At 71.0% G+C, this 57329-nt stretch carries 49 protein-coding genes (2 of these 49 only partly in view); 32 read left to right on the top strand and 17 right to left on the bottom strand.

Annotation, left to right across the window (positions count from 1 at the left end):
- Together ACIP63_RS16265 and ACIP63_RS16260 are read left to right on the top strand one after the other, a co-directional pair.
- Window positions 1-202 carry the end of an NAD(P)/FAD-dependent oxidoreductase gene (locus ACIP63_RS16265; RefSeq protein WP_401516018.1) on the top strand. Its footprint begins 812 nt before the window's first position, so 202 of the gene's 1014 nt are visible here — the last part of the coding sequence; the start codon falls outside the window, past its left edge; it ends in the stop codon at window positions 200-202.
- A 99-nt stretch (window positions 203-301) separates the two neighbouring features.
- Window positions 302-3007 carry a SpoIIE family protein phosphatase gene (locus ACIP63_RS16260; RefSeq protein WP_401516015.1) on the top strand — a complete coding sequence of 902 codons (2706 nt, stop codon included), beginning with the start codon at window positions 302-304 and terminating at the stop codon, window positions 3005-3007.
- A 15-nt stretch (window positions 3008-3022) separates the two neighbouring features.
- Here the strand turns inward: ACIP63_RS16260 and ACIP63_RS16255 are convergent, their stop codons facing one another.
- From ACIP63_RS16255 to ACIP63_RS16245, 3 genes are all read right to left on the bottom strand, one after another.
- Window positions 3023-3652, bottom strand: coding sequence for a class I SAM-dependent methyltransferase (locus ACIP63_RS16255; RefSeq protein ID WP_401516012.1), 630 nt, complete (start codon window positions 3650-3652; stop codon window positions 3023-3025).
- A gap of 25 nt (window positions 3653-3677) precedes the next feature.
- Window positions 3678-4463 carry an SAM-dependent methyltransferase gene (locus ACIP63_RS16250; RefSeq protein WP_401516009.1) on the bottom strand — a complete coding sequence of 262 codons (786 nt, stop codon included), beginning with the start codon at window positions 4461-4463 and terminating at the stop codon, window positions 3678-3680.
- A gap of 148 nt (window positions 4464-4611) precedes the next feature.
- Window positions 4612-6327: a lysyl oxidase family protein gene (locus tag ACIP63_RS16245; protein ID WP_401516007.1), complete on the bottom strand. Its 1716-nt coding sequence runs from the start codon at window positions 6325-6327 to the stop codon at window positions 4612-4614.
- 441 nt (window positions 6328-6768) lie between these two features.
- Between ACIP63_RS16245 and ACIP63_RS16240 the strand changes: the two genes are divergently transcribed.
- From ACIP63_RS16240 to ACIP63_RS16170, 15 genes are all read left to right on the top strand, one after another.
- Window positions 6769-7530: a DeoR/GlpR family DNA-binding transcription regulator gene (locus tag ACIP63_RS16240; RefSeq protein ID WP_393754743.1), complete on the top strand. Its 762-nt coding sequence runs from the start codon at window positions 6769-6771 to the stop codon at window positions 7528-7530.
- 172 nt (window positions 7531-7702) lie between these two features.
- Window positions 7703-9061 carry an ABC transporter substrate-binding protein gene (locus ACIP63_RS16235; RefSeq protein WP_401516003.1) on the top strand — a complete coding sequence of 453 codons (1359 nt, stop codon included), beginning with the start codon at window positions 7703-7705 and terminating at the stop codon, window positions 9059-9061.
- The gene (locus ACIP63_RS16230; protein WP_401516000.1) at window positions 9058-10023 is read left to right on the top strand and encodes a carbohydrate ABC transporter permease; all 966 of its coding nucleotides are present in this window, start codon (window positions 9058-9060) and stop codon (window positions 10021-10023) included. The genes ACIP63_RS16235 and ACIP63_RS16230 overlap by 4 nt, the downstream gene beginning before the upstream one ends.
- Window positions 10020-10904, top strand: coding sequence for a carbohydrate ABC transporter permease (locus tag ACIP63_RS16225; RefSeq protein WP_401515998.1), 885 nt, complete (start codon window positions 10020-10022; stop codon window positions 10902-10904). Before ACIP63_RS16230 ends, ACIP63_RS16225 begins: the two co-directional genes overlap by 4 nt.
- Window positions 10904-11893: a zinc-dependent alcohol dehydrogenase family protein gene (locus ACIP63_RS16220; protein ID WP_401515995.1), complete on the top strand. Its 990-nt coding sequence runs from the start codon at window positions 10904-10906 to the stop codon at window positions 11891-11893. The genes ACIP63_RS16225 and ACIP63_RS16220 overlap by 1 nt, the downstream gene beginning before the upstream one ends.
- A complete protein-coding gene (locus tag ACIP63_RS16215) occupies window positions 11890-12804 on the top strand; it encodes a PfkB family carbohydrate kinase (RefSeq protein ID WP_401515993.1) in 915 nt (304 codons plus the stop codon). The genes ACIP63_RS16220 and ACIP63_RS16215 overlap by 4 nt, the downstream gene beginning before the upstream one ends.
- Window positions 12805-12862: 58 nt before the next feature.
- Window positions 12863-15304, top strand: a complete 2442-nt coding sequence (locus ACIP63_RS16210; RefSeq protein ID WP_401515990.1) for a SpoIIE family protein phosphatase — start codon at window positions 12863-12865, stop codon at window positions 15302-15304.
- A 168-nt stretch (window positions 15305-15472) separates the two neighbouring features.
- Entirely contained in the window at window positions 15473-15895 is a 423-nt protein-coding gene (locus ACIP63_RS16205; RefSeq protein WP_401515987.1) for a DUF6221 family protein, read from the top strand.
- A 113-nt stretch (window positions 15896-16008) separates the two neighbouring features.
- A complete protein-coding gene (locus ACIP63_RS16200) occupies window positions 16009-16899 on the top strand; it encodes an SDR family oxidoreductase (RefSeq protein WP_401515985.1) in 891 nt (296 codons plus the stop codon).
- A 107-nt stretch (window positions 16900-17006) separates the two neighbouring features.
- A complete protein-coding gene (locus ACIP63_RS16195; protein WP_401515982.1) occupies window positions 17007-17240 on the top strand; it encodes a hypothetical protein in 234 nt (77 codons plus the stop codon).
- A 342-nt stretch (window positions 17241-17582) separates the two neighbouring features.
- Window positions 17583-18074, top strand: a complete 492-nt coding sequence (locus ACIP63_RS16190) for a lamin tail domain-containing protein (RefSeq protein WP_401515979.1) — start codon at window positions 17583-17585, stop codon at window positions 18072-18074.
- A gap of 148 nt (window positions 18075-18222) precedes the next feature.
- Entirely contained in the window at window positions 18223-18720 is a 498-nt protein-coding gene (locus tag ACIP63_RS16185; RefSeq protein WP_362929614.1) for a peptidylprolyl isomerase, read from the top strand.
- A 177-nt stretch (window positions 18721-18897) separates the two neighbouring features.
- Complete coding sequence (locus tag ACIP63_RS16180) at window positions 18898-19689, top strand: SDR family NAD(P)-dependent oxidoreductase (RefSeq protein ID WP_401515976.1); 792 nt, start codon at window positions 18898-18900, stop codon at window positions 19687-19689.
- A gap of 26 nt (window positions 19690-19715) precedes the next feature.
- Window positions 19716-20426 carry a ribonuclease H gene (locus ACIP63_RS16175; RefSeq protein WP_401515973.1) on the top strand — a complete coding sequence of 237 codons (711 nt, stop codon included), beginning with the start codon at window positions 19716-19718 and terminating at the stop codon, window positions 20424-20426.
- A gap of 225 nt (window positions 20427-20651) precedes the next feature.
- The gene (locus ACIP63_RS16170; protein ID WP_401515970.1) at window positions 20652-21374 is read left to right on the top strand and encodes a dienelactone hydrolase family protein; all 723 of its coding nucleotides are present in this window, start codon (window positions 20652-20654) and stop codon (window positions 21372-21374) included.
- Window positions 21375-21606: 232 nt separating this feature from the next.
- Here the strand turns inward: ACIP63_RS16170 and ACIP63_RS16165 are convergent, their stop codons facing one another.
- Complete coding sequence (locus tag ACIP63_RS16165) at window positions 21607-22113, bottom strand: DinB family protein (protein ID WP_401515967.1); 507 nt, start codon at window positions 22111-22113, stop codon at window positions 21607-21609.
- A gap of 138 nt (window positions 22114-22251) precedes the next feature.
- Window positions 22252-22653: an ATP-binding protein gene (locus ACIP63_RS16160; protein ID WP_401515964.1), complete on the bottom strand. Its 402-nt coding sequence runs from the start codon at window positions 22651-22653 to the stop codon at window positions 22252-22254.
- A 243-nt stretch (window positions 22654-22896) separates the two neighbouring features.
- On the opposite strand from ACIP63_RS16160, the gene ACIP63_RS16155 reads away from it, so the two are divergent.
- The 4 genes from ACIP63_RS16155 to ACIP63_RS16140 all read left to right on the top strand — a co-directional run bounded on the left by ACIP63_RS16155 (window position 22897) and on the right by ACIP63_RS16140 (window position 26442).
- Window positions 22897-23751 carry a helix-turn-helix domain-containing protein gene (locus ACIP63_RS16155; RefSeq protein ID WP_401515962.1) on the top strand — a complete coding sequence of 285 codons (855 nt, stop codon included), beginning with the start codon at window positions 22897-22899 and terminating at the stop codon, window positions 23749-23751.
- A gap of 123 nt (window positions 23752-23874) precedes the next feature.
- On the top strand, window positions 23875-24132 hold the full coding sequence (locus ACIP63_RS16150) for a WhiB family transcriptional regulator (RefSeq protein ID WP_401515959.1): 258 nt from the start codon (window positions 23875-23877) through the stop codon (window positions 24130-24132).
- Between the two features lie 41 nt (window positions 24133-24173).
- Complete coding sequence (locus ACIP63_RS16145) at window positions 24174-24503, top strand: YkvA family protein (RefSeq protein WP_401515956.1); 330 nt, start codon at window positions 24174-24176, stop codon at window positions 24501-24503.
- Between the two features lie 37 nt (window positions 24504-24540).
- Complete coding sequence (locus ACIP63_RS16140; RefSeq protein WP_401515954.1) at window positions 24541-26442, top strand: rhamnogalacturonan lyase; 1902 nt, start codon at window positions 24541-24543, stop codon at window positions 26440-26442.
- Window positions 26443-26604: 162 nt separating this feature from the next.
- Here ACIP63_RS16140 and ACIP63_RS16135 read toward each other — a convergent pair whose 3' ends face one another.
- The 7 genes from ACIP63_RS16135 to ACIP63_RS16105 form a co-directional block, all read right to left on the bottom strand.
- The gene (locus ACIP63_RS16135; RefSeq protein WP_401515951.1) at window positions 26605-27018 is read right to left on the bottom strand and encodes a DUF6221 family protein; all 414 of its coding nucleotides are present in this window, start codon (window positions 27016-27018) and stop codon (window positions 26605-26607) included.
- Window positions 27015-27341 (bottom strand): DUF6221 family protein, encoded by a 327-nt coding sequence (locus tag ACIP63_RS16130; protein WP_401515948.1) that lies wholly within the window; start codon window positions 27339-27341, stop codon window positions 27015-27017. Before ACIP63_RS16130 ends, ACIP63_RS16135 begins: the two co-directional genes overlap by 4 nt.
- Window positions 27338-27628 (bottom strand): hypothetical protein, encoded by a 291-nt coding sequence (locus ACIP63_RS16125; protein ID WP_401515945.1) that lies wholly within the window; start codon window positions 27626-27628, stop codon window positions 27338-27340. The genes ACIP63_RS16130 and ACIP63_RS16125 overlap by 4 nt, the downstream gene beginning before the upstream one ends.
- A 232-nt stretch (window positions 27629-27860) precedes the next feature.
- Entirely contained in the window at window positions 27861-28307 is a 447-nt protein-coding gene (locus ACIP63_RS16120) for a MarR family winged helix-turn-helix transcriptional regulator (protein WP_401515942.1), read from the bottom strand.
- A gap of 75 nt (window positions 28308-28382) precedes the next feature.
- Window positions 28383-29297, bottom strand: coding sequence for an alpha/beta hydrolase fold domain-containing protein (locus tag ACIP63_RS16115; RefSeq protein ID WP_401515939.1), 915 nt, complete (start codon window positions 29295-29297; stop codon window positions 28383-28385).
- A gap of 71 nt (window positions 29298-29368) precedes the next feature.
- Window positions 29369-29929 (bottom strand): quercetin 2,3-dioxygenase, encoded by a 561-nt coding sequence (locus tag ACIP63_RS16110; RefSeq protein WP_401515936.1) that lies wholly within the window; start codon window positions 29927-29929, stop codon window positions 29369-29371.
- Between the two features lie 102 nt (window positions 29930-30031).
- Complete coding sequence (locus tag ACIP63_RS16105; RefSeq protein ID WP_401515933.1) at window positions 30032-30808, bottom strand: VOC family protein; 777 nt, start codon at window positions 30806-30808, stop codon at window positions 30032-30034.
- 179 nt (window positions 30809-30987) lie between these two features.
- Here ACIP63_RS16105 and ACIP63_RS16100 point away from each other — a divergent pair, with 179 nt between their 5' ends.
- Window positions 30988-33423, top strand: coding sequence for a GH92 family glycosyl hydrolase (locus ACIP63_RS16100; protein ID WP_401515930.1), 2436 nt, complete (start codon window positions 30988-30990; stop codon window positions 33421-33423).
- Window positions 33424-33595: 172 nt separating this feature from the next.
- Entirely contained in the window at window positions 33596-36922 is a 3327-nt protein-coding gene (locus ACIP63_RS16095; protein WP_401515927.1) for a LamG-like jellyroll fold domain-containing protein, read from the top strand.
- Between the two features lie 115 nt (window positions 36923-37037).
- On the opposite strand, the gene ACIP63_RS16090 is transcribed toward ACIP63_RS16095, so the two are convergent.
- Window positions 37038-38057: a LacI family DNA-binding transcriptional regulator gene (locus ACIP63_RS16090; RefSeq protein ID WP_401515925.1), complete on the bottom strand. Its 1020-nt coding sequence runs from the start codon at window positions 38055-38057 to the stop codon at window positions 37038-37040.
- 218 nt (window positions 38058-38275) lie between these two features.
- Here ACIP63_RS16090 and ACIP63_RS16085 point away from each other — a divergent pair, with 218 nt between their 5' ends.
- Window positions 38276-39103 carry a phytanoyl-CoA dioxygenase family protein gene (locus ACIP63_RS16085; RefSeq protein ID WP_401515922.1) on the top strand — a complete coding sequence of 276 codons (828 nt, stop codon included), beginning with the start codon at window positions 38276-38278 and terminating at the stop codon, window positions 39101-39103.
- Between the two features lie 44 nt (window positions 39104-39147).
- Here ACIP63_RS16085 and ACIP63_RS16080 read toward each other — a convergent pair whose 3' ends face one another.
- A complete protein-coding gene (locus tag ACIP63_RS16080) occupies window positions 39148-41496 on the bottom strand; it encodes an AbfB domain-containing protein (protein ID WP_401515919.1) in 2349 nt (782 codons plus the stop codon).
- 71 nt (window positions 41497-41567) lie between these two features.
- Window positions 41568-43997: an RICIN domain-containing protein gene (locus tag ACIP63_RS16075; protein WP_401515917.1), complete on the bottom strand. Its 2430-nt coding sequence runs from the start codon at window positions 43995-43997 to the stop codon at window positions 41568-41570.
- Window positions 43998-44487: 490 nt separating this feature from the next.
- Between ACIP63_RS16075 and ACIP63_RS16070 the strand changes: the two genes are divergently transcribed.
- The 7 genes from ACIP63_RS16070 (at window position 44488) to ACIP63_RS16040 (ending at window position 53627) form a co-directional block, all read left to right on the top strand.
- Entirely contained in the window at window positions 44488-45573 is a 1086-nt protein-coding gene (locus ACIP63_RS16070; protein ID WP_401515914.1) for an ABC transporter substrate-binding protein, read from the top strand.
- A gap of 103 nt (window positions 45574-45676) precedes the next feature.
- Window positions 45677-47284, top strand: a complete 1608-nt coding sequence (locus ACIP63_RS16065) for a sugar ABC transporter ATP-binding protein (RefSeq protein WP_401515912.1) — start codon at window positions 45677-45679, stop codon at window positions 47282-47284.
- Window positions 47281-48279 carry an ABC transporter permease gene (locus ACIP63_RS16060; protein ID WP_401515909.1) on the top strand — a complete coding sequence of 333 codons (999 nt, stop codon included), beginning with the start codon at window positions 47281-47283 and terminating at the stop codon, window positions 48277-48279. The genes ACIP63_RS16065 and ACIP63_RS16060 overlap by 4 nt, the downstream gene beginning before the upstream one ends.
- Complete coding sequence (locus tag ACIP63_RS16055) at window positions 48276-49319, top strand: ABC transporter permease (protein WP_401515906.1); 1044 nt, start codon at window positions 48276-48278, stop codon at window positions 49317-49319. The genes ACIP63_RS16060 and ACIP63_RS16055 overlap by 4 nt, the downstream gene beginning before the upstream one ends.
- A 59-nt stretch (window positions 49320-49378) precedes the next feature.
- On the top strand, window positions 49379-50416 hold the full coding sequence (locus tag ACIP63_RS16050; protein WP_401515904.1) for a LacI family DNA-binding transcriptional regulator: 1038 nt from the start codon (window positions 49379-49381) through the stop codon (window positions 50414-50416).
- Window positions 50416-51480, top strand: a complete 1065-nt coding sequence (locus tag ACIP63_RS16045; RefSeq protein ID WP_401515901.1) for an aldose epimerase family protein — start codon at window positions 50416-50418, stop codon at window positions 51478-51480. Before ACIP63_RS16050 ends, ACIP63_RS16045 begins: the two co-directional genes overlap by 1 nt.
- Window positions 51481-51611: 131 nt before the next feature.
- A complete protein-coding gene (locus ACIP63_RS16040) occupies window positions 51612-53627 on the top strand; it encodes a GTP-binding protein (RefSeq protein ID WP_401515898.1) in 2016 nt (671 codons plus the stop codon).
- A 53-nt stretch (window positions 53628-53680) separates the two neighbouring features.
- Here the strand turns inward: ACIP63_RS16040 and ACIP63_RS16035 are convergent, their stop codons facing one another.
- The gene (locus ACIP63_RS16035) at window positions 53681-56695 is read right to left on the bottom strand and encodes a carbohydrate binding domain-containing protein (RefSeq protein ID WP_401515896.1); all 3015 of its coding nucleotides are present in this window, start codon (window positions 56693-56695) and stop codon (window positions 53681-53683) included.
- Between the two features lie 305 nt (window positions 56696-57000).
- On the opposite strand from ACIP63_RS16035, the gene ACIP63_RS16030 reads away from it, so the two are divergent.
- Window positions 57001-57129 (top strand): hypothetical protein, encoded by a 129-nt coding sequence (locus tag ACIP63_RS16030; RefSeq protein WP_401515893.1) that lies wholly within the window; start codon window positions 57001-57003, stop codon window positions 57127-57129.
- Between the two features lie 25 nt (window positions 57130-57154).
- Here ACIP63_RS16030 and ACIP63_RS16025 read toward each other — a convergent pair whose 3' ends face one another.
- Window positions 57155-57329, bottom strand: partial view of a YdeI family protein gene (locus tag ACIP63_RS16025; RefSeq protein ID WP_401515891.1) — the final stretch only. 467 nt of this gene lie beyond the right edge of the window; only the last 175 of its 642 coding nucleotides appear in the window; its start codon lies beyond the right edge, outside the window — the gene reads right to left on this strand; the stop codon is at window positions 57155-57157.

Raw genomic sequence — 57329 nt, 5'->3', positions numbered from 1 at the left:
CGCCTCGGCGGCCGTCGACTGCCTCGCCGCGGGCCGCCCCGAGGCCTACCCCGCGCAGTGGGCGCGGCTGACGCGACGGCACCGCCTGCTCACCGGAGCGCTGCTGGGTGCCGCGGGACACCCCTGGACCGCCGGGCTGATCGTGCCCGCCGCCCACCGGATGCCCGGGCTCTTCGCCGCCGCGGTGCACGCCCTGCAGTAGCCACCACTTCGACCGGGTGCCGCCCCGCCCCGGTTCGGGCACGCGTCCGCCCGTACGGCGGGGCGGCGAGGAAGCGGGAAGCCGTGTAGAAAGGGGGACATGGCCGGACGCTACGGCCGCCCGCGTTCGTTTCTCCGGATGAGAAGCCTCGCTGGTCAGGTCTTTCTCCTGCAGGTGGCGATCGTGGTGCTGCTCGTCGCTGCATCCGTGGCCGCGCTGGTGCTGCAGTCGCGGGCCGACAGCGAACGGGAAGCCCGTAATCGCTCGGTCGCCGTGGCCGAGACCTTCGCGAACGCCCCCGGCCTGGACGCGGCTCTGCGGAGCCCCGATCCCACCGCCGTACTCCAGCCCAAGGCCGAGGCGGCGCGCAAGGGCTCCGGGGTCGACTTCATCGTCGTCATGAACCTCGATTCCGTCCGCTACACGCATCCGCTGCCCGACAGGATCGGCAAGAAGTTCGTCGGCACGGTGGGGCCCGCCCTGGAGGGCCGTGTCGTCACCGAGAAGGTCGACGGAACCATCGGACCGCTCGTCCAGGCCGTCGTGCCGGTGAAGGGTGCGGACAACCGGGTCCTGGGCCTGGTGTCCGCGGGCATCACCATCAAGAGCGTCAGCGGGGCCGCCGACAACCAGTTCCCCCTCCTGTTCGGTTCGGCCGCGGGAATCCTGCTGCTCACCATGGGAGGCACCGCACTCGTCACCAGACGCCTGAAACGCCAGACCCACGGGCTCGGCCCGACCGAGATGACCCAGATGTACGAGCACCACGACGCCGTTCTGCACGCCGTGCGGGAGGGCGTGCTCATCGTCGGCGGCGACGGGAGGCTGCTGCTGGCCAACGACGAGGCGCGAAGGCTCCTGCACCTCCCCCCGGACATCGAGGGCACGCCCGTCGCGGAGCTCGGACTCGACCCGGTCACCACCGGACTGCTGACCTCGGGGCGCAGCGCGACCGACGAGGTGTACTCCGTGGGCGACCGCGTCCTGGCCATCAGCCAGCGGGCCACGGACAGGCACGGCGGGCCGCCCGGGATCGTGACGACCCTGCGTGACACCACGGAGCTGCAGGCGCTCACGGGCAGCGCCGCCATGGCGCGCGGCAGGCTGAAGCTCCTCTACGACGCGGGCACGGAGATCGGCACCGCGCTGGATGTCGTACGGACGTGCGAGGAGCTGACGGAGTTCGCCACGGCTCGCTTCGCCGACTACGCCACCGTCGATCTGGCCGAGGGAGTGCTGCGGGGCGAGGAACCCACGGCCGCCCGGGCCACCACCGACGGCATGCGCCGCTCGGCCTTCAGCGGCCCCCGCGACGACACGGGGCTCCACCCGCTCGGCTCGGTGATCCGTTTCGTCGAGACCACGGACCTCGGGGCCGGCCTGCTCAGGGGCGAAGCCGTCCTCGACACCGACCTGGCACGGCGCGCCGGCTGGCAGCAGCAGAACCCGGAACGCGCCGAGCGCATCGTGGAGAGCGGATTCCACTCGATGATGGCCGTCCCGATGCGGGCCAGGGGTGTGCTTCTCGGCGCTGCCCTTTTCTGGCGGGCCCAGACACCAGAGCCGTTCGAGGACGAGGACCTGTCCGTCGCGGAGGAGCTCGTCGCCCGCGCCGCGGTGAGCATAGACAACGCGCGCCGCTACTCCCGTGAGCACAACGTGGCGGTCACCCTGCAGCGCAGCCTGCTGCCGCAGGGGCTCCCCGACCAGAGCGCCATCGACGCCGCCTACCGGTACCTCCCCGCGCAGGCGGGGCTCGGCGGGCTGGGCGGTGTCGGCGGCGACTGGTTCGACATCATCCCGCTGCCCGGCGCCCGGGTCGCCCTCGTGGTGGGGGACGTGGTCGGGCACGGGCTCCACGCGGCCGCCACCATGGGGCGCCTGCGCACGGCGGTCCACAACTTCTCCACCCTGGACCTGCCGCCCGACGAGCTGCTGTGGCACCTGGACGAGCTCGTCGCCCGCATCGACCAGGACGAGTCGGCCGAGGGCTCGGAGGGAGGCGGCGGCGTCACCGGGGCCACCTGCCTCTACGCGATCTACGACCCGACGTCCGGACGCTGCACCATGGCCCGCGCGGGCCACCTCCAGCCGGTGATCGTCAGCCCCGAGGGCGAGGCCGTGTTCGCGGACGTCCCGGGCGGCCCGCCCCTGGGGCTCGGCGGCATGCCCTTCGAGACCCTCGACCTGGAGCTTCCGGAGAACAGCCGTCTGGTGCTCTACACGGACGGGCTCGTCGAGGAGCGGCACCGCGACATCGACGAGGGCCTGGAGACGCTGCGCGAGACCCTGGCCGGGCACCCCGACCGGACACCCGAGGAGACCTGCCAGGCCGTGCTCCGCGTCCTGGTGCCCGCCAAGGCCCGTGACGACATCGCGCTGCTCGTCGGACGCACCCGCTGTCTCGCCCCCGAGAACGTGGCCGAGTGGGACGTGCCGTCCGATCCCTCCGCGGTCGCGCGGGTGCGCTCCGAGGTGTCCCGCAAGCTGAACGAGTGGAACCTGGTCGAGGAGGCATTCACGTCCGAGCTGATCCTCAGCGAACTGGTCACCAATTCCATCCGCTACGCCAACGGCCCGATTCGCGTACGGCTGATCCGGGACCGGACGCTGATCTGCGAGGTGTCCGACCGCAGCAGCACCTCACCCCATCTGCGCCAGGCGGCCAGCATGGACGAGGGAGGGAGGGGCCTGTTCCTCGTCGCCCAGCTGGCCGAACGCTGGGGCACCCGCTACACCGACGACGGCGGCAAGGTCATCTGGACGGAACAACTGTTGCAGCCGGAGATCAACGGCCCGGGGTGACACGATCCCGGCGGGTCACCGGCGGCAGTCCAGGAACAGATGGGGCTCCGGCACTGCCCTAGGGCGGTCCGGGGTGAAAACCGTTCCGGTCTCGTGCACGACGGTCAGCCCGGCATCGGTCGCGAGCGCCCTGAGCGCCTCGGGCCCGAAGCTGGTCACCCGCACCTCCTGGCCCATGAACACGGTGCTCACGCCCTCCACGTCGAGCGGCACGGTCGCCAGGACCAGATGACCGCCCGGCCTGAGCGCTTCCGCCAGACGGCGCACGAGCGCACGCTGCTCGTCGCGCGACATCTGCAGGAGCGAGAAATAGACGCAGACGGCGTCGAAACTCTCCCTCTCCAGGGGGACCTCCCGGATGTCCGCCCGGCGGAACGTCGCCCCGGGAACCCTGCGGGACGCCAGGTCCACCATGACGGGCGAGACATCGACACCCAGCACCTCGTGCCCGGCGGCGGCCAGGGCGTGGGCGGTCGGCCGGCCCGTCCCGCTGCCGACGTCCAGGATCCTGCTGTGCGGCGCCAGCCGCTCCAGCAGCCGGTCCAGCGAGTCGTGGTGCGCGGCCGAGCCGGCGAAGGCCGTCTCGTAGTCGGCCCCGATGGCGTCGAACGTCCCGGCCGCCGCGTGCTGGTGGTCCTCGGTCATGGATACGTCCCCTTCCGGACCGTGCCTACGGGATACGGGCGACCGCGACGTAGACGCCGCTGAACTCCTGCTCGGGGGCCGACGTGCCGCGGAACCACTCGGGAGCCGTCACCAGACCCGGCTCGACGATGTCCAGGCCATCGAAGAAGCCGGCGAACTCCGCGCGGGTGCGCAGGGCGAGCCGGATGCCCCCCTTGCCGTACTCGGCCGCACCCTGTTCGCCGCGCTCGGGGTTCACGTCCGAGGCGCCCTGCGACAGCACCACGTAACTGCCCGGCGCGAGTGCGGAAGCCAGTGTGCGCACGATGGCCCGCGGGTCCTGGTCGTCCGGCAGGAAGTGGAGAAGACCCAGGAGCGAGAGGGCGATGGGCCGGTCGAAGTCCAGGACCTTGCGGGCCGCCTCGATGATCGTGCCCGGTTCGAGCACGTCCGCGTGGACGTAGTCCGTGGCCCCTTCCGGACTGCTGACCAGGAGTGCCTCCGCGTGGCGCAGGACGATGGGATCGTTGTCGCAGTAGACGACCCGTGACCGCGGATCGATCTCCTGGGCGATCTGGTGCAGGTTCGGCGCCGTCGGGATCCCCGTGCCGATGTCGAGGAACTGGCTGATCCCCTCGCCGGCCAGCCAGGCCGTCGCTCGGTTCATGAAGGCGCGGTTCTGGAACGCACCGGCCTTCGCCTCGGCCGGCAGGTGCTGTGCCACCGCCTGGTCCACCGGGTAGTTGTCCTTGCCGCCGAGCAGCGAGTCGTACACGCGAGCAGAGTGGGGCCTGCTGGTGTCGATCGGGGGCCGGGGTGTCCCAGTGGTCATGACGCGCTCCGTCGCAGATGAGGTGAACCGCTCCGCCTGCGAAGTCTGCCACAGCAACTCGTGGACGGGAGACAGTCGTTGACCTCCCACGCGCGACCACGACGGCCCCCGGGAGCAGGTCCCGGGGGCCGTCGTGGCAGGCCGGGTCTCAGGGTGCGTCGACCAGGTCGTGCTTGGGCACGGTCACCGTGCGGGCGCCGGGCTTGCCGCCCAGGACCACCTTCCGCAGGGCGCTGTTGTTGCCGAGGTCGGTCTCCTTGAGCCGGTTCTCCGGGTTGGCCAGCACCTGGATGTAATAGGTGCCGTTCGCAAGGCCGGTGATGTCGAAGGACTGGCCCGGAAGGTCCTGGGTGTACGTGTCACCGGAACCCACGTCGAGCACCTCCCGTACGGAGATGGAGTTCTCCTGGCCGCACGCCGTGGACAGATCGGTGTTGTCCGGGTGCCAGTTGGCGTTCTTCACCGTGTAGTCGACCGCGTCGGTGTTGGCCAGGCAGAAGGCCTCCTTGCCGCTGCGCACGGTCTCCTTCTGGTCCGCCTTCAGCAGCCGGTAGCTCGCGAAGTCGGTGAAGTGCCAGTGCTCATGACCCGGGCGGGGGTCCCATTCCATGGTGCCGGTCGGGGTGTAGCCGACCTGCTTGCCCGAGGCGTCGTAGAAGTACTGGTAGGCGTCCATCAGCTCGTTGCCCGGCTTGCGGAAGCCGTCCACGACCAGCTGTGCGGGGCCCGCGTTCCACACGTTGGCGCTGAAGGCCAGATAGTCCTTGCCCGGCGCGTCCGCGTCGCCCTGCCCGATGGTGATCCCGTAGGCGGGCAGGGAGCGCAGGTCGGGCTTGGGGACGTCCGGAACGGCGGCCCGGCCCGTCGGACGCTGCGCGTTCGGCTGTGCCGCGGGCGCCTGCCGGGAGCCGTCCGTGCGCCCCTGCCCGTCGCCCTGCGCCGACCGGAGGCCTTCGCGCTTGGCGGCCCACGGCACGGCGGCGGGCGCCGGCGGGTGGGGGCCGTGGCCCACGTTGTACGAGGGACCCGCGCCGGTGGTCGCGGACGCCGGGGCGGGAGTGCGTGCGGCGGTGTGACCGGCGTGACCCGAGTGCCCGGCCCCGTGGGCCGCGTGCTCCGACGCGGAACGGGCGCCCGCGGCGCCGGCGGGGCTCTCCTCCTCCCAACTGCGCTCGCGCACGGTCACCTTGACGGTCTGCGGTTCGTCAGCGATCTTGAACAGCTCGCGGTAGCGCTGGGTGACGGCCACCTCCGCGGTGTACGTCCCGGCCGGCAGGGCGACCGGCGCCGCGTAGTAGCCCGCGTAGGTGTTGGACGCCCAGCCCTTCTCGACGCCCCACACCGATCCGAGCGTGAAGGGGTTCGTCGGGCAGCTCTCGGGATACTTCGACGTGGACGGGGCGTCGGGCTGGATCCGGCCCGACGCGTTGTTCGGGCAGAACGACTCCGTACGGTTCACGACGGCTTTGCCCGCGGCGTCCCGGACCGTGATCCGGACGAAGTCCGGCAGCCCCGAGAAGTCCTTCACCAGGCCCTTGGGCAGGGCCTTGGTCCGCGTCTTGTTCCCCTCGTGGATGACCTGGGTGGCGACGACCGGGTCCTTGTAGCTCTTACGGGTCACCCGCAGTTCCAGCGGGGCTCCGGAAGCGGTGAGATACGTCCCGAGGTCCAGGTAGACGCCCGGGTCCTCCTTCCACGAGTCGAGCGTCACCGACTTCGAGGCGGCGACCAGGCCGAGCTGGGGGACGGGAGCTGCCTGTTTGCTGTCGGGCGCCGCGGCGACGACGCCGGCGGTCACGGTGATCGCCGCGGCCGCGGCGACAGCCGGACGCCACAGGCGGTTGCGGGGGGTTCTGCTGCTCATCGTTCTCCGATGTCCGGATGCCCCGTCGGGGCGGTGGAGTCGCTTTGCCCATGAGAGAGGGCGAACACGTCCGGAGGTTGTCCGCGGGCTCCCGAGGCCCAGAATGTTGGCCGAAATCGTGCCTGGAGGTGCGCAATCAGACATTTCTCTGCTGTTCTCGCCGCGACCGCGGGAGTGCTGTGCTAGGGGCCCGACGCCTGTGTGACCGCTGACGGGCGCGAAACGGGCGTGCCGGCGGGCGAAGCAGGCGCCGCGCGGGCACCCGGTCACCACCGGCGGGCGGACCACCAGCGTGGGGACCTGCGGGGAAACGGGCAGGAACGGGCAGAGGCCGTGGCGCGAAGAAGCTGGTCGTGCAGCCGTTTCTGCTTGTACAAACAATGCGTGGGCCCGAACGGACGCCGGGCCCACGGCTGATTCGCACTAGCGCAGGGATGTGTCGTGGGCACCGAGGAACGCCGCCGGGGAATTCTCGAGACGGCCCGACGGGACGGTTCGGTCGACGTGAACCGGCTGGCCGAACGGTTCGAGGTGGCCAAGGAGACCATCAGGCGCGATCTGCACACCTTGGAGGAGCACGGGCTCGTCCGGCGCACGCACGGTGGCGCGTACCCGGTCGAGAGCGCCGGGTTCGAAACCACCCTGGCGATGCGCACCACGCACCACGTACCGCAGAAGTCACGGATCGCGACGGCCGCCGCCGAGCTGCTCGGTGACGCCGAGACGGTCTTCGTCGACGAGGGCTTCACCCCGCAGCTCATCGCTGAAGCGCTTCCTCGCGACCGGCCGCTGACGGTGGTCACGGCGTCCCTGGCCGTCGCCACGGTCCTGGCGGACTCGGAGAAGACCGCCGTGCTCCTCCTCGGCGGGCGGGTGCGCGGCAGCACCATGGCGACCGTCGACCACTGGGCGACCCGGATGCTCGCCGACTTCGTCATCGACCTGGCGTACGTCGGTGCGAACGGCATCTCCCGCCAGTACGGGCTGACCACCCCGGACCCGGCGGTCGGCGAGGTCAAGGCGCAGGCCATGCGCAGCGCCCGCCGCCGTGTCTTCGCCGGCGTCCACTCGAAGTTCGGAGCGGTGAGCTTCTGCCGCTTCGCCGGTGTCGGCGACTTCGAGGCCGTCGTCACCGACACCGGTCTGCCCTCGGCGGAAGCCCAGCGCTACTCCCTGCTCGGCCCGAACGTCATCCGCGTCTGACACGACGGCGGGAACACCCCGCCCCACAACTTCACACCGCCCCCCGTCTCCGTCCCCGCCTCCCCCAGGGAGGCCGGGGCCGGAGGGCAGCCCCGCCATGCCCGGAACCGTCAGGAGAGCCGGAGGGCACGGGCACCGATCCGTGAGCCGCTACGACCGATCAGGAGAATCTATGCCCCACCAGCAACGACGCCGTGGGACCCGCGTGCGTGCGGTCGCGGGCACGGCAGTGATGGCCTTCCTCGCCGCCGGGTGCGCCGGAGCAGGCGGCACCGCCTTCGGAGGGGGTGACGCGCTGAACGTACTGATGGTGAACAACCCTCAGATGCTGGAGCTTCAGAAGCTCACCGCCGAGCACTTCACCGAGGAGACCGGCATCAAGGTCCACTTCACGGTGCTCCCGGAGAACGACGTCCGCGACAAGATCAGTCAGGACTTCTCCAACCAGGCGGGCCAGTACGACGTCGGCACCATCAGCAACTTCGAAGTGCCCTTCTTCGCGAAGAACGAGTGGCTGCACCCCCTGGACACCTACGCCGCCGAGGACACCGCCTTCGACCAGGACGACATCCTCGAACCCCTGAGGGAGTCCCTCACCGCCGAGGGCAAGCTCTACGCCGAACCCTTCTACGGCGAGTCGTCCTTCCTCATGTACCGCAAGGACGTCTTCGACGCGAAAGGGCTGACGATGCCCGCGCACCCCACCTGGACCGAGGTGGCGGAGCTCGCGGCGCGGGCGGACGGCGCCGAGTCCGGCATGAAGGGCATCTGCCTGCGCGGACTGCCGGGCTGGGGCGAGCTCGTCGCCCCGCTCACCACCGTCGTCAACACCATGGGTGGCACCTGGTTCACCGAGGACTGGAAACCCCGGCTCACCTCACCCGAGTTCAAGAAGGCCACCCAGTTCTACGTGGACCTCGTGCGCAAGCACGGCGAGCGCGGCGCCTCCCAGTCCGGATACGCCGAGTGCCTCAACAACATGACGCAGGGCAAGACCGCCATGTGGTACGACGCCACGGCGGGCGCCGGTTCGCTGGAGGCGGCGGGATCCCCGGTCAAGGGGAAGATCGGCTACGTGCCCGCGCCGGTCGAGGAGACCAAGAGCTCCGGGTGGCTCTACACCTGGGCCTGGGGCATCCAGAAGGCGTCCAAGAAGGCGGACGACGCGTGGAAGTTCGTCTCCTGGGCCTCCAGCAAGGAGTACGAGTCGCTCGTCGGTGAGACCAGCGGCTGGTCCAACGCCCCGGCCGGCAAACGCGCCTCCACCTACGAGAACCCCGAATACCGCAAGGCGGCAGGTGCCTTCGCGGACGTCACCGAGAAGGCCATCTCCGGGGCCGACCCGAAGAACCCGGGCACCCAGCCGCGCCCCGTCCCGGGGATCCAGTTCGTCGGCATCCCCGAGTTCACCGATCTCGGCACCAGGGTCGCGCAGGAGATCAGCGCGGCCATCGCCGGCCGCCAGTCCGTCGACAAGGCGCTGGCCGCTTCCCAGAAGCTGGCCGAACAGGTTGCCAAGGAGTACCGATGACCACAGCAGTCGGCACCACCCCCCAGTCACCACCCCGGCCACCCGCGGCCCCGGCCCCCAGGGCGAACCGCGCCAGGGCCTGGGCCACCAGGGCCCCACTCCTGCCCGCGCTGGTCTTCCTGATCGTCGTCACCCAGCTGCCGTTCGTGGCGACCCTGGTGATCTCCCTCTTCGACTGGAACTCCCTCAGCCCCGACAAACGCGCCTTCAACGGGCTCGACAACTACGCGTCCGTCTTCACCGACGCCGCGCTCCGCGACTCGGTCCTCACCACGATCCTGCTGACCGTGGGCGTCGTCCTCGCCACCGTCGTCATCGGGCTGGCCCTCGCGCTGCTCCTGGACCGTACGTTCTTCGGCCGGGGCATGGTGCGTACCCTGCTCATCACACCGTTCCTGATCGTGCCCGTCTCCGCCGCGCTCCTGTGGAAGCACGCGCTCTACAACCCGGAGTACGGCCTCCTCAACGGCGCGCTCAGCTGGGTGGGGGACCTCTTCGGCGACACCAGCCCGAGCCAGCCGGACTGGATCGCGGACATGCCGCTCCTCGCCGTCATCGCGGCGCTGGTCTGGCAGTGGACGCCGTTCATGATGCTGATCCTGCTCGCCGGCCTCCAGAGCCGGCCCGCGGAGGTCGTCGAGGCCGCGCGTCTGGACGGTGCGAGCGCCTGGCAGACCTTCCGCTACCTCACGCTGCCGCACCTGCGCAGGTACCTCGAACTCGGCGTCCTGCTCGGGGCCGTCTACATCGTGCAGAACTTCGACGCGGTGTTCACGATCACCGCGGGCGGACTCGACACCGCCAACCTTCCCTACACGATCTACCAGACCTTCTACCAGGCCCACGAATACGGACTGGCGTCCGCCGCGGGAGTCGTGGTGGTGATCGGCACGATCATCATCGCCACCTTCGCGCTCCGGACCGTCTCGTCCCTCTTCAGTGAGGAGGCGAACCGCGCATGACCACCGCCACCGCCACCGTCCCCGCGCCCGCCCCGTCCGCGCGACGCGTCCTGCGACGGGCCCGACGGCGCTCCGCCGCGCTCGGCCTGCTGGCCTGGGCGGCGGGACTCGCCTTCTGCCTGCCCGCGCTCTGGATGCTGCTGACCTCGCTGCACGCGGAGTCCGACGCCGCGACCAACCCGCCCTCCCTCTTCGCGCCGCTCACCCTCGACGGCTACCGCGCCTTCTTCGGCGCCGACACCGGCGTCACCCCGTGGCCGCCCCTGCTCAACTCCCTGGGCGCCTCGTTCTTCTCCACGGTCCTGGTGCTCCTGCTGGCGCTCCCGGCGGCGTACGCCCTGTCCATCCGGCGCGTGCGCAAGTGGACGGACGTGATGTTCTTCTTCCTGTCCACGAAGATGCTGCCCGTCGTCGCCGGGCTCCTCCCCGTCTACCTGTTCGCCAAGAACGCCGGGATGCTGGACAACATCTGGCTCCTCGTCCTGCTCTACACCTCGATGAATTTGCCGATCGCGGTCTGGATGATGCAGTCCTTCCTCGCGGACGTACCGGTGTCGGTCATCGAGGCCGCCCAGGTCGACGGCGCGAGGCTGCCGACCGTCCTGGCCCGGGTGGTCGCGCCGATGGCCGCCCCCGGCATCGCGGCCACCGCGCTGATCTGCTTCATCTTCAGCTGGAACGAGCTGCTCTTCGCACGGGTGCTCACCGGCGTCGTCGCCCAGACGGCACCCGTCTTCCTCACCGGATTCGTCACCAGCCAGGGCCTCTTCCTGGCCCAGCTGTGCGCCGCGTCCGTCGTCGTGTCCCTGCCGGTGCTCGCCGCCGGCTACGCCGCCCAGGACAAACTCGTCCAGGGCCTGTCTCTCGGAGCAGTGAAATAATGCGGGCAGCCATCGTCGAAGCACCCGGGAAGATCTCCGTCACCACCGTCCCCGACCCCACCCCCGGCCCCCGCGACGTCGTCGTGTCCGTCGCCTCCTGCGGGCTGTGCGGCACCGATCTGCACATCCTCCAGGGCGAGTTCGCGCCCTCCCTGCCGCTGGTCCCCGGCCACGAGTTCGCCGGGGAGATCGTGGGCGTCGGACGTGACGTCACGGAACTCGCCATCGGCGACCGCGTCGCCGTCGACCCCTCCCTGCACTGCCACGAGTGCCGCTACTGCCGCAGCGGACGCGGCAACCTCTGCGAACGCTGGGCCGCCATCGGCGTCACCGTCTCCGGGGGCGCCGCCGAGTACGCCGTGGCACCCGTCGCCAACTGCGTCCGGCTGCCCGAGCACATCGACGTGAAGGACGCCGCCCTGATCGAGCCGCTGTCCTGCGCCGTGCGGGGCTACGACGTACTGAGCGGCACCCTCGGCGCCGAGGTACTGATCTACGGCTCCGGGACCATGGGCCTGATGATGCTGGAACTCGCCAAGCGCACCGGGGCCGCGAGCGTGGACGTCCTGGACGTCAACCCCGACCGCCTGGCCACCGCCGGCCTCCTCGGCTGCTCCCGGTCGGCCGCCGGGGCCGACGAGCTGGAGCGGCCCGCCGGCTGGGACGTCGTCATCGACGCCACGGGCAACGCGGCCGCCATCCAGGACGGCCTGGGACGCGTCGCCAAGGGAGGGACCTTCCTCCAGTTCGGGGTCGCCGACTACGCGACGACGGCCGTCATCGAGCCGTACCGCATCTACAACCAGGAGATCACCATCACCGGCTCGATGGCCGTCCTGCACAGCTACGAACGCGCCGCCGCGCTCTTCGCCACCGGGGTCCTCGACCCTGCCGTCTTCATCAGCGACCGGCTGCCGCTCGACCAGTACCCGCAGGCCATCGACCGCTTCAAGGCGGGCATCGGCCGCAAGATCGTGGTCGAGCCGTGACGGGCGGGCCCGGAGCCGTCCTCGTACTCGGAGAGGCCCTCGTCGACCTCGTGCCCGTGGCCGGGGACGGCGCCCTGCGGGCCGCGCAGTTCGGCGGGGCCCCGGCCAACGTCGCCGTCGGGCTCGCCAGGCTCGGCACCCCGGTGGCGTTCGCCGGAGGGCTGGGCGGCGACGGCTTCGCCCGCACGATAGAGGAGCGGCTGCGGGCGGCCGGGGTGGACCTCACCCTCTGCGAACGCTCCGGCCTGCCCACGGCACTGGCCGTCGCCGAGCCGGGGGCCGGGGGGACGGGCTACCACTTCCACCTCCAGGACACGGCGACCTTCCGGCTGCCGGACCTGTCCGCGCGGGCCGCCGGATTCGGGGCCGTGTACGCGGGCGGGCTCGCGGCCGTCGTCGGGCCCGCGGCATCGGCCGTACGGGCCACCGCCGCCGCGGCCGCCGAGCACTCCCTGCTCGTCGTGGACCCCAACGTCCGCCGGGACCGCACCCTGGGCGCGGACCACGGCTCGGCGGCGCTGCGCGCACTGTGCGGACTCGCCCACGTCGTGAAGGTCAGCGACGAGGACCTGGCGACGCTGTGGCCCGGAGCCGATCCGGAGGAGACCTGCCGGGAGCTGGCGGCGGGAGGACGGCTGGTGGTCCTCACCCGGGGCGCCCGGGGCAGCACGGCGTACACGGCGACCGCACCGCCCGTCTCCGTCGCGGCCACACCGGTCGAGGTGGTCAACACGATCGGCGCGGGGGACGCGTTCACCGCGGGCCTGCTGAGCCGCATGGGGGCCCTGGGCTCCTTCACGGCGACGCCGTACCCGGAGGAGGTGAGGGACATGCTGACGTTCGCCTCCGAGACGGCCGCCTCGGTGTGCGCACGGGCGGGCACGGAGCCCTCGGCCCCCGCCGGTATCTGACGGGGCGCGCCGCCGGGGTGGACATGCGCACCCGCGCGCGGGTGCGCATCCTGGCAGTGTGACCTGGAGCCCCGATGGCAGCCGAACGCCCGACGGACTGTCGCTGGTGCTCGCCCAGGCCGTGGTGAGCGCCGTCGACGCCGTCGGGGGGTACGCGGGCGGCGTCTACCTGCGCTCCCGGACCCCGGGACTCCTCCTGATGGCCGTGCTCGCGGGGCTGCCCGTCCCCCTGTTGCGCCCCTGGTGGCGGATGCACGTGAACCGGCCCTTCCCCGTCGCCGAGGCCTACCTGTCGAACCGCCCGGTGTATCTGGGCGACGCCGAGGAGGCCATGCGCCGGTTCCCGCAGCTGATGGCCGGCCTGCCGTTCCCCTTCGGGTCCCTCTACGTGCCGGTGCCGGGCGGGACCACACCCGTGGGCGTGCTCGTGGTGCTGCGCTACGCCACCCGGGGCGTGCCGGTCGGCGGCGCGGACCGCCGTCGGCTGGAGGCACTCGCCCGGCAGCTCGGCGCCGAGATCGCCGCACAGGACAGGCCGGCCGAGTGGGACGGCGAGCCCATGCCCCTGCGGCTGCCCTCGGACACGGCGCGGCAGATGCGCGTCGGACACTTCGCGTGGGACATGGACAGCGGGACGGTCACCGCGGACGAGCGTACGCACGCGATCCTGGGCCATGAGCCCACGGACGGGCCGGCGCGCTCCATGGAGGCGCTCACGGCCGGGCTGCTGCCCGAGGACGTGTACGGGCTGTGGACGCTCGCGAGCAGAGCCGCGCGGTCGGCGGAGCCCCATGTGCGCCGGATGCGGCTCTGGAGCCCCGACGGCCGTCCGCTGCTGGTCGAGCTCTCCGGCACCGGGGACCTGGACGGCCGGACGGGCCGGCTGACCGGCGTCCTGTTCGACCAGGGGGCCGGACCGGTCGTACCGGACGCGGCCGACCGGATCCCGCGCGGCATGCTCACGTACGACCGGCTCGGACGGATCACCTACGCCAACCGCCCCGCGGAGGAGCTCCTCGGCCACACCCGGGCCGAACTGACCGGCCGGCCCCTCGCCGAGGCGCTGCCCTGGCTCGCGAGCCCCGCCTACGAGGACCAGCGGCGGGCCGCGCTCTTCTCGGACGACCCCGTGTACTTCCTCGCCCGGCACACGCCGGAGGACTGGCTGTCCGTCGCGATGTTCCCCGGCCGTGACGGGGTCACGGTCACTTTCAGCCCCTCGGGGCGGCCCGGCCGCACACCGGAGTCCGGCGCCACCCCGGCCGGGGAGCTCGGCTCCCCGGCCGACCGCTCGGCCGTCCTGTACCGGCCTGTCGCCCTGGCCATCGCGCTGACGGAGGCGGTCACGGCGCGTCAGGTCTCGGCCGTGGTCACGGAGGAGCTTCTGCCGGCCTTCGGCGGCAGGCAGCTGGCCATCTACCTCCAGAACGAGCGGCGCCTCTATCTGGCCTGGGAGACCGGCTTCCCCAAGGGGTTCCTGGAGCAGTTCGACGGAGTCGGTCTCGACGCCCGCATCCCCGGGGTGGAGACGCTCACGACGGGCAGGCCGCTGTTCTTCGAGTCCATGGAGCAACTGGCCGAGGCCTACCCCGGCATACCCATGGACGCCAGCGTCGGCGCCCGCGCCTTCCTGCCGCTCATCGCGTCGGGCCGGCCCGTGGGTTCGTGCATCCTCGGATTCGACCAGCCCCGCGGCTTCAGCCCCGAGGAACGCACGGTGCTCACCGCGCTGGCGGGGCTCATCGCCCAGGCACTCCAGCGCGCCCAGCGCTACGACACCGAGGCCGCGCTCGCCCGGGGCCTCCAGGACGCCCTCCTGCCCCACCGGCTGCCCGTCGTCGACCACGTCGACACCGTCGGTCGCTACCTCTCCGGCACCCAGGACATCGAGATCGGGGGCGACTGGTACGACGTCATCGAGACGAGCAGCGGCCTCGCCCTCGTCATCGGGGACGTCCAGGGGCACGGTGTCGCGGCAGCGGCCACCATGGGGCAACTGCGCAGCGCCGTACGGGCCTTCGCGCTCATCGGGCACGAACCGCAGGAAATCATGAGCGCCACAAACCGGCTGCTCATCGGCCTCGATCCCGGGCAGTTCGCCAGCTGCTGCTACGTGCTGCTCGACCCCGCGACCGGTGCCACCCGGGCCGTACGCGCCGGTCACCCCCAGCCCGTCCTGCGGCACCCGGACGGCAGGACCGAGGTCCTGGACCTCACCGGAGGTGTGGTGCTCGGCGTCGCCCCGGACGCCTCGTACCCCGTCACGGAACTGCGTCTCGACCCGGGGGCCGTTCTCGCCCTCTTCACGGACGGGCTCGTGGAGAAGGCGGGCACGGACATCGACGAGGGCATCGAGCGGCTGCGCGGCACCCTGGACGCGGTGGGACACATGCCGCTCGCCGAGACGGCCGACCGCATCATCGGACAGGCCCGGCAGGACGAGGACCGGCCCGACGACATCGCGCTGCTCATGGCCGCCCGGCGGGACCCGTCCCGCTGAATCCCGGCCGGTCACAGCCCCGGGCGGTGTCCGTCATGCGGAACGCGACCCGTGCCGACTGCGCCCCGGGCACGCCGGTGAGGCATCCTCTGCTGGTCGGGCAGAACGGGTCCGCGGCGGTGAGTGGATCTCCGCCGCGGTCTGTGACGGAGAAGGATTCGGAACCAGATGGCAGACAACTCGGACCTGTTGGCCTTCGTGCGGGCACGCCTCGCCGAGGAGGAGCAGATCGCGCGGGAAGCGGGCGGCGACGGCTGGCGGACTCCGGCCGAGGCACCCGGTGAGGTGCACGACCGCACGAGCGGCATCGCGTTCGTCGTACGGTCGCGTGCCTACGACCGGCACATCGCCTTCCAGGACCCGGCACGCACCCTGCGCCGCATCGAGACCACCAGGGTGCTCCTGGACGAGTACGAGGAGATCGCGGTCCTCGACAGCGACCGCCCTGCCCAGGACTTCACCTCGGGCCGCGCCGTGGGCCTGGGATTCGTCGTCCGGCAGATGGCGGCCGAGCATGCCGGGCACCCCGACTACCGCGTGAAGTGGCTGCCCCGGTTCTCCCACTGGGGCCCGCCCTCCCCGCCGGAGTAGGAGCAGGCCCGGTTCGTCCCGCCGAGCGCCCGGCCGGCGGGAGTGCTTGGGTGGACATACCGTCCGCGAGCCGACGGTACGGCACCGGCGCGGTCGATTCCGAGGAGACGCGTATGACGGGCACCCCTGGTCCTCTGGAAGGCCGCGTCGCCGTCGTGACCGGCGCCGCACGCGGCCTCGGCGCCGCCATCGCACGCGAGCTGGCGGACCGCGGCGCCACGCTGGCCCTGATCGGCCGGGAGGAAGCCGGCCTGGCCGCGGTGCGGGACTCGCTCCCGGGCCCGGCGCGGTGCTGGGAGGCCGACGTCACCGACGAGGCGGGAATGGCGCGGGTGGCCGACGACGTACGGGAGCGGCTCGGGCCCGTCTCGGTCGTGGTCGCCAACGCGGGCCTGGCCGAAGGCGGCCCCTTCGCGGAGTCCGACCCGGCGACCTGGCGGCGCGTGATCGAGGTGAACCTGATCGGCAGCGCGATCACCGCACGGGTCTTCCTGCCCCAGCTGCGCGTCACACGGGGTTACTACCTCCAGATCGCATCGCTGGCCTCCATCGGCGCTGCGCCCATGATGAGCGCGTACTGCGCCTCCAAGGCCGGCGTGGAGTCGTTCGCCCACTCGCTGCGTGCCGAGCTCGCCCATGAGCACGTCGGGGTGGGCATCGGCTACCTGAACTGGACCGACACCGACATGATCCGCGATGCCGACCAGCACCCCGTGCTGCGCGAGCTGAGAGGGCACATGCCCAGGCCCGCGCGCAAGGTCTACCCGGCGGAGACCGTGGCGCGCCGCATGGCGCGGGCGGTCGAGCACCGCAGTGCCGCCGCGTACATGCCGGCATGGCTCCGCGCCACCCAGCTGGTGCGTGCCGCGATGCCTCCGGTGGTCACGGCGCTCTCGAAGCGCGAGCTGCCCAGACTGGCGCGGACGGCCCCGTTCGAGGCCACGGGTCTCCTCGGGGCCGGCGGCCGGGCCGACGCCTCGGGCCGGCGGGGACCGGACGGCTGAAACCCGCCGCACCCGGCGCGGACACGGGCCGGAGTGAGTACGGGGAGGGGGACGTCTGAGTACGTGACCGGATCCCGGCGCGTGCCCCCGCTGGTCGAATGGGGACCATGCTCCCCGAAGCGCCGACGCGCCCCCGCATCCAGAACCTGACCAGCGCCGGTACGGCGCTGGCCGTGACCCTGCTCCCGCTGGCCGTCGGCGTCCTGCTGGCCAGGACGATGGCGCTGGATCCGATGACCCCCGTGAACGCCTTCGTCACCGGCGGAGGTCAGCGCCTCCGGCTCGCCCCTTCGCGATGGATGCTGAAGGCTCGAACGCACGAGCTTCTTTCCCGGCGGTAATGGCACGTCTGTCCAGGTAAGCGCTGTCGCTCCTGTTACACGGATCGGCGAGCTCCCGACAGGGGCGCCCGGGGGAGCGGGGCCGGGGTGAACGGGGCGCCACGACCAGGTGAACGGCCCCCGGAAAGGGTCGGTGCAACGATCAACGGTTGACAGGTCTACGACTGTCGCAATCCGTGCCGGATGCAGTCGTGTGTGACAGAAATGTCCGCACTTCGTCACACGAACCAGGGCGCCTTTCGGCCACCTCGAAAGCGGGACAAAGTTTGCGTTCCCGGCACGACGCCGGGGTCGGAAAAACGCCCGGAGCTCCATCCCGGGCCCGCATGATGAGGGGTTTCCATGTCCCGTTCCGCACGACGGATCACCGCCACCGTCCTCGCCTCCGGCGCCCTGCTCGCCGCGGCGGCCCTCCCGGCAACGGCCGATGGCCGGGACCGCGGTCACCACCGGCCGGCGCAGCGCTCGGCCGTCGTCCTGGGCCAGATCCAGTACGACAGCCCCGGCCGCGACAACGGCTCCAACCGGAGCCTGAACGCCGAGTGGGTCACCGTGACCAACACCAGCCGCCACTCCGTCAACCTCCGCGGCTGGACGCTCACCGACGAGAGCCGCCGTTCGTACACGTTCGACCTGCGGCTGCCCGGCCGTTCCTCCGTCCGCGTCCACACCGGTGTCGGCCGTGACACCCGGCACGACGTGTACCAGGACCGCCGCCACTACGTGTGGGACAGCAGGGACACCGCCACGCTCCGCGACAACCGCGGGCACAGGGTCGACTCCGAGTCCTGGGGCCGGCACCACCGTGGCGGCGGCCACCACGGCAACCGCTGAGCGCCACGAGTAGGGGGAAGCGGCGTTCTCCCTGACTGAGACGGCGTACCACGGCTCACCCCCGTGGTACGCCGTACGCGTGCGGCGCGCCCGCCACCAGGGCGGGGCCTGTGCATCGGGAGCTGCCGGGTGATGTCAGGATGGACTCATGACCATCAAGGCGTTTTTCGACATCACCATCGACGACCAGCCCGCTGGGCGGATTGTGTTCAACCTCTTCGACGACGTAGCCCCCAAGACCGCGGAGAACTTCCGCGCCCTGGCCACCGGTGAGCAGGGCTTCGGCTACGCGGGCTCGCCGTTCCACCGCGTCATCCCGGACTTCATGCTCCAGGGCGGTGACTTCACCAACGGCAACGGCACCGGCGGCAAGAGCATCTACGGCGAGAAGTTCGCCGACGAGAACTTCACGCTGAAGCACAACAAGCCGGGCCTGCTCTCGATGGCCAACGCGGGCCCGAACAGCAACGGTTCGCAGTTCTTCATCACCACCGTCGTCACCCCGTGGCTGGACGGCAAGCACGTCGTCTTCGGCGAGGTCGCCGACGAGGCGAGCATGGAGCTCGTCCGCAAGATCGAGTCGTACGGCTCCTCGACCGGCAAGACCAAGGCGAAGATCGCCGTCTCCGAGTCCGGCGTTCTCTGAGTCACCCGACGGGGCTTCCGGCCGTTCCCGGGCCGGGAGCCCCGTCGCCGTGCCATGGCCTGATCCGGACGGGACGCGGTGGAGTGCACGGCGGCCGGAAGGCGTCCCGGGCCGGGGAGTGACAGGGTGGAGGTTCCTCGAACCCGCACACCGAACATGGGACGGAAGGACCGCAAGGTGCGTATCGATCTCGCCGGCAGGACCGCTGTCGTGACCGGCTCCTCGCAGGGCATCGGGCTCGCCATCGCCACCGGGCTGGCCGGTGCCGGAGCGCGCGTCGTACTGACCGGACGGGGCCCGGACCGGCTCGTCACGGCGGCGGACACGCTGCGCGGCACCGAGCCCGACGCCGATGTCCTCACGGTCGCCTGCGACCTCGCCACGGAGCAGGGGGCGGCGGAGCTCCACGAGGCCGTGCCCGCGGCGGACATCCTCGTCAACAACCTCGGCATCTTCGGCTCCCGGCCGCCGCTGGAGATCACCGACGAGGAGTGGCGCGCCTACTTCGACACCAACGTCCTCAGCGCGGTGCGTCTGATCCGCCGCTACCTGCCCGGCATGACCGAGCGGGGGTGGGGCCGGGTGCAGAACATCGCGAGCGACTCCGCGATCGTCATCCCCGCCGAGATGATCCACTACGGCATGTCCAAGACCGCCCTGCTCGCCGTCTCCCGGGGCTTCGCCAAGGAGGCCGCGGGCACCGGGGTGACGGTGAACTCCGTGATCGCCGGGCCCACGCACACCGGCGGTGTCGAGGACTTCGTCCGCGAGATGGTGGGCGATCTCCCGTGGGACGAGGCCCAGCGCGAGTTCATGCGGCTGCACCGCCCGCAGTCCCTGCTCCAGCGCCTGATCGAACCCGAGGAGATCGCGAACCTCGTCGTCTACCTCAGCTCCCCGCAGGCCTCGGCCACCACGGGCGCGGCCGTGCGGGTGGACGGTGGATACATCGACTCGATCGTGCCCTGAGCTTCCGGGCTGGCATGATCAGGGGCATGGACGAGCGCATCATCGCCGCGTGTGACGGGGCATCGAAGGGCAATCCGGGACCTGCCGCCTGGGCGTGGGTCGTGGCCGATGACCAGGGGAACCCCCAGCGGTGGGAAGCGGGCCCGCTGGGCACCGCCACCAACAACGTCGCCGAGCTCACCGCCCTGCTGGAACTGCTGAGGTCGACCGATCCGGCCGTGCCCGTCGAGGTGCGCATGGACTCGCAGTACGCCATGAACGCGGTGACCAAGTGGCTGCCGGGGTGGAAGCGCAACGGCTGGAAGACGTCGGCGGGCAAGCCGGTCGCCAACCGGGAGTTGGTGGTCGGCATCGACGAGCTGCTGAGCAGCCGCGCGGTGACCTTCCGCTACGTGCCGGCGCACCAGGTGGACGGCGACCCGCTCAACGCCGTGGCCGACCAGGCCGCGAGCGAGGTGGCCGTCTCGCAGCAGGCGGCGGGAACCGCCCACGGCACGGCGGACATGCCGGTGCCCGCGCCCGCCCGCTCGACGAAGAGCCGGACGGCGGGCGCCGCCAAGGCCGGACCCGCGGGCGGGTCCACCGGCGGCTCCACGGGCCGGGCGCGCTCCGCCGCCACGATCAGGGCGAAATTCGCGGGCCGGTGCCACTGCGGGAAGCCGTACGCGGCCAAGGACATGATCGCCAAGAACCCGAACGGCTGGGGTCACCCGGAGTGCCGGACCGCGCCGGCCTGAGCGGTCACGGGGGAGTGGCTCCGTGGCATCCGGGCCACGGAGCCCGCGCGAAAACCCGATGGCGGACCACGGCGGCCGGCTGTTAATCTCCCGGAGGCCGTGCGAGAGAACGAGGAGGTGGTACCCGTGAACGCAGTTTCGACATGGGTGCTCCCCTCCGGGGTCACGGCCGGGCGATAGGTCGTCCGGGAGCGCCGATCACGCGCACTCCCGAAAGGCACGACCATGCACTTCACTTCCCGACAGCGCCTCGACGACGGCGTCCTCGAGCGGTCGTTCACCCTCGGCGGGATTCCCGGCACCCTGTGGACGCCCGACTCCGCCGAACCGGCTCCGCTGATCCTCATGGCCCACAACAACGGCCTGCCCAAGGGGGAACCCCGGCTGGTGGCCAGGGCCCGCTACTCCGCGGCGCGCGGCTACGCGGTGGCCTCCATCGACGCCGCCGGGTGCGGTGACCGGCCTCGTTCCGCCGCCGACGAGCAGGCCCGCGCCGAACTCCGGCGGGCGATGCAGGCCGGCGAGCCGGTCGACGACATCTTCGAGTGCTTCATCGGCCCTCTGGTCGAGAACGCGGCTCCGGAATGGCGTACCACCCTGGACGCCCTCCTCGCGCTGGCCGAGATCGGCGGTCCGGTCGGGTACTCGGGGTGGATGGCCCTCGGTGTCCGGCTGGCGGCGGTCGAGCCGCGCATCTCGGCCGCCGGTTTCTTCGCCGGGGGTTTCGTGCCCCGCGCCCAGCGTGAGGAGGCGCGTCAGGTCACCGTTCCGCTGCTGATGCTGCTGCAGTGGGACGACGAGGGGAACCCGCGGCAGCGGGCCCTGGACCTGTTCGACGCCTTCGGCAGCAAGGAGAAGACCCTGCACGCCAATCTGGGCGGGCACACCGGCACCCCGTGGTTCGAGGCGGAGGACGGGGACCGGTTCTTCGGCCGGCACCTGAAGTGAGACCGGGCCGGCGGGGGGCGCCGGCCGGTCGGGGCCAGGCCGCCGCCATCGAGGACAGGCACCTGCCCTCGATGGCGGCGGCTCCCTCGCGAGGCCGAAGCCGGCCGGCGGAAACCACACGCGCACGTCGGCAGCGCGCCGTGACCACCGAGGTGAGCCGGGCCCCGCCGGCAGGGGGCGCGGCGGAGGCCCTGCTCTTCGCGGACCCCTGACCGACCCCACCGGTCCTGTCCTAGTCGCCGGTTGTGCCGTCGAGCATCTCGCGCAGGATGTCCAGGTGGCCGTTGTGGCGGGCCGTCTCCTCGGTGAGGTGGAGCAGGATCCAGCGCAGATCGACGTGGAGGCCGTCGCGGACGGCTCCCCGGGCCTGCTTGCCCAGGTCGTTCCTGGCGACCAGTTCGCGGTGGAGGGCGCTCTGTTCGGCGTACTCGTCGAGCAACTGCGCAAGCGGGAAGTCGACGGCGATGCGCATCTCGCGGTCGGGGTCCTCCTCGGTCCAGGGGCCCCGGTCCTCCTCGCCGAGGAAGACCACCCGGAACCAGTGGTACTCGACCCAGCGGAGGTGGTTGATCACTCCGCTCATGGTCATGAGGGGTGAGCCCGGCAGGAGCGCCCTGCGGGCGTTCTCCGGTGAGACGCCTTCGCACTTGGCGCGTGCGGTGTCACGGGCGTAGTCGAGAAACGTGGTGAGCTGGGTGCGCTCGTCCCACGAGGGGGGTGTGTCATCGATTCTGGTCATCGCGCGAAGCGTCCCTGATCAGCGCGACCTTTGTCGAGGCATTTATCGCCGGGCCCGACCTGTCTCCCCCGACTCCTCGTCCGACGGGCCGATGCGGCGATCAGCGCGCGTGGACCACCCGCCCCGCGTCCCGAGGCCTCAGATGTCGGCCCAGACGAGCCGGCCGGACACGCTGCTGCGCGTGCCCCATCGCGCGGCGAGGGCGTCCACGAGCATCAGGCCCCGGCCGTCCTCGGGCACCGACGCGAGACTGAAGCCGTCGTCCGTGCCGTCCGGCCCGCCGAAGGGCACCGGACCGGGACCCTCCGCGCCCAGCGGGTTCTCCGCCGGGGTGCTGGACGGCCGGTTCCGTGGACCGGGCAGTTGCGGCATGTGCCGCCGGCCGCGGGTCCACACACAGATGCGTACCCGGCCGGGCGTCCGCAGGAGACGGCACCGGATCCGACGGCCCGCGGTGTGCTCCACAGCGTTCGTGACCAGCTCGGTCACGACCAGGGCAGCCGTCTCGACGCGTTCGTCGGGTTCTCCCCAGCCTCGCATGGCTTCCTGCACGCGGTGCCTCGCCACCGGGACGGCCCGGGGGATGCGGGGAATCCACCAGCTCTGTGCGCTCCGCCCGCCCGATCCCTCCGGGGCGGAACGCGCGCACGCAACTATTTCCGACATGTACGTACTCTCCGTGCAAAGTGCATACTTTGCAAGAGGCAGAATGTCAGGATGGTTCCGAATCGGCGCCGGGACCGCTGCGACCGCGCCCGTCCGAGCTTGCGAGAAGGGACATGGATGAGGCCCCGGTCCGGTCCCACCGTTGAACACCGTGTCCTGGCGGCGCGCCTGCGGATGCTCCGGGAACGAGCGGGCGTCAGCCTCCAGGCGGCTTCGGTGGCACTCGGTGCCCACCCCGCCACCGTCCGGCGCATCGAGCATGCCGAGACCGGGCTCGACGCCCATCAGGTGCGGGTCCTCCTGGAGCGTTACGCAGTGTCCGCCGAGGAGGCCGAGCCGATCATGGCGGGCATCGCGGCCGCGAACCTGCCCGGCTGGTGGCACGCGTGGCGGGACGCGATGGACCCGTGGCAGCAGGAGGTCATCGGCATCGAGTCCTCCGCCGCGCTCGTCCGGGCCTGGCACCCCGCTCTGGTCCCCGAACTCCTGCGCACCCCGGCCTACGAGGCGGCCCTGTGCCGCAGCCTGACCGCAGATCCGCCCCCACGGCGCGACCGGCACCTCGAACTGCTGGCGGAGCGGCAGCGCCGCATCGAGGCGCGCGGCGCGGCCCTCTGGGCCCTGTTCCCCGCCGCCGCCCTCCGTACGACGGTCGGCGGACCCTCCGTGATGGCCGGACAACGGGCGGTGCTGGAGGAGGCGGCCCACCGACGGCACCTCACGGTGCAGGTGGTGCCCCTCGACGCCCCGCCCCACCCGATGACCGGGGTGTCACCGCTGCACCTGCTGCGCGTTCCGGCCCCGGAGATCGGCGACCGCGCGGTCCTGGAGACCGCGGGGGCGCGGGTGGACATCATCGACGAACCGGCCGTCGTCATGCACTACCGCGTCCGGCTGGACAGCGCGTGCGCGGCTGCCCCGCACCCGGGTTCGCCGCTGCCGGAAGGCGGACCGGGTTCCGGAAACCCCTGAAGGCCGGGCCTGTTGGGGTTTCGATCGCCGTATGACGGTCACGCGCACAGTGCGGTACCCGAACAACAGGCGTGATCCCGGCGGAGACCGACGGACCGTTCCCAGCGAGAAGGAGTGAGAGAGATGGACAACTGGCGCACGCACGCGGCATGCCGCGAAGAGGACCCCGACCTGTTCTTCCCCATCGGCAGCACCGGGCCCGCACTCGTGCAGGCCGAGGAGGCCAAGGCCGTCTGCGGGAACTGCCCCGTGCGGGGACAGTGCCTGGAGTGGGCGCTGGAGAACGGACAGGACTCGGGTGTGTGGGGAGGCATGGACGAGAACGAGCGCCGTGCCCTGAAGCGCCGCCGCGCCCGTCAACAGACCAGGAGCCACGGGTGAAGCCTGCGCGCTCCGGCCGCCCGGCCGGGAGACGATGAGCCATGGACACCTCGGTCTGGCTCATCCTCGGCGCGCTCGTACTCCTGCTCATGGCAGGTGCCGCCCTCGTCCTGCTGGTACGGGTGATCCGGGCCAGAAGACTCCTCGTCGACGCCGGCATCCCCCTGCGGAACAAGGCGCTCGTCTGGGCGGCGGTGATCTACACCGTGTCGCCCGTGGACCTTCTGCCGGACCCCGTCTACCTCGACGACATCGGGTTCCTGCTGCTCGCCCTGCGCTCACTGCACGCCGCGGCCGGTGCGGTGCGGGGGCGGCCCGCCGTGACGGAGAAGGAGACCGGCGGCAACCTTTCGGCATCCGGGAGCAACTGAGGGGGCGTAAGCCATCCCCTGCCAGAAGGTGCCTCCCGTGGAGCCTCTGCTTCCCCACACCGCGTCCCGCCCCCGTCACGGACGCCGCGTCACCCGTACCCGCGCACTGGCCGGCGCCCTGGCGGCCGGGCTGCTCGCCGCCGGCGGGCTCGTAGCACTCGGCCCCGCCTCGCAGGCCGCCACAGCGCGGCAGGCCGAGGCGCTCGACCGCGGCGTCGTCAGCGTGCACACCGACAGCGGAAACCTGGTCAGCTGGCGCTGGCTGGGTACCGACCCCGACAACGTGTCGTTCAACGTCTACCGGGCGGGCACCAAGGTCAACGCCTCGCCGGTCACCGCCTCGACGAACTACTTCCACTCCGGCGCGCCCGCCACCGCCGACTACACGGTCCGCGCGGTCGTCGACGGCGTGGAGCAGAGCGACTCCGTGCACGCGATCCAGTTCCGCGCCGGATACAAGGACGTGCCCCTCAGCCCGCCCGCCGGCGGGACGACACCCGACGGGGTCGCCTACACCTACGAGGCGAACGACGCGTCCGTCGGTGACCTGGACGGCGACGGCGCCCTCGACTTCGTACTGAAGTGGCAGCCCACCAACGCCAAGGACAACTCCCAGTCCGGCTACACGGGCAACACCGTCATCGACGGGATCCGCCTCGACGGCACCCGGCTCTGGCGGATCGACCTCGGGCGCAACATCCGCTCGGGCGCGCACTACACCCAGTTCCAGGTGTACGACTACGACGGTGACGGCCAGGCCGAGGTGGCCATGAAGACCGCCGACGGCAGCGTCGACGGCGCCGGGAAGGTGATCGGCAGTTCCTCCGCCGACCACCGCAACACCTCCGGATACATCCTGTCCGGCCCCGAGTTCCTGACGATGTTCAACGGGAGAACCGGGGCGGCGATGGGCACCGTCGACTACGTCCCCGCGCGCGGCACGGTGTCCTCGTGGGGCGACTCCTACGGCAACCGGGTCGACCGCTTCCTCGCCGGCACGGCCTACCTGGACGGCGCCAGGCCGTCCCTGATCATGGCGCGCGGCTACTACACGCGCAGCGTCATCGCCGCCTGGGACTGGCGGGGCGGCGCCTTCACCCGGCGCTGGACCTTCGACACGAACAGCTCGACCAACTCCGGCAAGGGATACGACGGCCAGGGCAACCACCAGCTCTCCGTCGCCGACGCCGACGGTGACGGCAAGGACGAGATCATCTACGGCGCCATGGCCGTGGACGACAACGGCAGCGGACTGTGGACCACGAGGAACGGCCACGGCGACGCCATGCACGTCGGGGACCTCGACCCCTCCAGGGCGGGCCTGGAGGAGTTCAAGGTCGACGAGGACAGCTCCAAACCGTCCTCATGGATGGCGGACGCCAAGTCCGGCCAGATTCTGTGGTCCACCCCGGCGAGCGGGGACAACGGGCGCGGCGTGTCCGGTGACATCTGGTCCGGCAGCGCGGGAGCCGAGTCCTGGTCCTCCGCCGTCTCCGGCGTGCGCGGGCCGAAGGGCGACGTGGTCACCACCCGTAAGCCCTCCAGCTCCAACTTCCTGGCCTGGTGGGACGGCGACACGACCCGTGAACTCCTCGACGGCACCCACATCGACAAGTACGGCACCTCGGCCGACACCCGCCTGCTGACCGGGGCCTCCGTCCACTCCGGCAACGGCACCAAGGCCACGCCGGCGATCTCCGGCGACCTCTTCGGCGACTGGCGTGAGGAAGTCGTCTGGCCGACCACCAACAACACCGCGCTGCGGATCTACTCCACGCCGTACGAGACAGGTACGAAGATCACCACTCTGCTCCACGACACCATGTACCGGACCGCGCTGGCCTGGCAGAACACCGCGTACAACCAGCCGCCGCACCCCAGCTTCGCCATCGGCAGCGGGATGGCGACCGCGCCGCGGCCGGACGTCACCACGCCGTAGCCGCGGAAACCTCGGTCTCGCCACTCACAACCGGCGGCTACGGAAAGGTTCCCGTAGCCGCCGTTCCTGTGTGTGGATGTCCCTGGGGAGAAGCTGGGGAGGCTGAGGGCAAGGAGCGGGCCCATGGGGGCCGGGGGCGGAGACTTCGTACGGAGAGCCGGCTCACGGCGCCCACTCCGGGCGGTACTCCGGGTGATCGGCGTACACCTCGGCAAGGAACCTGAGCACGATCTCGGAAGCCGACGTGGCGACCGGTGCGGAGACACCGGCCGGATCCGCTTCGACCGCTGCCTGCGAAAGCTCCCGCCCGGCCACCACCCGCCGCGTCGCCCGGACCCACCGCAGGACACGCGCAGGGTCGTGCAGGGCGACGTGTACCGCACGCGCCGCGTCCTCGTCGGACCCGCCGGCCTCCGGGCCGGTGGTGATCAGAGGCAGGGCGTCCTCGTCCAGAGGGATGGAGTAGACGCCGGTCCCCAAGGCCTGCCAGCCCTCGCCCCTGCCGCCGGCGGCGACAGCGGCTGCCTCCTGCTCGTCGAGGCGGGCCAGGAGAAAAGCAGTCAGATCGGCGGTCACGTAGGGCTCCCGGGCTGGTCGGCGGGTTCCCGGTCGTGCGGGTAGTCCTGGTGCTCGAGGTAGGGCGCGGCGAGCAGCCGGAGCTGGTACTCGGCGTTCCGGCCGCCCGGTCCCGCTGTGCCCAGGTACGGCACCACGGTGTCCTCCAGCAGTGCGAGCCGGACTTCAGCGGTGGCCAGGGAGAACCGGGCATGCTTGGCGGCGTCCTCGGGCTGGACGCCGAAGCGGTCGGGCTGCGTGACCACCACGTTGCCGGCGAAGCGGGCCTTCTCCAGCTCCTCGCCGAAACGGGCTCGGAGGAAGGTCACCAGGGCGTCGGTCATGCGGGGTCCTCGGTCTGCGCCTTGCGGAGCCGATCGGCTCGTTCCTTGTAGCGGTCGTCGGGCCCGATGCCTGCCTCGCGGGCCATCTTCCGGACGTGCGCCCCGGTCCACCCCGACTTCTTCGCGACCTCGGTGGGCTTGTGGATTCCGGCCCGAAGGGCGGCAAGCACGAGTTCTTTGAGTGCGTCGCCGGACTTCTTGAGGCGGTCCGCGTCGCGGAGCCGGCGGCTTCCTGCTGCGCCGATGTCCTCCAGGGAGGGGGACTCGGTGCGCGGGGTCGGGTTCATGGCATCAATCTATCGGTAACGTCTTACGGTGATCGTGCCTCAGGCGACGGTGAGCGGGCGGGATGCTCTCCTGGTCTCGGCCGAGACTTCGCCCTTCGCCCCTGGCCGGATGCGCCGGCCCGGCAGCACACTCCGTACGACCAGCCGCCGCACCCCGGCCCGGCTTCGCCGTCGGCAGGGGGACGGCAACGGCGCCGCGGCCGACCCTCACCACGGCCCGCCGGTACGCGGCTCAGGGGCTCGCCGACAGCAGGGGCGGTTCGCCCCAGGACCGCGTGAGGATGTCGCGCAGCAGCCCGGCCTGCGGACCGACGCGCTCGGCCAGGACGGCCTCTATGCGGGCGAGCATGATCTGTGCCCGTTCGTGTGCCCGGGCACCTTCCGGGGTCGTGCGGACGATCCGCGACCGGGCGGACGACGGATCGGGCGTCTGCTCCAGCAGGCCCAGGCCGATCAGGCTGTGCACCGCCTGGTGCGTCGTCTGACGGGTGACGCCCATCCGCCGCGCCAGCTCGGAGATCGACGTCCCGTCCGGATCGAGCGTCGCGAAGACCGCGGCCTGCGCGGCGGTCACGGGCTGCTCACCGGCGGCCGTCATCCCGGCCAGCAGGGCGTCGTCGAACCAGCGTTTGGCCTCGCTGAGGAGCTGGGGCATGTTCGGTGCGGCGTCTGCGGTCATGGTTCCTCGATGGGCGGGGGGGGCTTCGAGCATAACGACCGGCAGCGCCCCACCGGCACCCCCGCGCGCCCGTGATCAGCGCGTACGCGCGCGGGTGAACTCCACCGAGCGTTCGAAACACTCGGTGACCCGCTCGTCGGGAACACCCAGCCACAGGTGCTGGGCCCCCTCGATGAGGCGCAGTTCCATGGGCGCCCCCGCCTCCCGCAGCGCGTCGGCCAGCCGGACGCTCTGCCGCGTGGGGACGGCGGTGTCGGCCGTCCCGTGCAGGAGGAGGAAGGGAGGGGCCTGCGCGGTGACATGGGCCACCGGGCTCGCCGCCCTCGCCCGCTCCGGGTCGGCGCCGGCCGCCGCCCCGAGGAGGCGCGCCTCATAGGTGGCCGGGTCGTGGGCGTCGTAACCGCCCCCGTGGTCCTCGGCGAGGGCGACCAGATCGCTCGGGACGTACCAGCACACGCAGCCGCGGACCGGGCCGGCGCCCTCGGCCGGTGCCGCGAGAGCGGCGTGGGCCGCCAGGTGCGCGCCCGCCGACTCCCCCCACAGGACGGTGCGGGACGCGTCCACGCCGAGTTCGTCCGCGCGGGTGCGCAGCCACCCCAGAGCGGCGGTGACGTCGTCCCGTTGCGCGGGGAAGTGGGCTTCGCCGCTGAGCCGGTAGTCCAGACACGCGACGGCGAAACCGGCCTGGACGAGACGGGCGAACGGCCCCGGCTGCCAGGAGCGGAAGCGGGGCCCCAGGTTGTCCCGCAGACCGGTGCGCCAGCCGCCTCCGTGCACGAACACGATCAGGGGAACGGGGGCACCTGCGTCCTCCGGCAGCCATACGTCCAGCTCCAGCGCCCTGCTCCCCTCCAGCAACTGGTAGACCGCTCCGCGCAGCAGCCTCACGCCGGGAGCGGGGCGCGAGGGGGACGGCAGCGGAAGCGTGGCCGGGTCCGGCGGGGCGGGAGGCACGAAGGGTGAGGAGGGGGGATCGGAGGGCAGCGGCATGGGCCTGACTTTCGTGAACTTTCGTGGGGAGCGGGCGTTCCTCGGGACGGGAGCGGGCAGCGGACGGCTGGTCAGTCCTGGGTGCACCATTGCTGGCCGGGCATGAAGCGGACGTCGAACTGCTCCGGCACCGTGCCGAACTTCTGCGGCTCGGGGACGTACGGCTCGCGCGGCAGGGTCAGCTCCTCGGTCGGCGTTCCCAGGTTCTCGAAGAAGCGCTCGAAGGTGCCGCCCGGCCCCGCGGCCACCCCGATGATCTGGCTGTGATGGCGCTCGATGCGGTAGGCGTGCGGGCAGTTCTTGGGCACGAAACCGAAGTCGCCGGTGGTCAGCAGCTTCTCGTACTGCTCACCCTCCTGGTCCTCGACGAAGAGCCGGGCCGCGCCGCTGCCGATGTAGAAGACCTCGTAGGTGTCCGTGTGCATGTGCGCGGGGATGATGTCGCCCTTCACCCCCTCGACGGTGAAGAAGTTGAAGGCGTTCTCGGTCTGCTCGCCACCGGCGTAGACGGTCACGAGGTCACCGAAGAGGTGGGCCCGGTCGCCCATGCCCTTCTCGATGAAATACGGCTTGCCCGGCTCCGGGGGGATGTGGGAGCGGGTGCGGTACTGGGTGGCGTACTCCATGGTCATGGCGAACCTCCGGGATCGGCTCCGACTGAACCGTCAGGCTACCTGACGATTCAGGCGGAGTGAAGAGCGGACGCCCCGGGTGGCGGGCGGACCAGCCCCGCTCTACTCGCCGGTCACGGGGTCGCGTCCGGTGAGGCAGTAGACCCCGCCCGCCGGGTCCCGCATCACCGTCCAGCCGTCGCCGTCCCGCACGAACTCGGCGCCCAGCCCTTCGTGCAGCGCCCTGTCGGCCACCAGGTCCGAGCAGGCGAGATCCAGGTGCGCCGAGGCGCGGCGGGGCTCCACCAGACGCTGGACGAGCAGGTGGACGGGCAGGTCCTCGGGAGGGCGGAGCACATGGAACTCCCGGTGGTCGCCCGGGCGCGCGTCCCAGCCGGTCAGCGCCGCCCAGAACGCGACCTCCGCGTCGAACGCTGCCGGTGACACGTCGAGGCAGAGCTGGTCCAGCCTGCTCGTGGCGCCGCCGGGACCGGTGAGGACCGGCGGCCGCGCCCGCTGCCCCCGCCAGGGCACGACGCAGAAGGGCTGGCCGCCGGGGGAGCGCAGGACGGTCAGCTCCGGGTGCCGGGCCTCCTCCAGGGCGCCCAGCCGAAGGGCCTGTGCGGTGAAGGCGGCCATGTCGTCCACCGCCAGATCGGGATGGGCCCCGCCCTCACCTCCCACCGCCTGCACCGCGAGGCAGGCGTCGGCTCCGTCCGGGAGCAGGGTGGTGAACTCGCCCCGCTCTCCCCACGGCGTGGAGACCTGGGTGCCGGTGACCGCGCTCCAGAAGGCGGCGGCGCGGCCGGCGGCCGCTGCGGGCCGGTCGATGAAGGCGTACGTCCAGCGGATCACGGTGCTCCTCTGCTGTGGCTCGGTGCCTGTGACGGCGGTCTCCATCGTGTCAAAGCGTGGTTCCGGGGTCCCGTTCATCACTCGTTCACCGGTCGGATCCGTCCGCGGCATTCCCTGGCGCGCCGCGGGCACCTACGCTCGGCCGCGAATCGATCAACGCTGCGGCGCCGTGGTCCGAACGGTGCTGACAACGTTGTCCCCCTCTGTCGGAGGTATCCGAGAACATGCCCTCCAGACCGTCCCCGGCCCGGCGTCTCGCCGCACGGGCCGCCGCGATCGCCCTCACCGGCGCGCTCGCCGGCGCCGTCATGCCGCCGGCCGCCGAGGCCGACGCGCTGGTCGCGCGCCCCACCGCCTACGTGGACCCGATGATCGGCACGGCGAACGGCGGCAACACCTATCCCGGCGCGGTCCGCCCGTACGGCATGATCGCCTGGTCCCCGACCAGCACCACGGGCGACCAGACGAGCACCGGGGCGGCCAACGGTTACGAGTACGGGGTCACCCGGATGCGCGGGCTGAGCCTCACCCATGTCAACGGGGCCGGCTGCAACCCCGGCGCCGCGGGCGACGTGCCGATCATGCCGTTCGTCGGCGACGTCACCTCCTCGCCCTCCGCCGACACGAAGGACGCCGTCTACGCGTCCGGCTTCTCGCACGACGACGAGCGCGCCGTGCCCGGCCGTTACACCGTCGGGCTGGACTCCGGCGCCACCGCGGACCTGGCCGTCAGCGAACGTGCCGGAGTGGCCGACTTCAGCTTCCCGGCGGGCAAGCCCGCCAATCTGCTCTTCCGGGTGTCCAACTCCCTGAACGGCAGCGAGGACGCCGAGATCGAGATCGACACCGCCCACCGCAAGGTGACCGGTTCGGTGCTCACCGGGGCGTTCTGCGGCAGGCGCGCCAACGGCGGTACCAACAACCGCAAGAGCTACTACCGGCTCTACTTCAGCGCCTCCTTCGACCGCGCCTTCTCCACCACGGGCACCTGGCGGGACGGAACCCTCGCGCCGGGCGCCACCAGCGGGAGCGGTGGCGAGGGATACGCCACCGGGGCCGACCGTGCCGGGCGTGGTTCCGGCGGCTGGGTCGGTTTCGACACCGCGGCCGACGACGACGTCCGCATGCGGATCGGGATCTCCTACGTCAGCCAGGCCGGCGCCGAGGCCAACCTCCGCCAGGAGATCACCCCGAGGGCGAGCGTCGACGACGTGGCCCGGGCGGGATCCGCCGCCTGGGACCGCGAGCTCGCCTCCGCGCGCATCGGCGGCGGCAGCGACGCCCAGCGCACCGCGTTCTACACGGCGCTGTACCACTCGCTGATGCAGCCGAACCTGATCAGCGACAGGGACGGCCGCTACCCGGGCATGGACGGCAAGCCGCACCGCGTGACGCACGGTCAGAAGGCCCAGTACAGCAACTTCTCCGGCTGGGACCAGTACCGCGCCCAGATCCAGCTCCTCGCCCTCCTCAAACCGAGGATCGCGGGCGACTTCGCGCAGTCGCTCTACAACTTCGCCCGGCAGGACGGCGGCGTCTGGGACCGCTGGGTGCACGTCAACGGCGCCACACACGTGATGACCGGCGATCCCACGGCCGCCACCCTCGCCACGTTCTACGCGATGGGCGTACGCAACTTCGACTACGAGGGCGCCTTCGAATCCCTGGCGCGGCAGGCCACGGTGCCCCACCCGGACGGCCTCTCCGACGCGGGATGTCCCGGCCAGTGCACCGGCCAGCGGCCCAATCTCGCCCAGTACCTGGAGTCCCACTACGCAGCCCAGGACGTCTGCCACTGCTGGGGCGGTGCCGCCGAGACGCTGGAGGACGCGGTCGCCGACGCGGCACTCGGCCGGTGGGCCCGGCTGCTCGGGCGCGACGAGGAGGCCGACGCCTTCGACGAGCGCGGCCTCTGGTGGCGCAACGTCTTCAACCCCGAGGCCGGCGACGGCGCCGGGACCACCGGCTACATCCAGGCACGCAACCTCGACGGCTCCTGGGTGACCCCCTTCAGCCCGGGCAGCGACCGGGGCTTCGCACAGGGCACGAGTGCCACGTACACCTGGATGGTCCCGCAGGACGTGCAGGGGCTGGCCGAGGCCATGGGCGGCCGGGACGTGGCGGCCGGGCGGCTGGACGGCTTCTTCCACAAGCCGGACGGCTCCTGGTCGGTCAAGGGCGGCGACGCGCTGCGCTACGACCCGACCAACGAGCCGGGTATCCACGCCCCTTGGCTCTACAACGCGCTGGGGCAGCCGTGGAAGACCCAGGAGACCGTACGGGAGATCGTGAACACCGTCTACGGGACCGGCCCGCGAGGCCTGCCCGGCAACGACGACCTCGGCACCATGTCGGCCTGGTACGTCTTCTCGGCCCTCGGCCTCTACCCGCAGACGCCCGGCAGCGCCACCATGCTGCTGGGAGCGCCGCTGTTCCCGGCCGCGGTGCTGGACCGGCCGCAGGGCGGTGACATCCGGATCAGCGCCCCTGAGGCCGATGCGACACATCCGTACATCGACGCGGTGAAGGTCGACGGACGGACGGCCGACAGGTCGTGGACGGACGCCCGGCTGGTCACCCGTGGGGGGTCGTTGACCTACCGGCTCGCCGACCGGCCGAACACGTCCTGGGCCACCGGACCTGCGGGTCTTCCGCGGTAACGCACCAACCGGCCCCGGCCCGGAGCCCGGTGGGCGGCGCGACGCCGCCCACCGGGCTCCGCCTGCCCGGCGTGGAGGGCGGGAGGGGTCTCAATTTTCTATCGTTGAAAATTCTGCGTGCACGACCGTTGTCAGCTGTTTGAGGCTGTGGCTCAATGTTCGACTATGTGCAGTGCTCCGCGGTTCGGGGCACTCCGGCTTCTTCGACGAGGACGACGCCTTGATACGACAACTAGCCCGCCCCCGCACGCTTTTCAGATCACTCGCCTGTACGGCGGCGCTGCTGCTCCCGCTCGGGGCCACCCTGGTCCCGGCCGCCTCCGCGGCTCCCGCGGCCGACGCAGCCACCGCCTCGGCGTTCTCCAAGGAGGACCCCTCCACCGAGGTGCACGGTCTCAAGGGCGAGTACTTCGCCATGTCCGCCCCGGGCGCCCGCGACTTCGCGAAGCTCGGCGCGACCGCGCTCGACCCGGACATCAACTTCCCCGGGCTGACCGGTGCCTTCGAGTCGGCCACGGGGCAGACCGAGCACACCACCGCCCGCTGGACGGGACAGATCGAGGCCCCGGAGACGGGTGACTACACCTTCTCCGCCATCGGTGACAACGGCTTCCGGCTCTTCATCGACGACAAGGCGGTCATCGACCACTGGGAGCCGGACTGGGACAAGGAGCAGACCAGCGCTCCGGTCGCGCTGAAGGCCGGAGAGGCGCACACGTTCCGGCTGGAGATGTTCCAGGACACCGGCGGGGCGAACATGTTCCTGCGCTGGTCGAGCGCGAAGCTCGCCAAGCAGATCGTGCCCGAGTCGGCCTTCACCCCGCCGTCCGACTTCGAGGTCTACCCGGTCGGGCTGACCGTCGCGGAGAACGGCCTCGAGGTGCAGGCGACCTTCGACCACGAGGTCAGCGGCGTCAAGGACGTCAAGGACCACCTCACCATCGAGGCGGACACGACGCCGATGCCGGTGAAGTCGGTCGCCAAGGCGTCGAACAACCGCAAGGCGCTCGTCGTCACCCTGGGCGCCGCAGTCCAGAAGGGCCAGCAGCTCAAGGTCGTCTACGACGGCGAGGGCGGCCTGAAGAACGGCGACGAGACCGTGCCGGAGATCAGCCGCAGGGCGAAGAACCTCTCCACGCACCGGCTCACCACGCCGTGGGGCGACAAGGTCGACCCCAAGAACCCGATGCCCGAGTACCCCCGCCCGCAGCAGGTGCGCGACGACTGGAAGAACCTCAACGGGCAGTGGGAGTTCGCCGGAGCCACCGCGGGTGAGAAGCCGGTCTTCGGCAAGAAGCTCGACGAGCGCATCACCGTGCCCTACCCGGTCGAGTCACAGCTCTCCGGACTCGAGCGCCACGAAGACCACATGTTCTACCGCAAGCTCGTCACCGTGCCCAAGAGCTGGTCGGTCGGCAAGCGGGGCGACGACGACCGCCTGAAGCTCAACTTCGGCGCCGTCGACTACCAGGCGCGGGTCTGGGTCAACGGCAAGCAGGTCGCCGAGCACACCGGCGGATACACCGCCTTCAGCGCCGACATCACCGACGCCGTCAAGGGTGGCGGCCCCCAGGAGATCGTCGTCGCGGTCACCGACACCACCGGAGCCGACCAGCCCACGGGCAAGCAGTCCTCGAACCCCAGCGGCATCTTCTACACGGCCTCCTCCGGTATCTGGCAGACCGTCTGGATGGAGCCCGTCGCCCCGGCCGCCGTCGACTCCCTGACGACCACGCCGGACATCGACAAGGGCCGGCTCGCCCTGACGGTCAACTCCGAGGACGCCTCGGAGTCCGCCCGTGTCACCGCCGTCGCCCGCGACAAGAAGGGCAAGGTCGTCGGCACGGTCACCGGCCGTGCCAACAGCGAGCTCAGCCTGCCGGTCGCGAAGCAGCACCTGTGGACCCCGGACGACCCGTACCTGTACGACCTCGAGGTCACCCTCAAGGACGGCCGCTCCAAGGACACCGTCGACAGCTACTTCGGCATGCGCTCCTTCGGCGTCGCGAAGGTTGGCGGCTACCAGAAGCTGGTGCTCAACGGGAAGCCGTTCTTCTCCCTCGCCCAGCTGGACCAGGGCTTCTACCCCGACGGTCTGAACACGGCGCCCAGCGACGACGCCCTCGTCTTCGACCTGAAGGCGCAGAAGGACCTCGGCTTCAACTCCGTCCGCAAGCACATCAAGGTCGAGCCCGCCCGCTGGTACTACCACGCCGACCAGCTCGGTCTCCTGGTGTGGCAGGACTTCGTCTCCGGCAACCTCACCGGCGAGAAGGGCCAGAAGGCCTTCCTCGACCAGGGCGCCGAGATGATGGAGCAGCTGCACAACTACCCCTCGATCGGTGCGTGGATCGTCTTCAACGAGGGCTGGGGTGAGTGGGACCGCACCGAGACCGGCAAGATCACCGAGAAGGTCCAGGCCGCCGACCCCTCGCGCGTCGTCAGCGCCCACAGCGGTGTCAACTGCTGCAACTCCAAGGGCGACTCCGGCAAGGGCGACATCATCGACCACCACGACTACAACAACACCGACCCGGCCTTCCCCGACGAGACCCGTGCGGCGATGGACGGTGAGCACGGCGGCTTCACCCTGCGGATCCCCGGCCACATGTGGCCCGGTGCCCCCACCGCGATCTACAGCGGAGTCGCGGACAAGGACGCCCTGACCGCCAAGTACGTCGACAACACCCGTACGTACTACCTGGAGGCGGCCGGCGCCGAACTCTCCGGCTCCATCTACACCCAGGTGACCGACCTGGAGAACGAGCTCAACGGCCTCTGGACGTACGACCGCCGGGAGATCAAGGTCGACGCCGCCAAGGTGCGGAAGATCAACCAGGAGGTCATCGCCGCCGGCGCGGCAGCGGGCGAGCGGGACGAGGTCAAGGGCGGCGGCGCCTGGTCCCTCGACGAGAACACGGGCACCAAGGCCGCCGACAGCGGCCCGAACCACAAGGACCTCACCCTCTCCGAGGGGGCATCCTGGGCACCGGGAGTGCAGGGCTCGGCGCTCAAGTTCAACGGCGAAGGCCAGTACGCGCAGACCGACGGCCCGGTCGTCGACACCACCGGTGACTACACCGTGTCGGCCTGGGCGTCGCTCGACGCGCTTCCGGGCAACTACGGCACCGTCGTCAGCCAGGACGGCCGGCGCCAGGAGAACCCGTTCTACCTCCAGTACGGGCAGGGCGGGTTCGCCTTCTCCACCCCGGGCGCCCACCGCGCCCGGCTGGAGATCAAGCCCGAGCTCGGCCAGTGGTACCACCTGGTCGGCGTACGCAGCGGTGACGAGATCAAGCTGTACGTCGACGGCAAGCTCGCGTCCACCGCGGCGGCCGGCAGCGCCGACGTCAGCAGCGGCGCGCTGTCCGTGGGCCGCGCCAAGTGGTCCGGCGGCAACACCGACTTCTGGAACGGCTCCGTCGACCAGGTGAAGGTGTACGACAAGGCGCTCACCGACCAGGAGGTGACCGCGCTCCACGACGGCGAACAGCCGTAAGGGGCACCCCGCGAGACCGCTCCCGGCAACGCGCGCACGCGCCGCGCTGCCGGGAGCTCCGCGCTGCCACCCGGTCCCGCCGCTCAACCTGTCGGCGCGGCGCGCGCTTCGGTCGTCACACCGGTGAGACCGCGGCTCCGGTGCTCTCCCGGGGCACCACCCGGTGCGGGACCACGATCCTGCGGCCGGCCAGTGCCTCGAACCTCCCCAGGACACGCTCGGTCAGGCACTGCACCGCGCGTTCGGCGATCTGCTCCCGGTCCGGGGCGATCGTGGTGAGGGAGGGGGCGGCGAACCGGCCGTCCTCGATGTCGTCGAACCCCATGAGCGCCAGGTCCTCCGGCACCCGCACGCCCTGTTCGGCCGCCACGCGCAGTGCCCCGAGGGCCAGTTCGTCGCTGAAGCAGAAGACGGCGTCGACGGAACCGGGCGCCTCCAGCAGCTCCCGCAGAGCCCGCGCCCCTTCGGCCCGGTGCAGGTCGGCCACCTCCACCTCGGCCACCGGAGTCAGACCGGCCTCCCGCAGCCCTTGCCGGAAGCCCTCGGCACGCAGCTCGGCCGTCCCGTGGCCCAGCCCCGACTGCAGTCCGATCGCCGCGATGCGGCGACGGCCCAGCGAGACGAGATGACGAGCGGCATCCCGCGCCGCCCCCACGTTGTCCAGGGCCACATGGTCGATGGACCCGTCCGGCTCCAGCTCGCCCAGGACGACCAGCGGCAGGCCACCGGCGAGTGACGCCAGACCGGCCGGAGACGTGGACCACGGGCTGATGATCATCCCGTCGACCTGGTGGCCCTCGGACCCGTCCAGGAGACGCCGCTCCAGATCGGCCCGCCCTCCCGTCCGCTCCAGGAGCACCGTCCACCCGCGCTCCTGCGCCGCGTCGATGAGAAGGCCCGTCAGCGCGCCGAAGTACGGGGAGTGGATCTCGGGCACGACGACCCCGATGAGGCCCGTACGCCCCTGCCGGAGATTGCGGGCGGCGAGGTTGGGGCGGTACCCCAGCTCCTCCACGGCGGCCATGACCCGGGCGCGCGTCGCCGGGGCGACGGCCGCGGCGTTGCTCACGACGTTGGAGACGGTCCTGACGGACACGCCGGCGAGTGCGGCGACGTCCTTGAGTCTCGCTGCCACAGCCGGTGCGCTCCCGTCCCTCTGCCCGCGGGGCGGTCGGCGGACCGTGCCCTCTGCGCTGTGCACCGTAACAGGCCCGCCGCCCGACATCGTGTGCTCCCTCTTGCCACGTTGTCTGCAACGTTGCAATATGGGCGCGTCGACAGGCCGCAGGAGAGCGAGACCGCGCCTGCGCCGGCCTGTTGTGCCCGCTTCCCGCCGTTGAAGGGACCACTGCCATGCCCGAGACCTCCCTCGCCCCGAACCTCGACTCGGCCGTCCAGGATCTGTACACGGCCGGGATCACCGCGTGCCGGGGTGCCTTCACCCCGGAGTGGGCCGACGCGATGCGGGACGACATCGAGAAGGCCTTCGCCGAGGCGCGCGGGCGCGAGGGCGGGGCGGTCGGCCGGGGACCGCACCGCTTCTACGTGGAGATACACCCCGAGCAGCTGCGGGGTTTCGTGGACCTCGTCGACCATCCGTGGGTGCGTGGGGTGGCCGAGGCCGTCCTGGGGGCCGACTACCGCATCGTCGAGCTGGGCTTCGACGTCCCGCTGGCCGGAGCGGTGAACCAGCCCTGGCACCGGGACTTCCCCATGCCGGAGGCCACCCGGCACCGGCGCCGGCTGACGTCTCTCGCCTTCAACCTCACCGCCGTGGACACGCGCGAGGACATGGGGCCGTTCGAGATCGCTCCGGGCACCCAGTGGGACGACGACCCGCGCTTCGGCCACGGCATGTTCCCGCCCCGCGGCTCCTACCCGCGCTACGCCTCCCTCGCCGAGCGCAAGTACCCGAGGCGTGGGGACGTCTCGGCCCGTTCCGCCCTGACGATCCACCGGGGGACGGCCAACCACTCACCCGACGCCCGGCCCGTCCTGGTGCTCGGCATCGACGCACCGGGGGCCGGCAACGACGCGCAGCACGACATGGCGGTGACCAGGGAATACTGGGCGTCGCTGCCCGGGCGGGTCCGCGCCCACCTGCACTGCCCGGTCGTGGAGGAGCTGACCCCCATCGTGCAGAAGCACACGATCGAGGGCCTGGTCATGGGCGACGCGTGACACCACCGGGCCCGGCGGCCGCCCGCCGGGCCCGACGGCTCACCTCAGGGCGCCCAGGGAGCGTCCACCGCCCACGTCGTGTCCTCGGTGAAGGTCGCCGCGTTGTCCCAGGCGTGACCGCCGCCCGGAGTGGCCAGCCACACCTCCGAGCCGATGTGGCGCAGATAGCTGCCGGGCAGATTGGCGCTCGACAGCCGTACGCCGCCCTGACCCGCCACCGCGCACCAGGTGGCGTCGGCCTTGAAGAGGGCCGAGCCGTCGCTCGCGTCGCGGCGGACCCGGAAGTCCCGGTGGCGAAGGTACTCGCCGGGGTAGTTTCGGGACTCGAACGAATAGCAGTTGCTGTTCGCCAGGCCGGTGACGACCTTCCACGTGGCGTCGTTCTTCAGCAGCGCGTTGCTGCCGCTGTCGACGACGGCCGTGTAGGCGAGCTCCTCGGAATGGCGCAGGTACTTGTTCGTGTGCCCCGGAGTGGTGACCCTGAGCGACCTGTTCCCGGTGGGCAGGGTGACCGGCGGCGGGGGAGTCTTCGACGCCTGGATCAGGGCCTGGTTGGCGGCCTTCACCCGGGCGGTGTCCACCTTGACCACCTGGCGGTCGTAGGTGAGCAGCCCGTTCGCCTCGTTCTCGACGTCCGTGATCTCCGTGTAGACCGAAGCGGACAGCCCGGCGGGCAGCTGGCCGACGCGGATGGCGTCGAGGAGGCCCACGAAGCGGTTGTCGAGGGCGGAGAGGCTCGCCTGGTCCTCGTAGCTGAATCCGCCGCCCGGATACCACTCGTGGCCCGGCACCTTGTAGCCCAGTCCGCCGAACTCGCCGAGGACAGCGGCCCGGGTCGCGGTCGGGGCGGTGTTCCCGGGGCCGACGTAGATGTGGTTGTCGATCACGTCGCCGTTGCCGCCGTCCACCGAACCGCAGCAGTTGACCCCGCTCATGTTGTTGACGAGCCGCGACGGGTCGTACGCCTTCACCTCGTCGGCGATCCTGGCCTGGTCGTACTGCCCCCAGCCCTCGTTCTGGTTCACCCACATGACCACCGAGGGCGAGCTGCGGTGCTGGTCGATCACCGCGTGGTACTCGGCCTCCCACTGGGTCCGTGCCGCGGCGTCGGGGGTCTTCCCGGTGTCCATCGCGGGCATGTCCTGCCAGACGAGGAGCCCCAGCTTGTCCGCCCAGTAGAACCAGCGCTGGGGTTCGACCTTGATGTGCTTGCGGACCATGTTGAAGCCGAGGTCCTTGTGCGCCTGGAGATCGGACTTCAGAGCGGCGTCGGTGGGCGCCGTGTAGATGCCGTCGGGCCAGTAGCCCTGGTCGAGCGTCCCGGTCTGGAAGACGAACTTCCCGTTGAGGACCGGGCGCAGGATGTTGTCGACCTTCGCGATGCCGACGGACCGCATGCCCGCGTAACTGCCCACCGTGTCCACCACGGCCGCCCCGTCGAGTAGTTCGGCGCGTACGTCGTAGAGGAACGGGTCGTCCGGACTCCACAGCCGGGGGCTGGGCACCGGTACGGAGATGTCCGCGCCGGGGGCGCCCGTCGCCGTACCCACGACCGTGCCACCGCTGGAGACGGTGACCCTCGCGCTCCGGCCGGCCGCTGCCGCCGCCTGCACCTTCACCCGCAGGGTGCTGTTCCCGAGGTTCGGGGTCATGTCCAGGCGGGTGACGTGCGACGCGGCGACGGGCTCCAGCCAGACCGTCTGCCAGATCCCCGAGGCCGCGGTGTAGAAGATCCCGCCGCCCGGATGCGGGTTCACGTCGTTGATCCGCTGCTTGCCGACGGCCTGGCCACCGGTCTGCGTCGGGTCGTACACGGAGACCACGACGGTGTTCGTACCGCCGTTGAGCTGGGGAGTGATGTCGTACGAGAACGAGTCGAAGCCGCCCTTGTGGGCGCCGACCTGCGTGCCGTTGACCCAGACGGTGCTCTGCCAGTCGGAGGCGCCGAAGTTGAGCACGGTGCGGCGGCCGTTCCAGTCCGACGGCACGGTGAAGGTGCGCTTGTACCAGAGCTTGTCGTTCTCGGTGATCTTGCGCTTGATGCCGGAGAGCGAGGACTCCGCGACGAACGGGACCCTGATCTGCTCGGAGAACGCCGCAGGCTGCCCGGCGTCGCGGCCGGTCACCGCGAAGTCCCAGATGCCGTTGAGATTGGCCCAGTCGGGGCGGGTCAGCTGCGGGCGCGGATACTCGGGGAGCGGATTGTCGACGGACACCTGACCGGTCCAGGGCGTCGTCATCGGCGCCGGCTTCGGCGACCAGGCCGTGGGCGCGGCGGCGGCCGGGCCGGTGCCGGCCCCGACGAGTGCGGTGGCGAGCAGTGCCAGCAGGCCGCTGCCGGCGGTCAACCGTCTCCATAAGGTACTGCGGCGCGGTGCGGGTGCGGATCGCATTCCAGGTGCTCCTTCATGAGGAGGAGCCCCGCGCCGGCCGGCGCGGGGGTGGCACGTCGGCGGACCGCCTCTCAGAGCAGCTGCCAGAGATGGTCCGCGGTCCCGTTGTCGTCGTACTGGACGACGTGGGCGCTGTCGGCGGTGGACATGCCGTCCACGCCCAGCACCTTGTCCGAGTTGCGGTTGCGGATGCGGTACCAGCCGTCCCCGTCCGGCACGAGCTGCCACAGGTGGTCCGCCGTGTCGTTGTCGTCGTACTGGACGACGTGGGCGCTGTTCGCCGTGGACATGAGGTCCACGCCGAGCACCTTGCCCGAGTGCTGGTTGCGGATGCGGTACCAGCCGTCGCCGTTGGCCACGAGCCGCCACAGGTGGTCGGCGGTCCCGGTGTCGGCGAACTGCACGACGTGGGCGCTGTTCGCCGTGGACATGAGGTCCACGCCCAGCACCTTGCCGGAGTTCCGGTTGGCCACCCGGTACCACCGGTCCGCGAGCCACGGGCTCGCGCCCGGGTCCGCCGTCGGGAAGGACGTGATCCGCAGCCGCGCCGCGCCCATCGGGACGAGCGTGACCTCCTCGACCGGCTCGGTGCTGCGTGCCGGACTCGGCTGGAGCGGCCGCACCACGTGCTCGTCGTCGGCGCTCCACTCGGGGATGCGGCGGGCGCGGGCGGTCATGGAGAGCGGGGTGCCCTCCAGTGTGAAGGGGTTGTCGCCGGGGGAGCGTCGGCGCAGCGCGGGGAGCCGCGCGCCGTCCAGGACGAGGCCGTAGTTCCAGGGAGTGGTGGCGTGGACCGCGTACTCCGGGAACTGCTCGGTGCCCCCGATGCGTTCGTACGACTCCCCGATGCGCAGGGAGTAGGTGAGGGGGCCGTGGTCCACGCTGACCGAGCCGTGGTTGTCCGCCCAGGTGCGCACGGTGGTCCGCTGCGGCAGGCGCAGGGTGACCTGGTCGCCGTCGGACCAGGTCCGCTCGATCCGGGTGAAGGCGGGGCCGGCCGGTGCGGTGACGCGCTGCCCGTTGACCCTGATGTCGGGCTCGTCGCACCAGGCGGGGACGCGCAGGACCAGGGGGAAGCGCAGCGTCTTCGGGGATGCGAGGGAGAGCGTGACCGTGTCCGTGAACGGGTAGCCGGTCTCCTCGGTGAAGGTGACCTCCGTGCCGTCCGCGACCTTCGCGGTGACCGCGCAGGGCGCGTACATCGCCGCGGCGAGACCGCCGTCCGGGGTGGCGAGCCAGAGCTCCTCGACGAAGTAGGGCCATCCCATGCCGTAGTTGTGCGGGCAGCAGCGGTACTGGTCGACGCCCGGCAGGTAGGCCTGCATGGCGAAGCCGTTCTGGAACTGCCGGTCCCGCTTGGGCACGTTGTCCAGGTCGACGCTGTTGGCGCTGGTGACGTAGTGGATCGCCTTCCCCGACGGGTCCAGCGAGGCGGGCAGCGAGTTGAAGGCCAGCTCCTCGCAGCGGTCCGCCCAGAGCGGGTCGCCCGTGATCCGGGTGAGGAGCTGGTGGCTCGCCATGAACTCGACGATTCCGCAGGTCTCGAAGCCCTGCCGGGGGTCCCCGTGACCGGGCCGGGCGTTCTCGTCCCCGGCGAATCCGCCGCCGGGGAACTGCCCGTAGGCGTCCATGGCCTTGGCGTACGTCCCGTACGTGTCCCGCGTGTCCTGCGGTGAGCCGCTGCGCAGGGCGTACTGGGCGGGCTCGCGGAAGCCCTGCGCGATGTTGACGTTGTGCGGGTTGACCAGGTTGTCGCCCCAGTCGGCGCCGTAACGGTGGATCTTGTCGGCGAGGTCGAGCAGGAAGGCGTCGCCGGTGCGGTTGAACAGCCAGTAGACGCTGTCGAGACCGTCGCCCCAGCGCAGGGCGATCCAGCTGGTGTCGAAGGCACCGGGGCCCTGCGCGTTCATGTAGCGGAAGAACCTGCTGAGGAACGGGATGATCCGGTTGTCCCCGTCGTACTCGTGCCAGGAGCGCAGCGCCTGGAGCAAGGGCAGGAACGGCCAGAAGTCGGGGCCGCCGTTCAGCGAGGTGCGCAGGGCCTTCGGGCCGAAGAAGCCGTCGGACTGCTGGGTCGTGAGGATCGCGTCGATCCACCGGCGCGCGGCGGCCAGCGCCTTCGCGTCCCCCGTGACGATCGCCAGATCCGTGTACCCGCGCAGCCAGTAGGGGACCTCCTCCCAGCCGCCCCGGTCGGGGCGGACCCAGCCGGAGTTCTCGAAGTCGAGGAAGTGCGAGAACTCCTCGTAGCGCCCGCAGAGGCCGTCCAGCTGGAGGCGGAGCTGGCCGACGAGCCAGCCCCCGGCGGTGACACGCCCCGGCGGCAGCTTCAGGAAGGCGGTCGGGTGCAGCGGTGCGGCGTTGGGGGAGTAGTGACCCCCTCGTGCGGCGGGCCTCACGCCCTCGGCGGCGGTCGCCGTGGTGGCCCAGCGGCCGACGGCCGTGGTGGCGGCGACGCTGGCCAGCGCACCGGTCATGAGGTGTCTGCGGTTCAAGGGCATCGTGTGGGGACTCCGCTTCTGCTCTGCCGGACAGGGGGTGGGGGACCGGCCCGGGCAGGCCGGCGCATGGCGAAGGTGGGCGTCGCGTCCGCAGCTGACGGGACGACACCTCATGTGCAACGTTGGAAAACTGATGTCGGCGGTATGACAGCACGCGGTCAAGCCGCTGTCCAGAGGTGGCGCAGCACCTGGTGCGGTACCTGGCACGGAAACGGCCCGGCGATCCGCGGGGGCGAGCGCGCACCCTGGGGCGACACATTTTGGAAACGCATCGACAACTCTCTTGCCGCCTGCGGCGCCTCGCCTATATAACGTTGTAAACCGAGCCGCCGAGAGGCCGCACAAGCCCTCACGACCACAGTTTCCGCAGCTCGGAACGGGTTGTGAGGGATGCAGCGTCATCCGCCACCGAGCGGCTGACGCATCGTCCCGCCATGCCCGACCGCACGCCGAACGGTGTGCCGTCACCTCGCCAAGGAGCGTCCCGCGCATGATGATCCAGCGTCGATCCCGTACCCTCGCCGCGGCCTGCCTGATCGCCGCCACCGCCACGCTGGCCGTTTCCGGCTGCTCCAAGTCGGAGACCTCGGACAGCGCGGGCGGTGACAGCAGCCAGGGAGCACAGGCGGCCAAGTCCCCCGAGGCCGCATCAGGCCCCGGCTGCTCGCTGAAGAGCTACGGCGCACCCAAGATCGACCTCAAGAACGCTGTGGTCGGCTTCTCCCAGTCGGAGAAGGAGGCCAACCCGTTCCGTATCGCCGAGACCCAGTCGATCAAGGACGAGGCGGCGAAGATCGGCGTCAAGAAGCTGCTCACCACCAACGCGCAGTCGCAGCTGTCCAAGCAGATCAGCGACATCCAGGACATGCTCTCCCAGGGCGCCCAGTTCCTCATCATCGCGCCGCTGAACTCCGACGGTCTGGAGCCGGCGCTCAAGGCCGCCGCGGCGAAGAAGGTGCCCGTCCTCACCATCGACCGCAAGGTCAACTCCACGGCCTGCAAGGACTATGTGGCTTTCCTCGGCTCCGACTTCGTCGAGCAGGGCAAGCGGGCCGCCGACGCGATGATCAAGGCGACGGACGGCAAGGGCAAGGTGGCGATCCTGCTCGGCGCCTCCGGCAACAACGTGACCACGGACCGGACCAAGGGCTTCGTCGACCAGATCAAGGCCGAGGCGCCCGGTATCGAGATCGTCGCCCAGCAGACCGGCGAGTTCGCCCGTGACAAGGGCCAGCAGGTCATGGAGCAGCTCATCCAGTCCAAGCCCGACATCACCGCCGTGTACGCGGAGAACGACGAGATGGGCCTCGGCGCCGTCACGGCGCTGAAGGCCGCCGGCAAGAAGCCCGGCAAGGACGTCAAGATCGTCTCGGTCGACGGCACCCGCAACGCGGTGCAGGCCCTCGTCAACGGCGAGTACAACGCCGTCATCGAGTCCAACCCCCGCTTCGGCCCGCTGGCCTTCGCGACCGCCCAGAAGTTCTACGGCGGCGAGGAGATCCCCGAGAACGTCATCATCACCGACCGCGCCTACGACGAGACCAACGCCAAGGAATCGCTGGGCGGGGCGTTCTGATCCGCTCCTGAACGCATCGGGCCCCCGGCCGCCGTGGCGCTCGCACCGGGCCACGGCGGCTCCCGGGCCCTCACCCTTGGACAGCGGAAGGCCAAGAAGACCCATGGCACCACCCGAAGCAGTACCGCAGGCACAGGAGGCGGCCGCAGGCATCGCCCCCACCGTGCTCGAAGCCCGCTCCGTGAGCAAACGGTTCCCCGGTGTCGTCGCCCTCGACGACGTCAGCTTCTCCCTGCGCGCGGGGGAGACCCACGCACTCGTCGGGGAGAACGGCGCGGGCAAGTCCACCCTCATCAAGGTGCTGACCGGTGTGTACCGGCCCGACGGCGGCGAACTGCGGATGACCGGTGAACCGGTCCGGTTCGCCCGGCCGTTCGAAGCGCAGCAGGCCGGAATCTCCACGATCTACCAGGAGGTCAACCTCGTCCCGCTGATGAGCGTGGCGCGGAACATCTTCCTGGGCCGGGAGCCGCGGAACCGGTTCGGCCTCATCGACTTCTCCCGCATGCACCGGGAGACGAGCGAACTGCTCGACGGATTCGGCGTACGCGTCGACCCCCGGCGCCCCCTGCACACGCTCGGCGTAGGCACCCAGCAGATGGTCGCCCTCGCACGGGCGGTCTCCGTCAACGCGCAGGTCGTCATCATGGACGAGCCCACCTCCTCGCTCGAACCACGCGAGGTGGAGACCCTCTTCCGCGTCATCGGCAACCTGCGGGACAAGGGCATCGCCGTCCTCTACGTCAGCCACCGCATGGACGAGCTCTACCGGATCTGCGACCGCGTCACCGTCCTGCGCGACGGGCGCCACATCCACACCGGCGAGCTCGCCGACCTCGACCGGATGCAGCTCGTGTCCATGATGCTCGGCCGCGACCTCTCCGAGGTGCGCCGCTCCGGCGTCACCAACTTCGCGGCCGAGGGCCACGAGGCGGCCCGCACCCCCGTACTCACCGCGACCGGACTCTCCAGCCGCCTCCAGCTCCACGACATATCCGTGTCGCTGTACGCGGGCGAGGTGCTCGGCCTCGGAGGCCTCCTCGGCTCCGGACGCAGCGAGACGGCCAAGGCGCTGTCCGGCGCCCTGCCCCTGGACGCCGGCGAACTCACCGTCGACGGCACCACGCTGAAGCGGCTCACCCCGGCCGCCGCCATCCGGGCCGGCATCAGCCTGCTGCCCGAGGACCGCAAGGCCGAAGGCATCGTGCCGGGCCTCTCCGTCCGCGAGAACATCGTCCTCGCGGCCATGCCCCGCCTCTCCCGAGCCGGTGTCGTCTCGCGCGCCAAGCAGGACCGGATCGTCGACATCTTCATGAAGCGCCTGCGGATCAAGGCGTCGAGCCCCGAGCAGAAGGTCGGGGAACTCTCCGGCGGCAACCAGCAGAAGGTCCTGCTGGCCCGCTGGCTCTGCCTGGAGCCCAAGGTCCTGCTGCTCGACGAACCCACCCGGGGCATCGACGTCGGAGCCAAGGCCGAGGTCCAGAGCCTCATCGACGACCTCGCCCGCGAAGGCCTCGCCGTCCTGCTCATCTCCTCCGACATCGAGGAGCTCATCGAGGGCGCCGACCGGATCGTCGTCCTGCGCGGCGGAGCGGTCGCCGGTGAGCTGTCGGGCGACGACGTGGCCGAGGACCGGTTGCTCGAAGTGCTCGCCGACCACGCACCGGAGCCGGCGGACCGGGCCCCGGCCGCCCAGGAGGACCCCCGATGACCCAGACCGCCGTCGCCCCGCCCGCGAAGAGCGACAAGCCCCGCAAGCCCGTGAGCCCCCTGGCCCGGCTGCGTGACCCCGCCTGGTACCAGCGCTACGGCGTGTACATGGCCGTGGCCGTGGTGCTGCTCTTCAACGCCCTGTTCACCGACCACTTCATGACCGCCGACAACTTCCGCACCCAGCTCGTCCAGGTAGCCCCCATCGTCATCGTCGCCCTGGGCATGGCCCTGGTCATCGGCACCGAGGGCGTCGACCTGTCCGTCGGCTCGACCATGGCGCTCGCCGCCGCGTTCCTCCCGCTGTACCTGGGCTACGGGCTCGTACCCGCACTGGTCGTCTCCCTCCTGGCCGGCGCGGTCGTCGGAGCCGTCAACGGCGCTCTCGTCTCGCTCGTCGGGCTCCAGCCCATCGTGGCCACGCTCGCGCTCTTCGTCGGAGGCCGCGGGCTCGCCCTCGTCATGGCCGACGGCCAGCTCAAGCAGATCGTCAACCCCGACCTGCTGTCGCTGGGCACCGGCTCCTTCCTCGGCATTCCGCTCGTCGTCTGGATCGCCGGAATACTCGCCCTCGCCGTGGCCTTCCTCGTGCAGCGCACCACCTTCGGCCGGCAGATCGTCGCCGTCGGCGGAAACCGCTCCGCCGCAGCGCTCGCCGGGCTGCCCGTCAAGCGGGTGCTCATCGGCGTGTACGTCCTCTGCGGGGTGCTCGCGGCGCTCGCCGGCATCCTCGCCACGGCGAGGCTGACCGCGAGTGACCCGTCCTCGCTCGGCACGCTCATGGAACTCTCCGCCATCACGGCGGTCGTGGTCGGCGGCACACCCCTCAACGGGGGCTCCGTCCGGGTGCTCGGCACCGTGGCAGGCGCCCTGCTCATGCAGCTCCTGCGCGCCACGCTCGTCAAGCACGACCTGCCCGACTCCACCGCACAGATCGCCCAGGCGGCCATCATCATCGCCGCCGTCTACGTCGCCCGGGAGCGTCGGTCCCGATGAACGAAACCAAGCCCGTCACCGCCGCCCCGGCCCCGGCCGCGCCGAAAGCGCCCAAGGCCCCTCCCGCCGCAGGCCCCGAGCAGACCGGCCGGCAGCGCGCCGCGGAACTCCTGCAACGCCAGGGCGTCCTCGCGGTCCTGCTCACCGTCGTGATCGCCGCCTCGTTCATCTACCCGACGTTCGCGTCCCTGGACAACGCCCGCGGTGTCACCATCCAGGCCTCGTTCCTCGCCGTGGTCGCACTCGGCATGACGATGGTCATCATCACCGGCGGCATCGACCTGTCCGTCGGCTCGGTCTTCGCCCTCGGGGGAGTCCTCGCCGCCTGGGCCTCGCAGTACGGCTTCCTCGCCGCGCTCCTGCTCCCCCTCGTGGTCTGCGGAGGGATCGGCCTGCTCAACGGCTTCCTGATCGCCCGGGGCAACATGGCGCCCTTCATCGTCACCCTCGCCACGCTGCTGGGCGCCCGCGGCCTGCTGCTCGCCCTGACCGACGAGGGCGCCACCACCTATCTGGTGCCCAAGGACTCCGCCTTCGGCGAACTCGGCCAGGGCAGCGTCTGGGGCTTCGGCTACCCGATCGTCATCGCCCTCGTGCTCTTCGGCGCCGGCGGGCTCGTCCTGCAGCGCACCTCGTTCGGGCAGACCCTCTTCGCCGTGGGCGGCAGCAGCGACGCCGCCACCCTGATGGGCCTCCCCGTCGCGCGTACGAAGATCCTCGTCTACACCCTCAGCGGCCTGCTCGCAGGACTCGCCGGCGCCCTCAACGCGGCCAGGCTGTCCTCCGGCGTCACCATCGTCGGCGTGGGCATGGAACTCGACGCGATCTCCGCCGTCGTCATCGGCGGCACCCTGCTCATCGGCGGCGCCGGATCCATCAGCGGAACCCTCTGGGGCGTCCTGCTGCTGGCCGTCATCCAGAACCTGATCAACCAGATCGGCTCGCTCAACTCCTCCTACCAGTCGGTCGTCAGCGGCGGCTTCCTTATCGTTGTCGTGGTCGCCCAGCGCTATCTCGCGCGCAGTCGCAGAAGCACCTGACGACGAGCCGGCCGCCGAGGCCGGACCAACAGCCAAGCCGAGCCGAACCAAGGAGTGCCGTGGGCGTCAGCCTCAAGGACGTTGCACAACGGGCGGGCGTGTCCATCAAGACCGTGTCGAACGTGGTGAACAACTATCAGCACGTCACACCCGCCATGCGCGCCAAGGTGCAACAGGCGATCGACGAGCTCGGCTACCGGCCGAACCTCACCGCCCGCCACCTGCGCAAGGGCCGCACCGGCATCATCGCCCTCGCCGTCCCCGAATTCGGCAACCCGTACTTCGCGGAGCTCGCCGGAGCGGTCATCGACGCGGCCGCCCGGCACGACTACACCGTCCTGGTCGACCACACCGCCGGCCTCAAGGAGAAGGAACTCCTGGTCAGCCAGGGATTCCGGTCCCATGTGATCGACGGTCTCATCCTCAGCCCCATCCATCTGGAGACCGAGGACCTCATGGCGCGCACCGAGACCGCGCCACTGGTCCTGCTGGGCGAGCGCGAGTACGAGGCGCCCTACGAACACATCGCCATCGACAACGTGGCGGCGGCCCGCGAGGCCGTGCGCCACCTCGTCGACCAGGGCAAACGGCGCATCGCCTTCCTCGGATCGCGCACCGGCCAGGAGCGCCAGCCGGCCCATCTGCGCCTGAGGGGCTGGCGCGAGGAACTCGAGGCCGCCGGCATCACACCCGACGAAGCCCTCGTCGTGGTCACCGACGGCTACGGCCGCGAGGACGGTGCCACCGGCATGGCGCAGCTCCTCGACCAAGGGCACCGGCCCGACGCCGTGTTCGCGTACAACGACCTCATCGCCATCGGCGCGATGCGGACCATCACCGAACGCGGCCTGCGGATCCCGGACGACATCGCCGTCGTCGGCTTCGACGACATCGAGGAGAGCCGCTACACCACCATCACACTCACCACCATCGCCCCCGACAAGGAAGCCATCGCCCGCCTCGCCGTCGACAGCCTCGTCGAACAGCTCTCGGGCGAACCCGTCGCCGAACCGCGCAGGCCACGCCCCGGCTACCGCCTCGTCGTCCGCGAATCCACCACGGCCGGCCCCGACTCCGGCCACACCGAGGATCTCTGATGCCGCGCCCCACCGTGCACCGCACCCCGTTCGGCTCCGTCCAGGGGACCCGGACCGACCTGTACACCCTCGACAGCGGTACGGGGGTCCGAGCCGAGGTCCTGACCTACGGCGCGTCCCTGCACCGCCTCACCGTGCCGGACACCACCGGAGCCACCGCCTCCGTCGTCCGGTCGCTGGCGACACTCGACGACTACACCGCCAAGCACCCCTACTTCGGCGCCGTCGTCGGCCGTTACGCCAACCGCATCGCCCACGGCCGCTTCGTCCTGGACGGGACCGAGCACCACATCCCCGCCAACGACCGTGGCCACGCCCTGCACGGCGGACCCGACGGCTTCCACACCAAGGTGTGGGAAGCGGCCCCGGACCGGACCGGCGACACCGTGTCCGTCCGGCTCACCCTGCACAGCCCCGACGGTGACATGGGCTTCCCCGGCGCCCTGGACGCCACGGTCACGTACACCCTCGACACCGCGGGCACCCTCGCCGTCGACTACGCCTCGGTCACCGACCGGCCCACGGTCGTCAACCTCACCAACCACGCCTACTTCGAACTGTCCGGCCAGGACGGCATCCTCGGCCACCACCTCGAAGTCGACGCCGACTCCTATCTGCCGGTGGACGACGACGGCATCCCCCTGGGACCGCCGGCCGAGGTCCGCGGAACACCGTTCGACCTCACCACGCCCCGGCTCCTCGGGGAGCAACTCGGTACCGAGGACGCACAGCTGCGCGCCGCGGGCGGCTTCGACCACTGCTGGGTGCTCCGGGACGCCGGCGGCGGCCTGCGACGCGCCGCACGCCTCACCGCCCCGGACGCTGCCAGGGTGATGGAGGTGTGGACCACGGAGCCCGGCATCCAGGTCTACACCGCCAACCAGCTCGACGGCTCCTTCACCGACGGCACCGGCCGCCGCCACGAACGGCACGGCGCGATCTGCCTGGAGACCCAGCACCTGCCCGACTCACCCAACCGGCCGGACCTGCCCACCCCCGTGCTGCGCCCCGGCGACACCGCGCGCAGCCGCACCGAACTGCGATTCCCGCACCTGCTGAATTAATCGATTGCCCCTCGACGAGGCGCCCTGCTGTAATTCCGGCACCGAACGACCGAACAGGGAGATGTTCATGCGCCGAGCTTCTGTGTCCACCCAGACAGGAATCCACACCTATCTCGAGGACCCGAAGCTCAGTGCACACATTGAACCTGGGAATTCTGGCGCATGTCGACGCCGGTAAGACGAGCCTGACCGAGCGGCTGCTCCACACCGCCGGAGTCATCGACGCGGTCGGCAGCGTCGACGACGGCAGCACACAGACCGACACCCTCGCCCTGGAGCGGCAGCGCGGCATCACCATCAAATCCGCCGTGGTGTCCTTCGCCGTCGACGGCGTCACGGTCAACCTCATCGACACCCCCGGCCACCCCGACTTCATCGCCGAGGTGGAACGGGTCCTCGGCGTGCTCGACGGCGCGGTGCTCGTCGTGTCCGCCGTCGAGGGCGTCCAGGCACAGACCCGGATCCTGATGAGGGCGCTGCGCCGCCTGCGGATCCCCACGCTCGTGTTCGTGAACAAGACCGACCGCGCCGGTGCCCGGTACGAAGGCGTCCTGTCCGACATCGCGCGCCGGCTGTCACCCGCGGTCGTCGCCATGGGCCCGGCCGACGGCCTGGGGACCAGGCGGGCCCGCACCAGGCCGTTCACCGCCGCGGACCGGGGCTTCACCACCGCGCTGACCGACCTGCTCACCACGCACGACGACGAACTCCTGGCGGCGTACGTCGAAGGCGCGGCCGGCGTGCCGTACGACCGGCTGCGTGACCGGCTGGCGGCGCAGACCCGGCAGGCGCTGGTGCACCCCGTCTACTTCGGCTCCGCGGCCACCGGCGCCGGTGTGGCCGAACTGACGGCCGGTATCGCCGAGTTCCTGCCGGTGACGGACCAGGACACCGGAGGCCCGGCCTCAGGAGCGGTCTTCAAGGTCGAACGCGGCCCGGCGGGAGAGAAGATCGCGTACGCCCGCATGTTCTCGGGGACGCTACGCACCCGTGAACGCGTCCGGCTGCGGGGCGACGGTGAGAAGGAGGGCCGCGAGGGCAAGATCTCGGCCATCACCGTCTTCGACCAGGGAACGGATGTCCGCGGGTCCTCGCTCCCCGCCGGCCGGATCGGCAGGCTGCGAGGCCTCCACACCGTCCGGATCGGGGACAGGATCGGCGACCCGGGGACCGCGCGGCCGGCGCGCGCCCACTTCGCTCCGCCGACCCTGGAGACCGTCGTCACCCCCCGCCACCGTCAGGACAGGGGAGCGCTGCACATCGCGCTCGGACACCTGGCGGAGCAGGACCCGCTGATCGGCGTGCGCACCGACGGCCTCCGGCAGGAGGTGTCCCTGTCGCTCTACGGAGAGGTGCAGAAGGAGGTCATCCAGGCAACCCTCGCGGACGAGTACGGCATCGAGGTCGGCTTCCGGGAGACGACGACCATCTGTCTGGAACGGCCGTCCGGGACGGGCGAGGCCGTCGAGTTCATCGACAAGGAGCCGAACCCCTTTCTCGCCACCGTCGGACTCCGGGTGGAGCCCGCCGCTTTCGGCGGCGGGGTGGAATTCCGCCGGGAGGTGGAGCTCGGTTCCATGCCGTACTCCCTGATGCGGGCGGTGGAGGACACCGTGCTGGAAACACTCGGCCAGGGAATTCACGGATGGCAGGTCACCGACTGCACGGTCACCATGACCCACTCCGGATACTGGCCCCGGCAGAGCCATTCCCACGCCGTGTTCGACAAGAGCATGTCCAGCACGGCGGGCGACTTCCGCAACCTGACGCCACTGGTGCTGATGGACGCGCTGAAGAGGGCCGGGACCACGGTCTACGAGCCCATGCACCGCTTCCGCGCCGAGCTCCCGGCCGACGCCCTCGGCCCGCTCGTGCCGGTCCTCGCGCGGCTGCGCGCCGTCCCCGGGCCCCCGGAGACGCAGGACGGCGTCTGCACGGTGGAGGGGGCGATCCCCGCCGCACGGGTGCACGAGTTGCAGCAGCTGCTTCCGGGGATGACGCGGGGCGAGGGGGTGCTGGAGTCGGCGTTCGAGGACCACAGGCCGGTCGAGGGACCAGTTCCGCGCAGGCCCAGGACCGACCGCGACCCGCTGAACCGCAAGGAGTACCTCCTGCGCACCCTGCGCCGGGTGGACTCCGGCCGGTGAGAGCGGGGCCGGTGTGACGGACGCGTGCCCCGGCGCGTCCGTCACACCCTGGCTCACTTCAGATAGGGGCCCGCCGCACCGATCTTCCCCGGGGCCGCGTTCTTCCCGCCGAGATCGAGGACGTACACCCGCAGATTGCCCTTGCCCGGCGCCGGGACGGCGAGCGTGCCTCCCGTCACCACTTGGGTGTCGCCGGTGACGGCGTCCTTGTACGTGCCGTTGGGGACACCCGTGAACGTGGCGCCGCCCGAGACCGTCACGAGCGCGAAGCTGTCCGTGCCGCTCGCCGTGTCGGTGTAGCGGCGCTTGTACGCCATCGAGCCGGTGATGCCCTCCGTGGAGTACTGCCCCATCTGCAGGGCGGGCACTGCACGGCGGATCCGGTTGAGCCGCTGGACGTGCTTGACCAGCGGCTTCGCCAGGGTGTCCGCGACCGCACCGGTCGCCGAGCCGACGGTGCCGAAGTCCGGCGCCTCGACCTCGCCCGCGAGATGCGCGCCGTAGTACGCCCGGCCGGTCGTCGCCAGCGGGCAGGTGGGCCCGCAGTCGATCTTCTTGCCGGCCTGGAACTCGATCTCCGAGCCGTAGTAGAGCGTGGGGATGCCCCGGAAGGTCCACATCAGCGACATGTTCTCGGCCCAGGCGTCCGTGCCGCCCGCGTACCGTTCGCTGCTCTTGTTGGGGCCGTAGTCGTGGCTGTCGACGTAGACGACGTTGTAGGTGGCGTCGTTGTAACTGTCGTCGGAGTCCTTGCCGTTGTTGTACGCGTTGGCGGCGTCACCGAAGTTCATGTGCATGCGCATGTCGATGACGTTCATCCCGGAGAACTCGCTGTGGTCCGGTGCGTGGTACGTGTTGCCGTTCAGGAACGCATTGGTGGAGGTCGGCTGGGATCCTGTGCCCTGCTGCTGCTCGTAGTCGTACATCTCCAGGGCGGCCTTCTCGTCGTCCGGGCTGTACTCCTTGCGCTCCTTCCACGTGTAGAACTGCGCGGAGTGGTTGACCGAGCCGCGGTTCCACTTGTCGTTGACGAAGGCGGCGACCTCACCGAAGACGAAGAAGTTCTTCGCGGCCTCGGTGCCGAACTGCTGGGTGACGCGCTCCTGGATGGCCGGCAGGAAGCGGCGGTTCCACGTCGTGCGGGGGATGTGTACGGCGGTGTCGACGCGGAAGCCGTCGACGCCCATGTCGATGTACTTGTTGTAGGCGCCGATCAGATAGTTCTGCACCGGCGCGCTCTCGGTGTTGAAGTCGGCGAGGTCGTCGTGCAGCCAGCAGCTCCGGGAATCCTCGCCCTCCCAGTTGCCGATCCAGCAGTTGTGGTAGTACGCCTTCGGGAACATGCCGGAAGTGGGGCTGGGCCACTGGCAGTTGTAGATCCGGTAGCCCTCCGGCGAGGTGGCCCCGGTGGGGGTGCCCCAGTTGACGCAGGTGTTGCCCGAGGGCTCCGCCGTGGACCACAGGTCGCCGTTGTAGTACGACTTCCCGGACTTCGGCTCGACGGTGAGGCCGTCGTACTCGAAGCCGTCGTTCTTCTCGTCGTAGTACCAGCTCCACTGGGTGTCGCGGACCCCGTACGTCTTCGGGGCGAACAGGCCCTTGGCGCCCCAGCGCGAGGAGTGGTTGTAGACGACGTCCTGGTAGATCTTCATGCTCTTGGCGTGGGCCGCGTCGATGAGGTCCTGGTACGAGGCCCCGGCGGATTCGAGCCGGGAGTCGACCTCGTAGAAGTCATAGCCGTGGTAGCCGTGGTAGTCGTAGTCGGACCGGTTCAGGACCACGGGGGTGATCCAGACGGCCGACATACCGAGGCCCTTGATGTAGTCGAGCTTGTCGACCAGGCCCTTGAAGTCGCCCCGGAACATGGGGTCGTCGTTGGCCGCGTTGCCCGACTTCCCGTGCTGGCTGCCGCCCCGGTTGTTCGCCGTGTCACCGTCGTTGAAGCGGGCGGTGAGGACGAAGTAGATCGGATCCTTGCGGGGGTCGGTGCCGAGCGGCTTCCCGGAGGCGGGGGCGGTGGGTTTCTCCCCGGTGGTCGCGGTGGCCGTGGCGGAGGCCGCCGAGACGTTCCCCGCGGCGTCGACCGCTCTGACGGTGTAGCTGTAGGCCGTCTTCGCCTCCAGGCCGGTGTCGGAGTACACGGTGGAGCCGACATCGGTCACCGCGGTGCCCTTGGTGCCACCCGTCCGTGTCACCTGGTACTTCGTCACGCCGCGGTCGTCTGTGGACGGGTCCCAGGTCAGCACGACGGACACGCCGTCCGCGCTCGCCGACACCTTCGCGGGGGCGGTCGGGGCCTGGGTGTCAGGTGTCGAGGCGGCGCACGGGTCCGCGGCGCCGGCCGTGACCTTCTTGTCCTTCACCGTGGTGAGACCGGCGGGGAGCGTGTAATCGGCGCCGTTGTTGTTGTCCCAGACGCCGTTGCCGTTGTTGAAGGCGGCCTGCATGGACGAGGCGGAGCCGAGGTCCACCGACTTCTTCACCCAGCCGGTGCACGCGGGCTCCATCCCCACGCCGGGCACGGTGGTCCAGGACCCGCCCGCCGGCCGGTAGTGGAGGTTGGTGGTCGTCCAGCCGACCGTCGCGGTCGAGTAGTAGACCGAGGCCGTCCGGGCCTCCTCCTCGGGTTCCGTACCGGTCCCGGCGCAGGGGTCGCTGTGGGCCACCACGCCGTCCTTCACGGTGATGGCGCCGGTGCCCAGGGCGTAGTTCTTCCCGGCGTTGTTGTCCCAGACGCCGGAGCCGTCGTTGAACGTCGCGGCCAGGCCGGACGCGCTGCCCAGAGGGACGGTCTTCTTCACCCAGTCCGTGCACGCGGCTTCCATGGCCACCCCGGGGACGGTGGTCCAGGAGCCGCCGTCGGGCGCGTAATGCAGCCGGTAGGCGGACCAGTTCTTGGTCTTCGTGTAGTAGAAGACGGTGGCGGTGGACTCCGAGGCGGCCGCCGGCACGGCCGACTCCGGTCCGGATGGGCCGGGCGCCGGGGTCAGGAGCCCCAGCATCACCGTCGCCGCGACGGCTGCGGCCGCCGCAGGGCGTCCGGGCAGCCGGACAGGGGTGCGTCTCATTCGTGTGTCTCCAGGGGAGGGCCGCGGGCGGGTGGACCGCGACTGCCGACAGCACAGCCGCTCCGCGAGCGGCTGCCAGGACCCCGCCGGAGAACCCGGACGCGCCTCGGGGTTCGGGCGAGCGAAGCTCTGACAGCAATCTCCGTCAGAACCTTTCTGCAATCTCTTGCATTCAGGAAGTTAGCGGGACATGACAGGTTCGTAAAGAGGCCGCACACCACCGTGACGGAGAGGAATGAGGGAGGGGACGCGCGTGTTGCGCTGTTTTCGAGCTGCGTCAGCGGATCGTCAAGGAGGACGGCACGGTGGCCGCGGAGATCACGGGGGTGGGCGGCATCCTCGACCTGACGGCCCGCCGGCTGGTCGAAGATCCGGCCGGGCGGTTCGCCGCGCTTGCCGCGAAGCCGGAACTCCTCGGTATCCGTACCGCCTGACGGGCGGCGGCAGGGAGCACCGCGGTCAGGGAGTGGTCCCGCCCGCCGCCAGCTTCGTGACCAGACGGCCGAGGCGGGCGGCCCGGAGCTCCGGGGTCCTCGCCCTGAGCAGCTCCAGGATCACGAGGTAACGGTCCGTCCTGCCGAGCCGCTCGAAGCGTTCCGCTGCCCGTGGGTCGGCGGCCAGTGCGGCGGCGAGG

The sequence above is a fragment of the Streptomyces sp. NPDC088746 genome, from assembly GCF_044751065.1.
Classification (GTDB): Bacteria; Actinomycetota; Actinomycetes; order Streptomycetales; family Streptomycetaceae; genus Streptomyces.
The sequence above is the reverse complement of the archived record's forward strand: the minus strand, read 5'-3'. Positions and strand labels throughout refer to the sequence as shown.

Bases quoted from the DNA above. Each gene is read 5' to 3' on its own strand.
- ACIP63_RS16260 (WP_401516015.1), top strand. From the start codon at position 302: ATGGCCGGACGCTACGGCCGCCCGCGTTCGTTTCTCCGGATGAGAAGC.
- ACIP63_RS16255 (WP_401516012.1), bottom strand. From the start codon at position 3,652: ATGACCGAGGACCACCAGCACGCGGCGGCCGGGACGTTCGACGCCATC.
- ACIP63_RS16250 (WP_401516009.1), bottom strand. From the start codon at position 4,463: ATGACCACTGGGACACCCCGGCCCCCGATCGACACCAGCAGGCCCCAC.
- ACIP63_RS16245 (WP_401516007.1), bottom strand. From the start codon at position 6,327: ATGAGCAGCAGAACCCCCCGCAACCGCCTGTGGCGTCCGGCTGTCGCC.
- ACIP63_RS16235 (WP_401516003.1), top strand. From the start codon at position 7,703: ATGCCCCACCAGCAACGACGCCGTGGGACCCGCGTGCGTGCGGTCGCG.
- ACIP63_RS16230 (WP_401516000.1), top strand. From the start codon at position 9,058: ATGACCACAGCAGTCGGCACCACCCCCCAGTCACCACCCCGGCCACCC.
- ACIP63_RS16225 (WP_401515998.1), top strand. From the start codon at position 10,020: ATGACCACCGCCACCGCCACCGTCCCCGCGCCCGCCCCGTCCGCGCGA.
- ACIP63_RS16220 (WP_401515995.1), top strand. From the start codon at position 10,904: ATGCGGGCAGCCATCGTCGAAGCACCCGGGAAGATCTCCGTCACCACC.
- ACIP63_RS16205 (WP_401515987.1), top strand. From the start codon at position 15,473: ATGGCAGACAACTCGGACCTGTTGGCCTTCGTGCGGGCACGCCTCGCC.
- ACIP63_RS16200 (WP_401515985.1), top strand. From the start codon at position 16,009: ATGACGGGCACCCCTGGTCCTCTGGAAGGCCGCGTCGCCGTCGTGACC.
- ACIP63_RS16195 (WP_401515982.1), top strand. From the start codon at position 17,007: ATGCTCCCCGAAGCGCCGACGCGCCCCCGCATCCAGAACCTGACCAGC.
- ACIP63_RS16190 (WP_401515979.1), top strand. From the start codon at position 17,583: ATGTCCCGTTCCGCACGACGGATCACCGCCACCGTCCTCGCCTCCGGC.
- ACIP63_RS16185 (WP_362929614.1), top strand. From the start codon at position 18,223: ATGACCATCAAGGCGTTTTTCGACATCACCATCGACGACCAGCCCGCT.
- ACIP63_RS16175 (WP_401515973.1), top strand. From the start codon at position 19,716: ATGGACGAGCGCATCATCGCCGCGTGTGACGGGGCATCGAAGGGCAAT.
- ACIP63_RS16170 (WP_401515970.1), top strand. From the start codon at position 20,652: ATGCACTTCACTTCCCGACAGCGCCTCGACGACGGCGTCCTCGAGCGG.
- ACIP63_RS16165 (WP_401515967.1), bottom strand. From the start codon at position 22,113: ATGACCAGAATCGATGACACACCCCCCTCGTGGGACGAGCGCACCCAG.
- ACIP63_RS16160 (WP_401515964.1), bottom strand. From the start codon at position 22,653: ATGCGAGGCTGGGGAGAACCCGACGAACGCGTCGAGACGGCTGCCCTG.
- ACIP63_RS16155 (WP_401515962.1), top strand. From the start codon at position 22,897: ATGAGGCCCCGGTCCGGTCCCACCGTTGAACACCGTGTCCTGGCGGCG.
- ACIP63_RS16150 (WP_401515959.1), top strand. From the start codon at position 23,875: ATGGACAACTGGCGCACGCACGCGGCATGCCGCGAAGAGGACCCCGAC.
- ACIP63_RS16145 (WP_401515956.1), top strand. From the start codon at position 24,174: ATGGACACCTCGGTCTGGCTCATCCTCGGCGCGCTCGTACTCCTGCTC.
- ACIP63_RS16130 (WP_401515948.1), bottom strand. From the start codon at position 27,341: ATGACCGACGCCCTGGTGACCTTCCTCCGAGCCCGTTTCGGCGAGGAG.
- ACIP63_RS16125 (WP_401515945.1), bottom strand. From the start codon at position 27,628: ATGAACCCGACCCCGCGCACCGAGTCCCCCTCCCTGGAGGACATCGGC.
- ACIP63_RS16120 (WP_401515942.1), bottom strand. From the start codon at position 28,307: ATGACCGCAGACGCCGCACCGAACATGCCCCAGCTCCTCAGCGAGGCC.
- ACIP63_RS16115 (WP_401515939.1), bottom strand. From the start codon at position 29,297: ATGCCGCTGCCCTCCGATCCCCCCTCCTCACCCTTCGTGCCTCCCGCC.
- ACIP63_RS16110 (WP_401515936.1), bottom strand. From the start codon at position 29,929: ATGACCATGGAGTACGCCACCCAGTACCGCACCCGCTCCCACATCCCC.
- ACIP63_RS16105 (WP_401515933.1), bottom strand. From the start codon at position 30,808: ATGGAGACCGCCGTCACAGGCACCGAGCCACAGCAGAGGAGCACCGTG.
- ACIP63_RS16100 (WP_401515930.1), top strand. From the start codon at position 30,988: ATGCCCTCCAGACCGTCCCCGGCCCGGCGTCTCGCCGCACGGGCCGCC.
- ACIP63_RS16085 (WP_401515922.1), top strand. From the start codon at position 38,276: ATGCCCGAGACCTCCCTCGCCCCGAACCTCGACTCGGCCGTCCAGGAT.
- ACIP63_RS16080 (WP_401515919.1), bottom strand. From the start codon at position 41,496: ATGCGATCCGCACCCGCACCGCGCCGCAGTACCTTATGGAGACGGTTG.
- ACIP63_RS16075 (WP_401515917.1), bottom strand. From the start codon at position 43,997: ATGCCCTTGAACCGCAGACACCTCATGACCGGTGCGCTGGCCAGCGTC.
- ACIP63_RS16070 (WP_401515914.1), top strand. From the start codon at position 44,488: ATGATGATCCAGCGTCGATCCCGTACCCTCGCCGCGGCCTGCCTGATC.
- ACIP63_RS16065 (WP_401515912.1), top strand. From the start codon at position 45,677: ATGGCACCACCCGAAGCAGTACCGCAGGCACAGGAGGCGGCCGCAGGC.
- ACIP63_RS16060 (WP_401515909.1), top strand. From the start codon at position 47,281: ATGACCCAGACCGCCGTCGCCCCGCCCGCGAAGAGCGACAAGCCCCGC.
- ACIP63_RS16055 (WP_401515906.1), top strand. From the start codon at position 48,276: ATGAACGAAACCAAGCCCGTCACCGCCGCCCCGGCCCCGGCCGCGCCG.
- ACIP63_RS16045 (WP_401515901.1), top strand. From the start codon at position 50,416: ATGCCGCGCCCCACCGTGCACCGCACCCCGTTCGGCTCCGTCCAGGGG.
- ACIP63_RS16035 (WP_401515896.1), bottom strand. From the start codon at position 56,695: ATGAGACGCACCCCTGTCCGGCTGCCCGGACGCCCTGCGGCGGCCGCA.